Source organism: uncultured Nostoc sp. (assembly GCF_937863485.1).
Classification (GTDB): Bacteria; Cyanobacteriota; Cyanobacteriia; order Cyanobacteriales; family Nostocaceae; genus Nostoc.
On record NZ_CALMFY010000151.1, the window covers coordinates 1 to 57,671 of the forward strand.

A 57,671-nucleotide genomic window follows, 5' to 3' on the forward strand; every position below is an offset into this window, starting at 1 on the left:
CAGGGGGGCAGAGGAGCAGAGGGGCAATACTTTTCTGCCATTTCTTCATCATCTCTGACTTATTCTTCATCACTCGATGAGATTGAGGAAAAGAAACCGTTTGACCCGTTTGCAGATGCGCCGAATTTGCCGATTTCAAAGCCAGCATCTCAAATCAAACCTATCTTACTAGGTGCAGCTTTGGTAGGAATTGTAGTCTTAGGCGGTGGTACTTACTTTTTGACTCGCCCTTGTGTAATGTCTGAGTGTAAAGAAATACAAAACGCCGAGCAATTAAAAACAAGATCCCCGCAACTGATGCGCCGCGCTAAGTCTGAAAAAGAATTAGTAGCTGTACAACAGCAGCTTACAACAGCCAATGCAGCCCTGAATGCAATTCCTAGTTGGTCACCCCGTTTCCAGGTGTCAGAAGAACTAAAAGCAAGTTTGTCTGGACAGTCAGAAAAAATCAACCAGGTGGTCAAGGCTTTACAGACTGCATCTTTGGCGACACAAAAAGTTCAAATTCCTGCAAATAGCCTAAAGGAATTACAAAGTAGACAACATTTATGGCAACAGGCTATAGCACCACTAGAAGCTATAAGTTCCGATAATGAACTCTATGGGCTAGTGCAAGGGAAATTATTTGATTATCGTCCCCGTTTGCAGGCTGTAAATCAGCAGATATTTACTGAGGAAAAATGGCTGAAAAAATTAACAGCAGCAAAATCTGTAGCTAATGCAGCCAAGAATCGGGAAGCTACTGCTAAATCTTTGAATGACTGGCAAAAGGTTCAGTCTACTTGGCTGGTAGCCATTAATGCCTTAAATAGCATTCCCATAACTAGCCCTGGATACCAAGAAGCCGAAAAGCTGTTGGTAGATTATAAACCTAAACTAGTAGCGGCACGCGATCGCGCTACTAAAGAACAATTAGCTGCTAGAACCTACCAACAAGCCGTTAGCACCGCCAAGCAAGCCAAAGTTTATCAGCAACAAAACCAATGGCTTGCAGCGGCGACATACTGGGATCAGGCTTTGCAAACTGCTAAAAAAGTTTCCCAAGATAGCTTGTACTACACTCAGGCTCAGTCTCTCATCGAACCCTATTCAACAGCCCTCAAACAAGCACAAGAAAAACTACAAGTTGTTAGTAGTTTGCAACAAACCCGCACTGATTTGGATAAAACCTGTATTAATGGAATTCGGATTTGCACATTTAGCATAGACAAAACAAGAATTATTGTTAGGTTAACGCCTGAGTATGACCAAATAAGGCAAAATAATTTGGCTAATCCTTATTCTGAAAATTCTAATACTGCTGTTGATATTACCAATCACTTGCAAATCTTACGGGAAGCTTTAGCTGTAATTAGTGACAATGCAAACTTGTCCCTTTTCCTCTACGATTCTCAAGGTCAGGTAATTTATACGCGGACTTTGGGTGGGTAAGTAGAAAAGTTAGGAGTTAGGAGTGAGGAGCTAGGAATATATGCGGTAATTCGTGATCAACATCGCGCTTGCGAATGATTCGATCGCAATCACAGATCAGATTCTGGTACTCTCAAAATCGCGCTGATTGCATTTGTGGAGAAGGCTTTCTGAAGAAGCGATCGCTCAACTGAACCGAGCGCTATTGATTGCTCTTGATCTGCCAGGGCAAGATGATAAAATACTCTTGGATGTAGATTAATTCCCTCACCTTATTAACTGCGCGGCGGAATTGAAAAATTGACGACACAACCCCTTCGTGACTAAAACTGTTGTCAACAAGTTAGCGAAAGCAACCATGAACATAATCAAAATTTCGTAAGATACTGCGTCCAGAGGTTTTACACCAGCTAATAACTGTCCGGTGGTAATTCCTGGTATTGCGACCATACCTATGAGGATCATTTGATTGAGAGTAGGAATCAATCCGGCTCTGATGGCGTCTTTGCGGTATTGGCTAACTGCTTGCTCTGGAGTTGCGCCTAAGCTCAAATGGGTTTCTATTTCGAGATAGCTGGAATTAATGGTGCTGACAAGGCGATCGCCTGCGATCGCTGCTGCATTAGTAGCATTACCTAAGACTATCCCTGCTAGGGGAATTATATACTGTGGTTCATACCATCTTTCTGGTTGAATGATCAAAAAGTTGGTGTAAAGCACTGTCAGGGCGGTACTAATTAAAATTGCACCCCACACCAAAGGCAACACATAAGGAATTTTTTGGCTGATGCGATTTCGTGCGACAATCGCCGTAATTGTCAGCATTATTGCTAATAGCGCCAAAACTGCCCAAGCATTGTCTAAAGCCAAGATGAAATCTAAAATGTATCCCAATACAAGTAGTTGTAAGATGGTTCTCCCAGTAGCAAGGGCTAAGTTAAACTCTAATCCTAATTTTTCCCACGCAGATAAACCAATGGCGATCGCCATCAATCCCACAGCAATAGCTAAATCCACGAAATCCAGCTTGATCAGATCCTGCATGGGTTCTCTATCTCCTGGTATTTTGTTATCAAAGCAGCCCACATGCCTGGAACTTTGATCCGATGTGTTGGATCTTGGTTGATATATATCACTTTCATCAATTCAAAATTCAAAATGGTACGACCAAAACATGGCAAACACCTAGTATATCTACTATCTGTAAATTAAATGTGCGGTAGTTGACCACCACACAATTTAAGTAAAAACCCTAATAGATGCGTATCTTGGGCGATAGTCTTTTAGTAGCTCCTCTTTGATTAATAATTCAATCAGCAAAAATTGACTGTTGAAGTGCATCCTTTGTATCTCCCGATAAAATGAGAACTCATGATCCAAAGTGTAAATCCCATCCCTGCCTTTGATATTAAGCAGCAATACACCACCATCGAAGCAGAAGTAAGTGCAGCTGTATTAGAGGTTCTGGCTTCTGGCCGCTATATTGGCGGCCCCTTAGTCGAAGGCTTTGAGCAACAGTTTGCTGCTTATAATACTGTTACTGAATGTGTGGCTTGTAATTCTGGTACTGATGCGCTCTACTTAGCATTACGAGTCTTGGAAATTGGTGCAGGCGATGAAGTGATTACAACGCCTTTCACCTTTATTGCGACATCTGAAGTGATTAGCGCCGTGGGTGCAAAGCCTGTTTTCGTTGATATTGACGCTACTACGTTTAATTTGGATGTAGAGCAAGTGGCGACAGCGATTACACCCAAAACCAAAGCGATTATCCCGGTTCACCTATTTGGACAACCTGTGGATATGACATCATTGATGGCGATCGCTCAGTCTCACAATTTGTCAATAATTGAAGATTGTGCTCAGTCTACAGGGGCGATTTGGGCTGATCAAAAAGTAGGAAGCATTGGACATATTGGTTGCTTTAGTTTCTACCCTACCAAAAATCTTGGTGGTTGCGGCGATGGCGGGGCAATAACGACTAATGACCCAGCGATCGCTACTAAACTGCGAATACTACGGGATCATGGTAGTAAAATTCGATATTTACACGAGGAAATAGGTGTAAATAGCCGCTTGGATGCTCTCCAAGCAGCTATTTTGCAAATTAAGCTGCGTTATTTAGATATTTGGAATGATCGCCGCCGAGATATCGCCAATTATTACTATCAGTTCCTTAGCCAAGTTCCAGAGATCGTTCCGCCCCAAGAATTATCTGGGGGTATTGGGGTATGGAATCAATACACTGTTCGCATATCAGGTCAAGGGCGAAATGGTTCTAGTGCCAAATATCGAGATTGGGTGCGTAATCAATTGCAAGAGCAGGGCGTGAGTTCAATGATTTACTATCCCCACCCTTTACATTTGCAGCCAGTTTATCAAAGTCTAGACTATCAAATTGGGGACTTACCAATAGCAGAGCAAGCTTGTCATGAAGTCATATCCTTGCCTATGTTCCCAGAATTGACACAACAGCAGCAAGACCAGGTGATTTATGCGTTGAAGGATTGTTTGGGAATAGGGAATAGGGAATTTTAATATTTACTACTCCCCACTTCACATTAAAGACTAAGCGATCGCGCGGCTGCTAGCAGTTGTTAAGGCTTCCACTAAGCCACGCACAGCGGCAATCATGGCTACTTCGCTATTGAGTTGATTGATGGCGGAACCAACACCAACACCAGCAGCACCAGCAGCGATCGCTAATGGTGCAGTAACGTTAGAAATGCCTGAAGCACACAATACTGGCACTGACACCACACGGGAAATCTCAAAAGCTGCTGCCAAAGTGGGAGCAGCTTTTTCAATTAATCCTAAAGTTCCAGGGTGAACTGGGTTACTGCTAGTACCGCCTTCGGTTTGGATAATGTCCGCTCCAGCTTTCACCAGTTCTTCTGCTAACTGTACCTGTTGATCTAGTTCCAAAATGTGGGGAACGGTGACAGATAGGGTAATTTCCGGGAAAAGAGCGCGGGTTTGCTTAGTCAGCGCTAGCACTTCTGGAGCCTCAAAACGGCGTCCTTGAGCATAGAAGGAATCGAAATTCCCGATTTCAATTAAATCAGCACCAGCTGCCACAGCTTGCACAAATTTTTCTGGTTCTACTGCTGATACACAAATTGGTAATTTTGTCAAATTTTTAGCTAGCTGTACCAAGGTTGGATCGGCGGCAATATCGACAAAAGTAGCACCGCCAAATTCAGCAGCTTTGACAGTCGCAGCGACGCTAGCGGCGTCGAAGTTATTCAAGCCGCTGATCACTTTCAGAACGCGGCGGTTATTAAATGCACGTTGGAGTGGAGAATGCATCGTCATGGTTGGGCTTTTGAAGCTATGAAAATTAGGTATATTCTACCGTCCCTCAGTTGATGAGGGACTAAATTACTATGGCAGTTGCCAAATCTTGATAGTTTTATCCTTACCGCCACTAACCAAAGTTTTGCCATCTGCACTGAAAGCGATCGCATAAACTTCGGCTGAATGTCCATTAAAGGTGTGTATTGCCTCTCCCGTGTTCAGTTTCCAGACTTTTACAGTCTTGTCATCACTACCACTAGCAATATATTCCCCATTTGGGCTGAAGGCGATCGCATTTACATCAGCTAAATACCCCGGAATAGTGCGTATTTCCATGCCTGTGTCCAGTTTCCACACTTTGATGGTTTTGTCATCGCTAGCACTAGCTAACATCTGACCATCTTGGCTAATTGCAACGTCATTCACATCGCCTAAATGCCCCATAATGGTATTTATTTCCTTACCAGTATTCAAATTCCAGACTTTAATAGTTTTATCCTTACTGCCACTGACAATAGTCTTACCATCCGGGCTGATGGCAACGGAAAAAACATCCCCTTAATGCCCCGTAATAGTACTTATTTCCTTACCAGTATTCAAATTCCAGACTTTGATGGTTTTGTCATAACTACCACTGACAATAGTCTCACCATCCGGGCTGATAGCAACAGAATTAACGAAGTCTTTATGACCATTCAAAGTGCGGCTTTCCTTACCAGTATTTAAATTCCAGACTTTGATAGTTTTATCCTTGCTGCCACTGACAACAGTCTTTCCATCTGGGCTGATGGCAACAGCATAAACCCAGTCTGAATGCCCGGTAAGAGTACGAATTTCATGCCCACTTTCGATGTTCCAAATTTTGACAGTTTTGTCATCGCTGCCACTGGCAAGGTTATTAGTTAAAGAGTTAGAGTTCATAGCCAGGGAATTAACTTCACCTAAATGCCCAGTTAGAGTTGTGATAGACGCTAAGCTTCGTAAATATATATATCCCCCTAACCCCAATAGCACAACAGCACCCCCCACCAGCAGTTTACTTTTCCACTGGATTTTCGGCGGTGCAACAGTGGCGAGTAAAGCAGATGGCGGTGCAACAGTGGCGAGTAAAGCAGATGGGGGTCTATACTGATCCATTGATAGCGGCTGTAAGCTTGAATCCAAATCTAGGAGGACTTCATCCGCTGACTGGTAACGCTCCTCGATATTTTTTTGTAACAGCTTACCTAGTACATTTTTTATGGATGCAGATATTGGCAACCTCACGTGTTGCTGCCAGTGTGTTACCCAGCCGTAGCCCTCTTCAGCCCAGAGTTCAGAGGGGTTAATTCTTGTTAACAGATGAAAGCAAGTCACACCCAAACTGAATAAATCGCTAGCCGCATAAGCGCGACGCAGTTTCATTTGTTCAATTGGCGCATAGCCATAGGAACCAATACTCGTGCCTGTATTATCCAAAGAATTTGTAGTTAACTGCTTGGCAACGCCAAAATCAATCAGCACTAACTTGCAATCGCTTTGGCGACGGATAATATTTTCTGGCTTAATGTCGCGGTGAATTACCTGATGTTCGTGGACAAACTTCAAAACAGGTAATAATTCACTCAAAACTTCCCAAATCTTGTCTTCACTGAAAATTCCTTGTTGTCGTAACTCCTGCCCTAAAGTTTGCCCTTTGATCAACTGCTGCACCAAATATAAATAGTTATCCTGCTCAAAATAAGCATACAAAGTGGGAATTTGAGGATGTTCTCCTAGCTGTTGCAGACGCCGTGCTTCTTCTTGAAATAATTCCGTTGCCTTATGCAAAGCGGTACTTCCTTGGACTTGGGGTGCTAGCTGCTTAACTACACAATGCTCTTTGAGCTTGTCTTCATCCTCTGCCAAAAAAGTTCTGCCAAATCCGCCGCCTCCCAGTGGTTGAATAATGTGGTAGCGGTTTCGTAGCCGTGGTAGTAATCTTGTCCCGCAACTTTGACAAAAATTTATGCCATTAGGGTTGAGGGGCTTCATGCAACTGAGATTGAGGCAGTAGCTCATAGTTAGGCATCTATCACCCGTTGTAATCTATGATAAATACTTCCTGTGCATCCCTTAGTATTTCTGATCGCTATGTTGTAAAATTTTGCTTTTGGAGCTTATTGTCCTAATTCAGCTAGGTATTAAATGCAGCATAGCGCCACTATACTCATAAAGTTCAGTAAATGCCTATACGAAAATAATTAAGTTATGCCTTTCAGGAGGAATACATGACTGAAGAAATAATGGTAAAGTTTGACGAGAAAGAAATACTTGAACTCTGGGATAATAGAGCTACAGACTGGGATATTCAAGTTGGCGAGGATGGCGATAGCAATCGAATTCTAAACTCAGATCCGGTACTATGGAGTTTCGCTGGTAATGTTGCGGGATTGTCTGTCCTCGATGCTGGTTGTGGCACAGGATATCTGGCACGCCAACTTTGCCTTAAAGGTGCCAGTGTAACTGCTATAGATTTTTCACCTCAGATGATAGAAATTGCCCAATTCAGAGCTAGCCAAAAGAATCTAGATATAGATTTTCATTTGGATTCATGCACTGAACTCAAGTCGCTTCCAGATGAGCAATTTGATATTATCATCTCGAATTACGTTCTCATGGATTTGCTTGATCTCGAAGGAGCAATCAGGGCATTCAATCGTGTTCTTAAGCCTAGTGGTATTGCAATCCTTGTGTTCTCACATCCTTGCTTTCCCCAAGGCAACTCGACAACTGTAAATGAGGATGGGACAGTTTGTTATGGTTGGGCTTCTTCTTACTTTGAAAGGACACAACGCAACGATGAACCTTGGAACCATTTTACAACACCATTTATCTGGTTTCACCGTCCTCTTTCCGACTACTGGAAAGCCTTCAAGGCAGCAGGTTTTTCTGTGGACGAATTTGAAGAACCAAGAATTACCCCAGAACGATATCATCTTGCAGAAAACGACCGGAAGCTTTTCAATTCCAAAACACGTCCCTATTCGGTAGTTTTTAAACTCCTGAAGGTTAAAGGATTATATAGCAACCCGATATTCTAGTTCCATCCATCTACGTCTGTAGGGTCTTTTACCACTATCCTAGTCAAACTCTGGAGGCCACAAATCTGTAATTGGTACTTCCCATCCTGGAAGCAGTTCGGGAACTGTTAAAATATCGCCATCACGAAGTATTATTACCTCTTGTCCAAAGTTGTAAACTTCAACAATCCGCTCATCTGGATTGAGCAAAATTCCTACCTTAGTTCCCAAACTCAGAAATTCTTGAATCTTGGCTCTCAGATCCTCTAAATTATCACTAGGGGACTTCACCTCTACAGTCAAATCGGGAGCCAATTGAGCAAAAGATTTGGGACTGTGACGCAAGCGTTCAGCTAAAACAAATGAGGCGTCCGGTGCGCGTAAATCTGAATTTGGCAATCTGAAACCAGCGCTAGAAGCTGCTGTTCGTCCTAGTTTGCGCGGTCTTACCCAATTACGTAATTCGGCAATCATTGCAGCTGCTACTTCATCTGATTCGTATCCTGATGGACTCGAAACAATAATATTACCCTTGATTAGTTCCATCCGATAGTCAGGATACTGTTGCTGCATTTTTTCCAAGTCATCAAGCGTTAGGGACATAAAACCTCTGATTATCACACGCCCTGTATTTATATTATGGACAGACCTCTCCAGGAGCGATCGCCCCATGAATTTCCTAGTCATCGCCAAACCTGTCACTCCAAAGGCTTCCTATGTTCTGCTGGATCGTGAAAAAATAGGAATAAGCAGTAAAATCGAATATTATTGCTTATTTTTCAAAACACTCCATCGCTGTTTGAACTTTCTCAACTTGCCTGGATGCTTGCATTTCATGAAAAAGTGCGTAGGCGTAGCCCGTCGCAGACATCGCTTGCACAAAACTTTCCCTACTCTGCTCAATTTCACCCATTTTTTTATGAGTCAATGCCAACTGATAATAAGCTTCAGCTAAATCAGATTTAGCACCTATTTTATCAAGAATTTCTATTGCTTCTGAATGATGAAAAATTGCTCTAGGAAATTCTCCTTCTTCTCGAAAAAGTTCCGCCAGACAACTGATAGCTTTAGCTTTGATCTGAGTAAAGTTGTTTTGTTCAGAATTAAATATAGCTCGTTGGCACAACTCAAAGGATTTTTTTAAATTACCTAAATTTTTATAAGTTAAGCAGAGGGTTACTAAACTATGCCCTATTCCCCATAAAGTCACTCTAGTTGATGATGACATGGCATAAAAGGCATTTTCAGCAAGATTCAAAGCATCTTCTCTGCTACCAGAGCGTGATTTTATCAAAGCTAGACAGCATTGAGCATATGCCATGTAATCATCAAGGTTGCTATTTTGTTCAGCAAGGCTACAAACAGAATTAAAACAATCTTCGGCTGCTTCTATTTCCCATAATTCAAGTTTGCAAAGCCCTGTATTGAACAAAATAGATATTTTTGTTTTGACATCTAATTCGCCTAATACTTTTCCTGATTTTTCATAACATTCTATAGCTTCTCTAATACACCCGATAATTCGATATGTATACCCCAGGATATTGTAAAGTTTAATTAATCTTTCTGGCGATTTTATATCGTCTATTATCCGTTTAATGACAGAAAAATTTTTCTGGAGCAGTCCCAGTTGGTAAAACGAGCAACCCAAAGGCAACCCTATACTCCACTGTTCACCTCTTCCTTGTAAAATTACATCACCAGCTTGCTCAAAATCACTAATTTCTACATAGTGATAATAAGCCTCTAAAGCGGTTAAAGCATCTGTGATATTTTTGACGGCTGCAACTCGTTGCGTCCAAAATTCTGCGGCTTTTCGGTTTACTAAATCCCATTCTTCACTGATTAACCTTAACCTACTAATCGCTTCATCACGAATGACCGGATGCAGCCAGTATTGTCCTTTTTTTGCTTCTATTAAAGACAAATCTTGCAGAGCTTTAATTACACCTCTACGTTTTTGTTCTGGTACATCCCAAAGCAAACATAAAACTCCCTCAATAGGTAATGAAGTAATATCTTGATAACGATAGCATCCTAAACGACACAGGAGACGATAGGCTTCTAAGTCATTTTCTTGGAGACGGGTAAATTGACTGGCGACTAAATCTTTTAACTCTCTTTCTATTAATAAATTTGTACAGTTTTCCTGCCAATAGGCATGTATATCACCAGAAAAATCTGTCAATATTGCTCCTCGGAGAATTTGCATTGCTTTGGCGTTACCTCCACAAGCTTTGCACATTTCACTGAGAATAGTAGAATCACAATTGATGTGGCGACGGCTGAAAAATTGTCGCCACGCTTGATCATCTAAACCTTCCAGTGGGTAGAGATGAACCTCTACACTTGACTCCCGCAAACGCTCACGACTCGTTACTAAAGTAACTGAATGCACATCCTGATCTGCTAATAGTCTCAATAGTTCAACATAAGGGCGACGAGATTCGAGAATCTTGCCATTTTTATCGAGAGCAGTTTCTAGATTATCGATAAATACCCCAATTTTAGAAGTTTGTTCTCGGAGTTTGCGCCGTAGTCGTTCTAAGCTGATACCAAAGTCGCATCCCGGTTCTTCCTTAAAGTATCGCCGCAGCCATTCCTCAACCACACTCTCCACAGGAGTGAGGTTTTGGATTTCTGTGGCCATCCACAGTTCCAGTACAAAATTAAACTTTTGAGTTTTAAAATACTTGCGTGCTAAGGTGGTTTTACCAACACCGCCTTCACCCTGGATGAGAATAACTTTTGCTTCCCGACTCACAAGGGCGTGGAGATCGGCTATTTGGCGATCGCGCCCCACGAAGTTAGAATCTATTTCTTGAGGTTTAGTGCCATTGCCCACTAAATTGGGAATCTGGGAGATTTGTTGCGACTGTTGCGTTGTTCTAAACCCCTGAACCACGCCTTGGAAGGTAGATTTTGAGACTTTCTCCCCTAGCACTTTTGATAGTAATTGCCAAAGTTCTGCACCAACTGCTTTTAAATGCGCTTCAGTGTAACCACGGCTATTGGCAATATCCTGGTAAGTCCGCTTTTCATCCTCCCACAAATGACGCAAGATAATCCTTTGAGTTTTATCTAAGTGTTCTCCCGTCTTGAGAAAAACCAAGTTATCTACAAACTCTAAGGCTTCTTCTGCACCCATTTGCTAGCTTGATGTATCATTTGTAATTCATTATAACCATATTTTTACTACTTCTTCCTACCCGTCATACTACAAAATACTTTTTCCTACTCGGTAGGGAACTCACTTTATCCGACTGCAAAGCATTCTGGGCTGTATTACTATTGTAATTAATACAGGCGAAGTTAAGTTAAGCGCCAAGAAAAGGTGGTTGAGGAGAGATTTTACCAGCGCTACTATTGCAAGCTTAGTAAATCACAGATATTATTTGTTCCTCTCCCATATTAATGACTCATGAAAGTGGTGTCTACTAAACAGGCAGTAGCTATTAACTAATTAGATTCTGTAGAGCGTATTTACAAGTAAGTATGTAAGTCTTTACCCTACAGGAGGTTCAATGATGTTAGACAAAGATTGTCATCATGATTGCAATCAAAATCACTGCCCCTTTGCTCAAGATACACGTAATCCCAATAGATATGTTTGCCTCAAATGTGGTGTTGAGCGAGAAATAAGTATCCCTCTAGTTTAGGCTCATTTTTGCTGCTGTTGTTGGGCTTGTTTATTTCGTTTCAACTATTAGCTAATTAGGAAAAGGAAAATGAGCTACAAAGGCAACAACAGTCTTTGAAGAATTCACCCAATCAGGTAATTATTCACTAGTAAAATTAATCTTCAGACTAGGCATAATTTCCCACATCCTCCTTTTTAAAATGGGAAACGGGAAATTAAAAAGAATATTCACTACTAAAAACTCAGCTACTTTCGTAACTAAAATTATGCACACAAATCAGGATACGCTTCTATTTCGCTTTGCTTCTAAATCTTTGAAATATTTCTTGTTGGTGCTATTTGGCATTGCGATCGCCTACGTTTTATCCAGTGGTTTAGGTATCTTACAAATCATCCCCATACTGCTGTACCTTTTACAACAGTTTTTGCTTCCACTAGGAATTATCCTGTTGTGTTTAATTACAACAGCAGTAATTCTTGAATCCCTGCGTTAAGAATCGAGGGAATGACTCCTAACTTATTCACTTTCCGTAGTAAACCCTGGCATTACCATATCCTATATTTCGCAGGTATTTATTCCATTCCTGAGCTTGGAATCGCTCAGGGAAAGGCCCTACTGCTACGTGTGGCCCTCGTGGTTGCGTCCTTTCGAGGACTGCGCCAGATCGTCCTAAATCTTGACTATATGGGGCTATATTCTGCCTAATTTTTGCTGCGATCGCAGGTAACTCTTGTTGAGTGGTGGGAATGACGACATAATATCTAGAGGCTTGCCTGGGAGGATTTATATTACTGCGATCGCCTACAAAGCCTCTATTACCTCCATCTATTTCCTGTCCGTTAGCGGAGCTGATCCGTACATTAGAAATGCCTCGTGACTGTAGCTCTCTGACCCGTTGTTGGGCGTTAGATACTCTGTTAAAAACTCCTGACTGAATTACATTCCGTCCTTGGTAGTAGCGAATGTAAGCACTGGGTTCAATCCGACGGATTGCTTGTAGCGTCTGGAAATCACTACTATCAACGTAAACTGAGTAGCGCTCAAAGTTCTGGTTATATTGACTAAACTGTGCAGGTTGAGAGGGCTGAAAATTCTGTTCAAATTGATTGTTCTGTAATGGTTGAGAGGGCTGAAAATCCTGCTCAAATTGATTATTTTGTACTAGTTGGGAGGGCTGAAAGTTCTGCTCAAATTGATTGTCCTGTACTGGTTGTAACTGCGGTGATGGCTGTTGACCAAAGGGAATTGGCGGTGGCGGTAAAGTTTCACCTGCTTCTTGAGCCAGTAGCACCTTGTTGTGGATTTGTGCTTGTGCTGGGGTAGAGTTGGGAATCAGCACTAACCATCCTCCCACTAACAAGGGGAGAAGTCTAATAGTGGGTTTCCAACCCTCAGAACTTCGGTGCAGCATCTGAAATGGGATAAATTGACAAGGCATTCCTCTCGACATAAGTAGTTAGAAAGTAGTCAAAATATTTCTAGACAATTTCCATCAGGAACTAATTAGTTCACGTTGTAGCAACTATAGCGCTTCTGGTTTCTATACAATACACTCTGACCTCACTTCCATTCCTTTCTCTAAAAAGAGAAAAGCTTTGAATCTTACTCCCCAACGCTACAAGGGTTGGGGGTTAGGTATCTATTGGACTCCAACCCAGAGGCGCTATATATAGCCTTAACGTCAAATTAGCTCATGCTGCGTGGCAAAAAATACATCTGTAACTAATCTTAGATAAGGGTGATGGGAGAGGGAACAGCGATGTCTACGATGGGCTACACCTACGCTAATTTAGTTACTTTAAAACTGAAGTGCTTTACTAGCAAGGCTTTGAAGAGTGTGTGCTACAATGGTACAACCACGCATATCGTGTCGTGTTTGTATGAAAAAAGTCGTCGTTGGTCTTTCTGGTGGCGTTGACAGTTCCACCGCCGCAGCTATCCTGCACCATCAGGGCTATGAAGTGATTGGTTTGACTCTTTGGCTAATGAAAGGCAAAGGTCAATGTTGCTCTGAAGGTATGATCGACGCGGCTGATATCTGTGAACAATTGGGCGTTCCCCATCAGATTGTGGATATTCGGGATCTCTTTCAGACGCATATTGTCGATTACCTGGTGACTGGTTACAGTGCTGGGATCACTCCTTTGCCTTGTTCCCAGTGCAATAAAACGGTGAAGTTTGGGCCAATGGTGCAGTATGCCCATGAACAATTGGGATGCGATCGCATCGCCACTGGTCATTATGCCCGAATTAGCTATGACGAAGCAACTGGACGTTACCAGTTATTAAGAGCTGTTGACCGCAATAAAGACCAGTCATACTTCCTCTATGATTTGTCTCAAGATTTACTTGCTGCAACTATATTCCCTCTCGGTGAACTAGAAAAAACTGACACCCGCCGGATTGCGACTGAATACGGACTGAAAACTGCTGATAAACCAGAAAGTCAAGACTTATGTTTAGTGGAAAGTAACGGTTCCATGCGGGCATTTCTGGATAAATATTTAGCTCCCAAAACAGGCGATATTGTAGATATGACAGGCAAAGTTTTGGGACAGCATGATGGTGTCCATCACTACACCATTGGCCAGCGCAAAGGCTTGGGGATTGCTGCTGCCGAACCGCTATATGTGATTGAATTAGATGCGGAAAATAATAAGGTAGTAGTAGGCGATCGCACTAAGGTAACTCAACCAGAATGCACTGTAAATCGGGTAAATTGGGTTTCTATTGCTGAACCATCCACCCCAATTCATGCCGAAGTGCAAATTCGCTATCGTTCTACGGCTACACCAGTGACGGTGATTCCGTTGGAAAACTCCCGTGTGCGTTTGGTGTTTGATGAACCCCAAATCAGCATCACCCCCGGACAAGCAGCGGTGTGGTACGACGGGGAGAAAGTGTTAGGTGGCGGAATTATTGAACAATTTAGTTGAATGTCACATCGGTTTTGCTAGAAGCCAAAACTGCCTCTTCTTTTAACTTCAGATAAGCAAAAGCTGCACTGAGTTTTGGAGGGGTATTTTTGTGTTTAAATTGGATAATAATGCCAGAACAAGAGCCAATCACTGATCCGTTTTTAATACAGCTATTAGAAGGCTATACCTCAGCAGAGGCGGCAGGGATTCAACAATACATGGATCAATGGGATGCTGCTACCTATACCAGTGTTGCTCAAAGTATCTTAGACCATGCTGCTAGAAAAGGAATTGAACCTTTAAAGTATCTACGCAAAGCTCATAACTTTAATAAAAAAGGAGCGATTCGAGTTCCGAAAACTGGATATAGAGGCGATAGTTCAGCTGTCTATCGTAAAAGCGGGGAGTGTGGGCGATGACTTGGGTCGATTCGTACCGCCTTTTCCTGCACCCTCACAGACATTTGTGCCATTTCCTTAATCTGTCAAAGATGGTGTAGCAGTGCGACGCAAAACTGCTAAATCCTCCTCATCCAGTTCCACCTCAATTCCACTGCGAATCAGTTCAGCAAAATGGTCATTTGGCACCATAATACTTAGGGCATATAAGCGACCCAACCCGGTATTTTCAATAAAATGTATGTCGGTGGGAGGTACTAAAAAGCTGTCCCCCGCCTGAATTGGTACTGCCTTACCATCACAGTGAGCGAGTCCTTCCCCTTTAAGGATGAAAAACATTTCCACCGCCGACTGATGCCGATTCGGGGGTTGCTTCCCGCCCACGTCAAAAATTTCTACACAAACTATAGGGGAGACGTCAGCACTTGCCTTATCGAACACGATCGCTAACCGATTCGTGGCATCGGGACTGATACGATATACCTGGTAGTCTTTGGGAGATTTAATTACTGGAATCATACATTGAGTTACCTTTATAGTGAGTTCATTATCTCGCTTTCAGTTACCTCTTCTAGGTTGCTACTTACGTCATGATTGTGATCCTCTATCCCAACTGTCCCCTCTGTCAATACCCCCCACCTGAATCCTTACGTGTTTTTGTTGGTTTTATATAGAGAAAAGGGAAACACTGCCACCAAATCGGGGTGACGCTACTATATCTCCATGAGATAAGGCAAACTCGCGGAATTTTGTCCAGTCGGAAATCTTGTGTCCATTACCGGGAGGTTGATTAGGCAACGCTTGAAAGTCCCCAGTAATGTCCAGCCGCTTTAGCCATAGGTTGATGGTGTTGCGACTAATGTTGAATAGAAGACTTGCTTCACTAATCTTCAATCCATCGAGCTTTATGGCTTGGATAACTTTCTGACGCAGGTCGTAACTGTAAGGTTTGGACATGGAATGAGTGCGATCGCGCGGAAGGAGGATTTGGGACTACTTCCAGTTTATGTCATAACCGCCAAGGCGGTTGCTATACTTATGGAGTCAACGATGACTGAAGCAATTTGAAATGAGCAAGAATTTACTAAGAAAAACATTGTTCAATTGTTAGGGCAGTTGACTAACGCATATCAAAGTAGTCGCACCGAACGACAAGAAATTGCTATAAAGTTTCTCTCAGAGAATGAAGAGTTTTCTCTGTTAGAAGAACTTGAACTTTTAACAGTAAATCTCAGAGGTTATGCTAGTCAATTTCAATCCACAGATCGAATTGTCAATAAAGACCACGCAATTGAGCAATTACAAGCTATGCGAGTTTTAAATGTAGCTCAAATTGCGAGTTTTTATTTTGGCAGTAATGGCAATTATCAACAGATAAAGAGTTATATTAGAACGTTAGATTACTTGCGGTTACTACTATTGGAGTATTTGCAGCTTCAAAAAGCATAGTACTGGAATAGCGACCACTTTTTATCTCTAACCAAGGTTCAGTCAATTAATCAGATAAACAACCATTAATTTCATTAATGATCTCAATAATTTTATCTTCATTCTTTTGATAACCCTGTTCTTTAGCTACTGCTAATGCTTGCTGATAATATTTCAGTGCTTTGGAGTGTTGTTTTAGTTCAATAAATAGTTCGCCTATATGTTCAATATTTTGAAGTTCAGTCATACGATTGCCTAATCGGTTACAAATAATTAAAGATTGCTGATAGTATTTTATAGCTTTTTCATCCTCTTTCAAATGTCTATACATCAACCCTAAAATACTAAGAGTATTACTCTCACTCAGACTATCTCCAATTTCTTTACTAATCGCTAGAGCTTCTTGAAGATAATTTTGTGCTTTTGAGTAATTTGCTAAATCGCAATAGACATCACCAATGAGATAGAGAGTCTCTGCCTGACCTGGACGAGCATTAATTTCTCGTCGAAGTGCTAATGCAAGCTCGTAATAGTTTAATGCTTTTTCAAAGTCTTTTAAACTAGCGTTAAGTAACCCAAGATTACTCAAAACAATAGCCTCTGTGTCGCGATCGCCCATCTTACTCGCTATTACTAATGCTTCTTGATAGCATTTTAAAGCCGTTGTATAATTTCCATAACGAAAGTATATATGACCTATATTATTGAGGGTTGTACTTTGACCACCAAGATCACCAATCTGCTGATGTAGGCTTAAAGCTTCTTCATAGTATTGAAGTGCTTTTGGGAATTCTTCTAGAAAACTATAAACTGCTCCAATGTTATTTAAAGTAGTACCTTCGTCTTGCTGCGCTCCTATTTCTCGACGAATTGATAAAGCTTGGTGATAATATTTTAATGCCTCTTGATACTGTCCTGTCTGATCATAAATACCTCCAAAATTATTGAGGGCTGTAGCTTCGTTAGCGCGATCATCTAATTGTTTGAAAATTTTTAAAGCTTTTTTATAGTGTTCTAGCGCTTTTGTGTATTGTCCCATCTGGCGATAAACACATCCTATATTATTCAGGGAAGAGGCTTGACCTGATAAATGATTATTTTCTAGCTGGATGTTAAGGCTTTGATGATGTAGCTCTAATGCTTCTGGATATTGGCTTAATTCATTGTAAATTTGTCCTATATTGTTAAGAACAGATGCTTCACCATTTCGATGATTTTGACTCCTGTAAATTTTTAGTGCCTCTTGAGATTTATCTAAGGCTTTTTGAGGCTGTCCAAGCCTTTCATAAATTAAGCCAGTATTACTGAGAGTAGCAGCTTCATTAGATAGATGGCCTACTTCTCTACTAATTATTAAGGAGTGATTATAGTGCTGTAGTGCTTCTGAATATTGTCCTAATAAGGAATAGACTGCCCCAATACCACAAAGTGTTTTTCCTTCCATTTTGCGATCCATGACCTCAAGATGAAGAAAAAGCGCTTTTTGATAGTTCTCTAAAGCATTTGAATATTGTCCAATACTACGATAAGCACCCCCAATATTACTAAGAGTAGTACCTTCATTTTTTAAATCTTTAATTCTTTGAAAATAAGATAAAGCTTGACTGAACTGTTTTAATGCATCATGATAAAGTCCTTGATTATATAAGTCAAGTCCTAGATTTAAATGTCTTACTCCGTCTGCTTGATATTCTTGTTTTATTAAAAACTTAACGAATCGACGGATTGCTCTTAATGGTCTAAGTAAAGCTGAAGCTAGCACACGTAAGTAAGATAGCACTTGCAACCTCCAAAGGCTAGTTCTTGAGTTCAAACTTATTTTTCCCAATTATTAGTCTGGAGTTGCAGGAAACTGAAAGCAGTTCTTATCTCAGGTAAATCTTGTGATAGGTTGAAAAGACACTATTTTTCCAACTATTTTTTCTCTACGTACCAGCATTTGATAAGTTAGTACATAATCTGAAACAATAACAGTAAAAGCAGAGAGGGGATTACGTTGAGTCAAAATTCAGATGCCATAGCCCCGCACGGTGGACAGTTGGTTAACCGGATCGCCACACCAGAACAAAGAGCAGAGTTTCTCTCAAAAGCTGACTTTTTGCCGCGAGTGCAACTTGACGATCGCGCCGTTTCTGATCTAGAAATGATTGCGATCGGTGCTTTTAGTCCACTGACGGGTTTTATGAACCAGGAAGACTACGATCGCACTGTGACAGAAATGCGACTAGCTAACGGTCTTGTTTGGTCAATCCCGATTACATTATCAGTAAGCGAAGAAGTCGCTTCTCGCCTGAAAGAAGGCGACTTGCTCCGTCTAGATAACCCCGCCGGTCGGTTTATCGGGGTTTTGCAACTCACGCAAAAATACCACTACGACAAAACCCGCGAAGCAATAAAGGTCTACCGCACTGATGATGCCAATCATCCAGGTGTACAGGTACTCTATAACCAAGGTTTAATACATCTGGCTGGCGATATTTGGCTACTGCAACGCGAACCTCATCCCCAGTTTCCCACCTATCAAATTGATCCGGCTGCCTCGCGGCAAATGTTTCGAGAAAATGGCTGGAAAACCATTGTTGGTTTCCAAACTCGCAACCCCATTCATCGCGCTCATGAATATATCCAAAAGTGCGCGTTGGAAACAGTAGATGCACTCTTTTTGCACCCATTGGTAGGGGCTACAAAAGATGATGACATTGCCGCCGACGTGCGGATGCGCTGCTATGAAATTTTGCTAGAACATTACTACCCTGATGACCGGGTGGTTTTGGCAATTAATCCAGCCGCAATGCGGTATGCTGGCCCTCGTGAGGCAATATTCCATGCTTTAGTCCGCAAAAACTACGGCTGTACTCACTTTATCGTCGGACGAGATCATGCTGGCGTCGGTGACTATTACGGCACTTACGATGCTCAATACATCTTTGACGAGTTTGAGCCAAGTGAATTGGGCATTGTGCCGATGAAATTTGAACACGCTTTCTACTGCCTGCGTACTAAGCAGATGGCAACATCTAAAACCAGTCCCAGCAAGCCAGAGGAACGCATTCATTTATCTGGGACAAAAGTCCGGGAAATGCTGCGGCGCGGTGAGTTACCTCCACCAGAGTTTTCCCGTCCAGAGGTGGCGGCAGAGTTGGCACGGGCAATGCGGATAGAAGTATCGGTCTAGGGCATTGGGCATTGGGTATTGGGCATTAGTTATTCTTTCTCACTCTGTTCCCTGATCTTCCTCATCTCCCCCACTACCCACACTTTGATCAACAAGCAAACAGCATAAACTGTAACTCCTGTAAGCTGCTAGCTGATGGGCTGAGGGCTGATAGCTAATTATGAAACGGCGCACGTTTTTACACAGAATTGGCTCAATACTCGCGGTATTGGGGATAACTGAAGCTGAGTGGTTGACCTTGGGAAATCGCTATTATCAGGCTTTGGCACAACCCAGTCCGCGCAAGTTGGCTTTGTTAATAGGTATTAACCAATACCCCAAAATTCCAGACCTCAGAGGTTGTCTGACGGATGTAGAACTACAAAAAGAACTTTTGATTCACCGCTTTGGCTTCCAAGGGTCAGATATTTTAACCTTAACTGAGGAAGAAGCTAGCAGGGAATTCATTGAGGCGGCTTTTTTGGATCACTTGGGCAAGCAAACTAAACCCGGTGATCTGGTCGTATTTCACTTTAGCGGCTATGGCAGCCGTGTCAAATTGGAAACATCGTCAGATCCAATGCAAAATGCTCTGGTGGCAGCCAATGTAAGTAAAAAATTACAAGATGAGAAAATAGTCAACTATATATTAGAAGAAACTCTACTGCTATTATTGCGATCGCTCCCCACAGACCGAGTAACAGCAGTATTAGATACTAGCTTTTATGCTCCTAGCACAGTATTAGGATTAAAAATTCGCACCCTTGAGGAGTCAGTAGCAAAGTTAGCAGCAGAGGAAGACTTTCTTAAACAACTTAAAACTCAAAACTTACCCAGCACTCCAATTGTTTTAGCAGCTACCTCAAATCCAAAGCAGTCGGCGAGAGAAGGACTATTTTCTGGTTTTAGTGCCGGGTTATTTACCTACGCCTTGACGCAGTATTTGTGGGAATTCACCCCAGCCACCACAATTCAAGTCGCCCTCTCTCATGTAGAAAATTCTCTATCCAAATTGGGTAGCAAACAGCAACCAGCGTTATTAAGTAATCAGAAAAATCAATATATAACGTCTCTATTGCCAGACAGTATGATCGGTGCCCAAGGTGCGGTGAGTGCCATTGAAGAAGACGGCAAAACCGTGCATCTGTGGTTAGCAGGATTACCTCCACAAGTGCTGCTATACTACGGAGTGAATTCTCGATTCACCCTAGAAACAACAGAGCAATTAGTATTGCGATCGCGGACTGGGTTAACTGCAAAAGCCCAAATTTATAAAATTGAAGGTGCAAATTCCCTCCAAGTCGGGCAACTCGTCCAAGAAGCAGTCCGGGTTTTACCCCGAAATATTAATTTAATAATTGCTCTGGATACTGGATTGGAAAGAATTGAGCGGGTAGACGCTACAAGTGCCTTTGCTGGATTTTCCCATGTATCCACCGTAGTAGCAGGAGAAAAACCAGCTGATTATCTATTTGCCAAGCAACAGGAAATTCCCAGTCATTATGGTCTATTTTCTCTTGGTGGCGAGCTAATTCCCAATACCACTGGGGAAGAAGGAGAAGCAGTAAAGTTAACAGTACAAAAGTTAGCGCCAAAATTATCAACCTTGCTTGCAGCCAAGTTATGGCGACTTACAGAAAATCAAGGTTCTTCCCGCTTGGCTCTGAAGGCAACCTTAGAAATAATTAGTGAGATATCGCCTCGCGTCGTCATGCAGCGCCAAACAGCACGAACTTTCAAAACTGAAACTTCGATTAAAAAATCACTCCCCACTCCCGTTGTGCCAGTTGGTAGTCAAATGCAATATCGAGTGGAAAACCAGAGCGATCGCTCGGTATATTTAATCTTGCTGGGATTAAACAATAATCATACAGCAATTGCCTTCTACTCTTGGAACCCCCAAGAACCAAACACAGCGGACACCAAACCCCTCCTCCAACAAGTCGTCATCGCCCCAGGTGAAACCATTACCCTACCCCAAACTAATGCTGCTTCCGAATGGGTGATTTCAGGACTAGCTTCTGAGTGCGAACAACAATTGATTTTTAGTACTGCCCCCTTTAGTGCAACTCTCGCCGCCTTGAACACTACTAAATATTCCACAGCCGAAGAACAACCGATTGGTCCATTGTTGAATCCATTAGACGTTGCACAAGCCTTGCTACAAGACTTACATAATGCCAGCGCCCTCAAAACGGAGATGAATGGCACAGCAGCCGACTCATATATCTTGGATGTAAATAATTGGGCAAGTTTTAGCTTTAGTTTTCAGATTGTATAAACATGGAATTCATTAACTTAGTTGTGTATATAACAATTCACTTAAAAAATTGCAACGATATGATCAGGCGATCGCTTCTGAATGATAGAGTCCAACCTCACATAGAATTGGTATAAGTAATAAATTAGACTTTTCAAACAACCTCTAAGAAGTTGAGTATCTTAGTACTTTGAAAAATTTACCTTTTGATAAACCATGTACAGATCAATACGCTTGAATTAGAGCCACATAAAATATATTGCATAGGTTGGGAAGCCACTGCGCCCTTCTCCCTACAGCCCTTTGGGCATCCTACGGCAGGCGCTAGCCTCTTCCTTTGGGAGAAGGGGAGACGCCAAGGACGATGCAGTTTCCCGACGAGCCTTGCAAGTGGCGTTTGAGGAATAAAACCTAACCTAAACGGGCATTTGTTAGGTTTCATTTCGTTCAACCCAACCTACAATTATTTTTAACTAAACTGTATTAATGTAGAGATGCGAAATTGCACTTAATACCGCTATGCTTTTATGTATTTACATGGTTTATCTGCCATCATCAAATATCTATAACTTTTGATTATTAAACTTTTTAAATAATTCATTCGCTAGACGGAGGTAAATAAGTAGTTAAGTGTCTACTTTATTTATTAGGAGATGCCAAGAAAATTTTTGAGGTAAAATATAATGGTTCTTTACAAATTAGCAGATTTTGAGCCTAACTATCGGGATAGCTTTGAAGGTCAAGATATTAATGGGCTTGGGGTTTATACACAAGGAAGTGATGAAAAAATTGGTAGTGTTACCGATGTTTTAGTGGATGAGGAAGGTCATTTCCGTTATCTAGTGGTTGACTTAGGCTTCTGGATTTTTGGTAAAAAAGTGTTACTACCAATTGGTCGTGCCCGGATCGACTATAACGTTGATCGCGTCTACACAATTGGCTTGAATAGAGCGCAAGCAGAAAGTTTACCTGAGTTCAATGAACGCCAAACCCTTGATTATGACTATGAAGAACGGGTGCGTGGGGTATATCGCCAACCCACAGATTACACCCTTCCTGTAGAGGCTTCAACATCTGTAGACGCTTTAGCACCATTGGATACACCGACACCGACACCGACACCGACACCGACGCCTACGCCCACTTACACCCGTGATGACTATACTTACGAACGTGAGCCTTCTTTGTTTGGGTTAAATGAGCAAGAGAATCAAACTCTGAAATTGTATGAAGAACGGCTGATTGCCAGTAAACGACGCCAAAAAACTGGAGAAGTATCGATTGGTAAGCATGTTGAGACTGATACTGCACGGATTGCAATCCCGATAGAAAGAGAGCGAGTTGTGATTGAGCGCGTAACTCCAGCAGATGCAGGTACTGCCGTTTCTGGGCGCGAAGCAGATTTCCGTGAAGGCGAAGTTGCTCGGATTGAAATCCACGAAGAAACTCCTGATGTTCGCAAAGAAGCATTTTTGCGTGAAGAAGTCAGAGTTAGAAAAGTGGTAGATCAAGAGACAGTTGAAACTCAAGAAACCGTGCGTCGTGAAGAGTTAGATGTGAATTCTGGTAATCTTCCGATTGAAGAACGCTAACTAAATATAGTCATTAGTTACTAGCTAATGGCTAATAATTAATTCGCCACAGTGCAGGTGGGGCTATAAAATTAGCTTTACCTGTGCTTATAATAGGTCAGAATCAGCACTACATTTAATTTAGCTAAGTAAAAAGCAGTTCATAAATTTTGCATATGAATAGCCAACCGATGGCCAAAAACATTGGACAGGCAAACTCGAACTCTCGCACTAGCAGCTCACTAGCAGATTTGAAAAATAAGGTAAATAATTTTACTGTCATCGATAAGCAAGGTCAGCTAGTAGGAGTAGTTCATGATTTAATTGTGGATGCTAATCGTCGGCTAAACTTAGTTATATCTAACCAGGTGAATCAACAAACTGGAGAATATAATCAGCAATTAGCCGATAAACGTCCTTCTTTATTTCGATTGCAGAGCCAGAGAATCAAAAAAATCGACAAGCCGACTAAATCTGTTTTCATAGACTTAAACAAATCAGAAATCGAGTATATGCCTGAATATTTAGAGAGAGAAACACCAGGCGATAGCAACTCAACTGAGCAACTAGCCAATAATCAAATTACAAATAGCCCAGTTGAGGCAACAAATTCAGAAGAGGCTAGCGAAGAACAGATTATTCGTCTATTAGAAGAACGACTAGTTGTTGAAAGCAGCAAGCGGAAAGTTGGTGAGGTAATTGTTCGCAAAGTAATCGAAACCCGGATGGTGCAAGTTCCTGTCCGGCGTGAAAAGCTGATTGTGGAACAAATTAGCCCAGAACACAAACAACTCGCAGAAATTGATTTAGGACAAGAGGAAATTGATGGTATTGACTTGACCCAAGTAGAAAGACTTGAAGTTACAAATTTTGACAGCGCTTTAACGGTAAGCGGCGAATTTACTTCGCCTAAAACTGCTAGTTTATTGTTGAATGCGATCGCACTAGAGCGAAATCATGGATGCAAGCTGGTGCGAGTGACCATTGCTGTTGAAGATGAGTCACAGCAGAAAAAATACCAGGAGTGGTTTGACCGCTGTTCTAAAGATCAATCAATAAAGCCAGAAAAATAAGTTTTTAGAAGACCAATTAGTAGGGTGGGTATTGCTCACCCTATTTTTTTGCTAATTTAAGAAAAGAATGTTTAAATTTCCGTTCCCTTGCAGGTAAGTAGACTGTCTCCAAAGCAACTTAATTTACAATACTAAGCAGTTGCCGTTCTTTTGGCTACTTGCAATGAAATTTCGACTCAAGAGACTTTCACGGAAGAAACGAGAGCGTCTGATCCCACCGATTCAGATTGAAGTTCGAGATGGAAAATTTGAGATTATGGGTATTGGTGCATGGTATTCTTACTGGCGCGATCCCTACCATCTGCTGCTAACGATTCCCTGGATTGCCTTTCTGATCCTGATTTGTACTTTTTATGTAACTATTAATACTCTATTTGCCCTAGCTTACTTGATAGGAGGAGATTGTATTGCCAACGCCCGACCTGGCTCTTTTTTAGATGTATTTTTCTTTAGTGTGCAAACCCTAGCATCCATCGGCTATGGGGCAATGTATCCTAAAACAACTTACGCCAACATTATTGTCACGATTGAAGCAATGATCGGTTTGGTGGGAATTGCTGTAATGACAGGACTAGCGTTTGCTCGGTTCTCCCGACCCACAGCCCGTGTGCTTTTTAGCCGTGTTGCTGTAATTACACCTCATGATGCCATGCCAACTCTGATATTTCGCACCGCTAATAAGCGTCGCAATACAATTTTGGAGGCGCAGATGCGAGTCTACTTAATGCGCGACGAAGTAACCCAAGAAGGGCAGTTCATGCGTCGGTTCTACGATCTCAAACTGCTGAGGAACCAAACACCTAGCTTCACGTTAAGCTGGTCAGTGATGCATGTCATTGATGAGTTTAGTCCTCTATATGGGATGACATCAGAATCGTTAACCCAGACAAATAGTATGCTGATTATCTCTTTGAGTGGCATTGATGAAACCGTTGCACAAGTGGTTAATGCCCGTCATAGCTATGGTGCTAATGAGATTTTGTGGAACAATCAATTTGTCGATATCTTCCACCACACACCCGATGGACATCGCTACATTGATTACAACCGCTTCCACGATGTTTTACCTTTAGATTAAAGGGGATTAAATTCCTGAAATTTACTCCAAAGTCTGATTGAGTGGTGGTTGTAAGGGTTTAACGACAACCCGACCATTTTCAATTACAGTGCAACTTTTAACCACGCTCTTGCTGTAGTTAACTGGTACATTCTGACACTGGCTTTGGTGAGAGATATTTTGCTTCTGTTGTTGATTGAGGACGACAACACAACAGGCGCAGGAGGAGAAGGACATATAAAATATTTTGATCTCTATATCTATTATCGCCCTACTGGTGCTGTTTAGCTGAAAAATTTACTAACCATGTGTTTTGAATAACTCAGGATAATAAGCAAACTAGCTGTGCGCCTCTAGCACCCCGAAATTTAATTCAGTGCCGGTTTAAAGCGTATATGTGAAACTATAGTTAGTAAGTACTTGCTTTCTTGTGCTTGTAGCTTGTTTGATATATCTAAACCAAGTAAACAGGAAAGCGGTTATAGATCCCGCCCCGCTTTCCTCCCTGCCCAAACAAGTATGGCAGGGTTAGACAGTGGGCTTTTCTAATGAAAAAATTTTTCAGATACCTGGGTTTAGGTTTGCTATCTACGTTTTTGACTGCTACTCCCGGATTGGGAGCTGAGCGCATTAGCTTTTTTTATCCTCCCTTCGGGGAATTTTACTTGTCCGTGGACTCGCTGGAAACTTTTGCTAAAAAAGGCAAAATCGATCAAGATTTTTCATTTTATGCTAACCGTGCTACTCCCGAACAACTCGCTCAACTGCGGGATTTACTTCAGCAAAGGTTCAATGTCACTCCGACATTAGTATCTCAAGTTACCTACTCACCGATAGGTGAGGAGCTGGTGCAACAACTGGGAAAATTACTCCTCACTGAGTCTCGACAGAACGGCTTTTATGCCATACGTGCCTCTTTGATTTTGTCTGCTGCTGATCAAGAGGGCTTAACAGTTGTGAATTTGCTGCGGAAATTTCCTAGCAACACTATCCGGGTGAATTTCACAGAGGGGTTAAGGATAGTCGATGACTTGTCGCAATTGATCAAAAAAAAGGATGAAGTTTTTGCCTCTCTTCAAAAAGAAGCGATCGCTGAAGCAGCCAATTCAACAATTGACTTCTCAAAACAGCCAGATTTGCGATCGCCTGGAAAATACAGTTGGCAGAAAAAAAGCCTAGAGCTAAATGACATTTCTCGCAATCGCCGTCTACCCGTGGATATATATCTGCCAAAAGCAGGTTCACCAAGCACTAAAGAACTGCCCTCGCCTCCCTTTCCCCTGATTGTAATTTCTCATGGACTTGCCTCAGACCGCTCTACCTTTGTTTATCTGGCTGAACATCTAACATCCTATGGTTTTGCCGTTGCTGTACTGGAACACCCTGGTAGTAATGCCAAACGCTTTCAGCTATACTTTGCGGGTTTGGCAGGGCCGCCAGACGCAGCAGAATTTATCAACCGACCTTTAGATATCAAATATCTACTCAATGAACTCCAGCGTCTAGACAAATCTGATCCTACTCTCCAGGGAAAACTCAATTTTCAGCAAATTGGGGCGATCGGTCAGTCCTTTGGTGGTTATACTGTTTTGACTCTAGCAGGAGCAAATATTAACTTTGGGCAACTAAAGCTAGACTGTAATCCCAATAATTCATCCTTTAATTTGTCGCTCTTTTTGCAGTGTCAAGCAACTAAGTTACCACCACTAAATTACGAACTTAAAGACGATCGCATCAAGGTTGTCATGGCGATTAATCCGTTTGACAGCTCAATTTTGGGTGAGGGTGGAGTCAGTCAAATTAAAATTCCGGTAATGCTGGTAGCAGGTAGTCAAGATATTTTCGCCCCACCTGTATTTGAGCAAATTCGCCCCTTCACCTGGCTTTCTGACTCCAATAAGTATCTAGCTTTGATTGAAAACGCCACCCACTTTTCGGCGATCGGAGAATCTAAAGATGATGTGTTACCTGTACCGTCTACCTTACTGGGCCCCGATCGCGTTGCTGTTTATTCCTATCTTGATGCCCTGAGTGTAGCTTTTATGGAAACCCATCTCCTCAATCGCTCTGAATACCGATCATATTTGCAGCCATCCTACGCCACATTTATCAGTAAAGAGCCTCTGAATCTTAGTATTTTACAGTCCTTGTCGGCAGATCAGTTAAATCAAATTTGGAATGGGCCAGCCCCTTTGGGAAGTCAAAAGTCAAAAGTCAAAAGTCAAAATTAAGAACCACCAAAATAAATTTAGGGGCTTGAGTCAACTGACGTAGTATTTCTTGTATTACGTGTCTCGAAATACATTTTTTTATTTTCCACTCAAGTGGACTCAAAGCCTTGCTCAGTCTTATTTAGAAGACTTTAGCTATTAGCCTGAGAATTCATTCTCAGGCGGTTGTTGGGAATGGTGGAATATCTCAGTTTTAACGGACTTTAGTTATAAAAGAGGAACTTTAGTTCTGGGCGGTTTATGTTTAGAACGAAATAGCCCTGCTCCCAGCCTTATCCATTTATTGATTGGCGGAAGATATTCGTCGTTTTCGACTAGGCGAAGAAAGTCTGGTTGAGGGTCAATGAGCATGAGCGCTAAAGAACATTTTGGTTGTGCAAATAATCTCGCCAAAAAAATCTACCTAGCCTTAGCGTGACGACCAAGATTTAGGAATATCCAAAAAATAAAAGTTCTCTTCTGTTTCAATGATATTTTTGGCAAACCTCTCATAATTTTGCTGTTTTCGCCCTCCAGGGCGAAAGCGACGGCTTTTGTTTTTATAACTGATAAGTGCCTTGCCTGTAAGTAGGTGGGTGGGGAAATTTATAAGTATGTCATTGCGAGTGAAACAGAGTGCAACAAAGCAATCACAAAGACTTTGATAGTTTTACATTCTGTTATATAGTTAGGTTTATTCGTGCCTAATTTATGTGTTTCCTATGTAAATATCAAGGTTATATACAGCTAAGTCTAAATAACAATTAGCGCATTTTAGAACGAACATAAAATCTTTATATTTTTTTTCTAAAATTTTATCGTTTCTTTATTTATTTACAAAAAATTTGTGTATTCAATAAAGCTTTTTTCCAATTTATCAATAATTCAGCAAAATTAAACGTTTTAATATTAAAAGAAATTATATATGTTACAACTAATACTGTATAAAATGATACAAACAAATTATCTAGCGTAAAAATACTTATTCAAAAATGTCGAATCCCAGTTTTTAGTTTTATAAATTTTGTTTAAGTAAAATTGGTATAAAAACGTTATCTGGTAGCTTGATTATATCTTGAATTATGGGAATTTTAGTTATTTTATCAGTATTAATACGTAATTAGCTTAAGTTATACATTTTTCGAGAAAATTAAGCTTTTAAATCGCCATCTTTATATCAATATATATTGACGCCTGCGATTTTTTGATAAATAAAAACTTCTTTTTAATTAAATTTGTATAAATAGTAACTATGTAATATTTTTCTGAACCAGTGTAATACACATTTCTTAAATATTTAACTGCTTGACCTATTTCGTAAGAGGAGTAATAATACTCTTAACGGCACAAAAAAGTTACTAAATATACACTTTACGTTTATATTTATTACTTTTGAGTGACGTGACTTTAATCCCAACAATCAAGCGAGAACTAAAATCATGGAAAGCACACTTTTTTCTTCATTAAGCACCAACGAAGAAGCTAATCTGTCTGGTGGCAGAACCAGAGTTCGTGTCAATGCTAATGGCGGCAGTGCTAATGGCGGCAATGCTAATGGCACTGGTGGCAACGCTGGCAATGGTTCTGTCAATCTATTGAGTCTTAATGATGCAAGTGGAAATGGTGGAAATGGTGGAAATGGTGGAATTGGTGGACCTGGTGGAGCTAATGGCTCCATTATCGGCAACGGCAACAGCTGATTCTAGCAGGATAAAAAATTCATTGCTATAGGCAAACCTACGAGGTTTAGTAGAAGGGAAACAATAAACGTCAAGACACGATTAACTGCGCCTTTAGAGAAATAAAGCGTCGCGTTTGAAATAATTTACCCTGTTAGCGCAGGTTAAGTTACTTTTACACGTGCCTCAATTGCTAATTGACTTATCCTACGAGCCATGAGCATGTTTATTTCTCAGAATAATCTTAACATACGTTTATTGTTACCTACCTACTTTTCTTAAAGGAATTTAACATTGACGTTACCCACGAGTAACCGTCGATAATCTTTAGTAGCGCTTATCCCTAAGACTGTTCAGCTTTAAGTAGTCCAGTAGGGAAATAAGCGCTGCTACTTCATAAATTGACCATATTCATCACAATCTAATAACTTGTGGATAACCAAACTCTTTTTACCTAACTTACTCCAAACGAATAAGCAAGTCTGTCTATTAGTTTGGAGTAAGTTAGGTAAACATACTAAAATTCCCGATATTTTCTCTGTTGAGATATGGAATAAATAGAAGGGCTTAATTAAATCAAAGCTCGTAGTAAGCGGCTCTAGCCATTGAGAACCTTATAAGTAGGTGGACAAAAATATTTCTCGTCATTGCGAACATTCTGCAACTCTTGGATACGCTACCGCGTAGCTTGCTTCTGGGTTCGTGGAGCGTCTCGTAGAGAAGGAGTACGCTCCATTCGCAATGACATTGTGTAATTAATTCTGTTTAACTACTTATAGAATGATAAATAGCTCACTACTTGAAAGCCTTAGATCCCCGACTTCTCTCAGAAGTCGGGGATCTTGTTGTTTACGAATGATTTAAGTTTGCTATATACCAAGCAAGTCTCAAGCATTTCTTTGATAAACTCAAAGCTAAAGCTATACAAATTACCATTTGTCCTAAAGTTTTGGCAGATAAATATGCCGTTGTAATTTGCATTAAAGACAATAATTTAACTCTCTTCTATTCTTTTAATAAATAAAAATCAGAAACCTTGATTTTATCTAAATAAGTAAATATACTGATGCAATTCTGCAAAATAGCTGAACAACATAAGTTTTGCAACCATAAACAAAAACGCTGTATGTCTTTTTTGTTTCTAAGTTATGAGTTAGGTATAACAATTTCACCAAATCAGAGCTAATTGTCAGGAAAGTGAGATATTTGTACTGAGGTATTCATAAAAACTTATTTAATAAAATCTTTTGCATATATATGCTTGTCGTTAAGAAGTATTAAGAAATCCTGATTAAAGAATATTGCAATACCTTGATTTAATTGCTAATGTGTGTAAGACAACGATGCTGATGAGCGCTCGGATCTAGGAGAAGTAAAATCTATGAGCTACATGCATTCAGCCAAGTATTTTAGGCTTTGACGGTTTAAAAATGAGAAATTTCTGCCTCGTATAGACAATTATGAGGGATTGCAGATTAACCAAGAAATATCTCGTTGCTAAAGGCTTCGTTTGAATTTGATTTCAATTGCGATTGATTATTTGTCTTACCTTGTGCCCACAAGCGAATAGCTGTTGATTGTGTGTATCGGCAATAACGAAGAGTTTGGTAAGACTTAAATTTTGGAGGATAAAACCAATGGATATTCAAGGTAAAGTAGCCCTAATTACAGGGGCTTCGCGTGGTATTGGACGAGCGATCGCTCTTGAACTAGCGCAACAAGGCATTAAGCGGCTGATATTAGTAGCACGGGATCGCCAAAAGTTAGTCGAGTTAGCTAAGGAAATCGAGGCGATGGGCACAGAAACTGCGATCGTGGCATTAGATTTGACGCAGACAATTGAAGTGAATATCGCTGTTGCCCAACTGTGGCGCAATTACGGACAGATTCACCTGCTGGTTAATTGTGCAGGAGTCGCATACCAAAGTTCGTTTTTGCAATCTAAAATGCCCCAAGTTCAAGAAGAACTTTCTGTGAACTTGTTAGGAATGTACAACCTTACTAGTCTGATCGCTCGACGCATGGCCAGCCAAAGGCAAGGAACAATCGTCAATGTATCGAGTCTGATGGGGAAAGTAGCAGCACCAACTATGGCGACTTACTCAGCTACCAAGTTTGCAATCTTAGGGTTTACCCAAGCTTTGCGCCAGGAATTGGCTGAATACAATATCCGAGTGATTGCATTACTGCCTTCCCTGACAGACACAGACATGGTGCGCGACTTAAAATTATTTCGCTGGGTGATCCCCATGACTACCCAGCAAGTGGCTAAAGCACTGATCACCGGAATGCAAAGGGATGCACCAGAAATTTTAGTCGGATGGCAAAGTCATTTAGCTGTATTGTGTCAACGCCTTACTCCTTGGTTACTAGAGCTAATTTTACGAATAGCAACTCCGCCAGCCCCAAGAAGACAACAGCCTCATGAAAAACTGAGTTTTTTGGTTAAGATGCAGCGTTTTGGCGATTTGTTACTGTCCAGAAAAACTCAATGTCAGGTCAAGTCACTATAACTATTTATCCCAGCGTTAACACCTTGGATGGTATATCTACCACCAACCGCTGATTTTTGAGCCACTGGCGATTAAGTAACACTTTTGAGAGTTCCTGTCCATGTAGGACAGGAACTCTTAAAATCTTCTCCACCAACTCGTATTTTTCCTAAATAAACCGCGTCCACCTTGAAAACTGTAGTTCTTTACCGTATGAAAAGAAAAAACCCTCATCCCCCAGCCCCTTCTCCCAAATTTGGGAGAAGGGGAGCCGGAAAAAAGTCCCTCTCCCTACTGGGAGAGAGATTTAGGATGAGGGCAAAAATTACGGTTTTCAACATAGATGAGGTTTAGACATCAAATTCAGATCATTTTTATTTAGGGAATAATTTATTTTCTGGAAGTCCCTTAAGTCGTTTGGTTTTACCCTTTTGCAACAAAGTAACACTCACAGTGCCAAGAAGCGCTAATAAGCTGAAAGTAGAACTAGATTCAGGAACAGACCTGGGATTCTCAATTTTGAGAACTTGTCCAAGTCCAGGGCTATCGCCTCGATTTGTCACATAAATAGCACCATCAGCACCAATAGTCAAACCAGTAGGAGACTCTAGTCCATTGCCATTAAGAATGGTTGTGCGAGTTCCATCGGTCGCTATTTTAATCACAGAACCATCTACATTACCTTTCCAGAGTGACTGATTAGCGTACTGCAAAGCATACAAATTACCCTCAGGATCAAAAGCTAAGTCAGTAAGTTGGGTAAAGCCATCGCTATAGACTGTTGGTTGACCATCAGAACCAACTCGGTAGATTTTTGCTTTACCTTCGGGAAAAGGAAAACCAGTTAATTGGCTAATATAATAAGCGCCATCTGGGCCTTTGGCGATATTTGTCGGTACTGCTTGGATTTCAAATGGTGATGACGATGCACCAGAGGGAAAAACTGGATTAGTTAATGTCTGCCGGGGAATTGTGGCGATCGCCTTTAAATTACTCCCATCAGTCCCTACACTGAGTAACTCATTAGCACCAGTATCAACTGCAATAATATTATTTCCATCCAAAAGAAGAGAGAAGGGATTACTAATTAGATCGCCTTGGTCAGGATTATTTGCAAGTTCATAATTAGCTAAATCAGCAACACTAGTCCAAGAATTTGTATTGAAATTAGCAGTGATGATTTTTCCTAAGTCAGTGTTACCTAATCTGGCGCGAAATGTGGGATTAGAAGCATACCCAACTGCAATATAAGGCTTACCACTGGCATCAAATTTTATATCATGAGGCCCAGCAGTATCAGTACCATTTGGTAATGCTAAAGAAGGAAGTCCTGTAAGTACATGTTCTTGCGTACCATTTCCAATTTTTGTCACTGCACCAGTTGTGCCATAACATAAAGATTGGCCTTGGGCACTCGGTGAAGGAACACAAGCTCCATTTCCGCCCGTTCCTGCCTCTGTGACGTAGAGACTCCCGTCAGGGCCAAAAGTTAGACCCCGTGGATTATTAAGACCATCGGCAATTACCGAAAACGATGCCGCCTCTGCTGCTTTCATTCCCGAAAAAGCAGCAATACAAACACTCAAAAATGTAATCCCAAATCGCTTTAGTTTCATTAGACCTGTCCTAAAATTAAATTTGCGTAAAGATAAAATTTTATATTTTATCTTTATAAATACTAATATTTGCCGTATGTAGTTTCTGCGGATTGTACAGCATAATAAATCATGTTGCCACTCAAAATTTAAAAATCCTATTTTTTCTCTCTAAACTATTATCAACTATGCCAAACCCTTATTGATACGTTGAATGAAGACATATAGTCAACCTTTAAAACCCTTGTACAGACTGAGTTATAAAATTTTGGACAAGTCTATTTGTTGTAAGATTGGCTAATTAGAGAAGTTTGAAAATTTTTTAATTGGTTACAAATTATAACAATTCTCTAAAATAGGGCAACAGATTCAAACCCAGAAACCCAGATTAAATCTGAATCTCTTAATTTTGAGTTGTATCATACCATTTCCAAAAATCTTTGCAACACATGAATCGGCTGTAGGGACGTACAGATAAGTATCTACTTAATGAACTCCAACGTCTGGAAAAATCTGATCCCACCCTCCAGAGAAAACTCAATTTTCAGCAAGTTAAGGCGATTGACTTACTCAGCTACCAAGTTTGCTATCTTAGGATTTACCCAAGCTTTGCGCCAAGAGCTATAGCAGTCCTATCTGATTTCGTTCAAATTCGCGGTGTCCAGATCCCCGACTTTGTAAAAGTTGTCGGGGATCTAACTTTTCACGAATGATTTAGGATTACTATAGCTGAACACAATATCTGAGGATTGCATTACTGTTTTCCCTGACAGACACAGACATGGTGCGCGACTTAAAATTATTTCGCTGGGTGATCCCCATGACTTCCCAGCAAGTGGCTAAAGCACTCGTCACTGCAATACAAAATAATTCAGTAGAAATTTTAGTCGGATGGGATCATTTAGCCGTATGGTGTCAACGCTTTGCTCCTTGGTTGCTAGAGCTAATTTTACGAATAGCAATTCCGCCAGCACCAAGAAAACAACAGCCGAGTCAAAAACTAGTTTTTTGACAAGAATCCATCGTTTCGGTGATTTGTTCTTGTCAAGAACATGATTTTTTGCGTGTCTGCGCGTAATTTCTAAATTTTTTGAGGCTTCTGCGGTCAATTGCCTTTATCTTAATGCACCTTGAATCGTTGATGGTGCGTTGCACTGCGCGACAACGCACCAATGATTTAAATTTATTAACATAGCTTTAAATATTAGCACCGACTTACTTACACTGAACCGTATTGTGTTAGAAACTTGTGCCAATGGGGAACTCTATTATTAGAGATCAATTGTTTGATTTATTTTTTTCTTTGGAATACTCACAAGAGGTAGTTGTTAATGATTAGTATAATTACACCAGTTTATAATGGGGAGAGATTTATAGAATCTTGTCTTCAAGTTGTTATTGACCAAAACTGTTTAGAAGTGGAGCATATCATTGTAGATGGAGGTTCAAGTGACAAAACAGTAGACATTATTAAGGATAAAGCCAATCAATATCCCCACATCCGCTGGATTAGTGAAAAGGATCAAGGACAATCTGATGCTATGAATAAAGGAATTGCTATGGCACAAGGACAGATTATTGGTGTTTTAAATGTTGATGATTTTTATGAAATAAATATTCTTAATCGCATCTGTGAAATTTTCCAAACTTTACCAGAGCCTAGCTTTATTGTTGGCAATTGTAATATTTTGAATCAAAAAGGTCAACTAATTTATATTAATAAACCTAACCGATTACGGACGATTGATTTACTATTAGAAAGGCGAGTTAATGATGATGGAATTATCGATGCTTCTTTTCCAGTAAATCCCTCTGCTTACTTCTACCACAAATCATTGCATCAGCAAATCGGACTCTATAAAGTAGAAGCTCATTATGTAATGGATTTAGATTTCCTCTTGAAAGCGGTTTGTTCATCTCATGTTAAGTATTTCAATGAGACTTGGGGTAACTATAGATATTATCCAGGAACAAAAACATTTGATGATTCTACCAGAGGAACCAGCACAGCGCGAATTAAACATTTATTTAATGATTATATTAAAACACTATCCTTGATGGAGCAATGGCAAATTTGGTTAGCTCGGAACATGAATTTTATTTTATTAAAAATATTTTATTTTTATAAATATCCAGAACGATTACCTGAATCGATTAGGCAGAGATTAACTAAATATAGTCGAACCTGATAAAAAGGATTGCAATAAAATTCAAGACTAGAATTTGTGACTACTTTAGCTAACAGGGGATCGGGAGCATCCCACTTTTTTGCCTGTCATTGCGTAGGCGGAGCCTTCCCGTAGGGTACGCAACGAAGTGGAGCGTGGCAATCCCATCAACTGATGCTTAGTGAGAGATTGTGGGATTGTTTGTCTGCGACACACTCTTGCGTTCGTCGTCCCTCCTCTCTACGAGACGCTCTTGCGTTCGCAATCACAAGTTATTCTCTGATTACAAAATAAAAACTGGAATGCACCCCAGGGGATCTAGTACCGCAAGGCGGAAGTCAGAAGTCAAAAGTCAAAAGAATTGTATTCCGGGCTTTTTACCCATTTGAGATGGTAGGTTTATTTCCGCCGTAACGTACTAGTCCGAATAGCAATAATAAAAGCAGAAACACTTGTGGTTTAAGCAGTTTGCAATTACTTATGTAATTGATGCAGGATTTTGCCATCAAGGGGTAAGCTTTCAGGCGGCGTTTGCGGACTCGTGCTTCACTTCTGCCTGGGCCTAGAACACGATCTGGAACAACCTTGTGAACAATAACTTTTAGTAAAGCGCGATAATTTTGGTAACATTGTTAGGACTTACGCAAAACTACATGCGCTCTAGGGCAATTCATGAGTTGCCCTAAGAAGAAAATCTTTCTTTTCGGCTATTGTTTACGTAAGTCCTGATTGTGTTAAATTTACTGCTAAAAAGTTAGGAATCAATTCTACACATTGCTGCCAATAACTGGCACAGACGCCCAGACGCTCTTGGCGACTTGTCTCTCCAGACATGGGCAATCAGCATCCTAATCAACGCCAGCAGCATGGAGTAAGTATATTTTGCCAAAAGGGCCAAATCATGCTAATCAGAAAATTCTGACTAAAATCTGACATATTAGCAGATGGTAAACAAACTTTATCAATTACTAGAACATAAAGATGCGAATATCTGGGTAGACTGCACCGATAATTACTATAGCAATCCTATTTGATGAAATCGGATTGCTATAGACTTGCCTGAGTTCGCAGTTACTGAAAATCACCAAATTCAAAATGTTATGACTCAAGGTATTTATTGTATCTATACTGAGTCAGGTGCTATTAGATACTCATGCAAGTTTTATAGATATAACTTATTTCGGAGCAATCAGAAATGCTTTCCTTCCCCACGACTCTTACTCCTTTGCCCGAAATCATTGATGGCTTGCCGAATATTTCTGGTTGGGAAACAGAGGTTATCTCTGTAGTTAACCATAATAAACCAGTATTTTTGCCAACAACAAATATCCGCTTAGAGGATGTGAATGCTGTGTTTGCGATCGCCTTGCACATGCACCAGCCAACTATACCCGCAGGAAATGATGGTACACTGATCAGCAATCTGCAATATATGTTTGAACATCCTCATGAAGGGGATAACCACAATGCAGATCCTTTTGCTTATTGTTACAGCCGCATGGGAGACTTGATCCCCGAACTTGTAAATCAAGGTTGCAATCCGCGTGTGATGTTGGATTACTCTGGTAATCTTTTGTGGGGACTGCGGCAAATGGGACGCAGTGATGTTCTCGATAATCTCAAACGCATCACTTGCGATCGCACCTATCAACCTTATGTAGAGTGGCTGGGTACAATGTGGAGCCATGCAGTTATTCCTTCCACACCTATACCAGATATTAAATTGCATATCATCGCATGGCAACATCACTTTGCGGCAATTTTTGGCTGGGAAGCACTAGGGCGAGTCAAAGGATTTTCGCCCCCAGAAATGCACCTACCAAATCACCCTGATGCTCTGTTTGAATTTGTGAAAGCGCTGAAAGAATGTGGATATCGCTGGCTACTTGTTCAAGAACATTCTGTAGAAACAATTAGTGGTCAATCTCTTACCCACAAACATTTCCCACATCGTCTGATTGCCCGCAATTCTCAAGGCGAAACAATTAGTATCACAGCCTTAATTAAAACCCAAGGTTCGGATACTAAATTAGTTGCACAAATGCAGCCTTATTATGAAGCCAAAACCTTATCCAAACAACAAATTGGTAGTGTATTTGTGCCACCAATAGTTAGCCAAATTGGAGATGGTGAAAATGGTGGCGTGATGATGAATGAATTTCCTAGCGCTTTTAAACAAGCTTGGTGGGATATGCTCAATAACGGCGGAGGAAAATCAGGTGTTGTTGGGATGTGTGGTACAGAATATTTAGAATTAATAGAGGCTGCTGGATGCAAACCTGAAGACTATCCAAGTTGTCAGCCAGTTGGACAACATCAGATTTGGGAGCGAGTTTCACCAGACAATTGCCAACCGGAAGCTGTAGAGAATGCGATTCAAGAATTAAAGCAAATAAACTCTAATTTTCACATGGATGGAGCCTCGTGGACAAATCATATCAGTTGGGTGAAAGGATATGAAAATGTCTTGTCCCCCATGTATAAACTAAGCAGTTTATTCCATCAAAAATTTGATCCATTACAGCAAATTGATTCAACTGAACCTGTTAACAGACAATTTTACTACCGTAACGTTCTCCTACATAACCTTTTGCTGCAAACCAGTTGTTTTCGTTATTGGGGACAAGGTGCTTGGACTGACTATGCACGGGAAATTTATCAACGGGGCGAAAATTTATTGTAGATGAATTGAACTGGGACTGGAACGGATATAGATGGGTATTCAAATTCCAATAGGCTTTGGTTAAGACTTTCTCCTCCCTAACCCTCCTTAAAAAGTAGGGAATTAAGCCCCCTTTTTTAAGGGGGGTTGGGGGGGTATTCTGAGGCAAAATATCATTAACACCAAGTATATTGGTTTCTAAATAGGCAGTATAAATGAAAAATCTTTATGAGATTTTAGCAATGATCAGATCAAGACCAGCAATGTATTTAGGACAGCGTTCTTTAACTGCGTTAGACGGCTTTATTGGTGGCTATTCTTTTGCTCTGGGGGAAAATGGGATCTTTTATGGAGAAGAGACACCTCCTTTTACACAGTTCAACGACTGGGTAGCTCGATATTATAAATGGTACGAATCAACAGCAGGATGGAAAAATATCATTCTCCGAGAAGTTGGAGACGAAGCAAAGGCATGTGATGTATTCTTTGAACTCTTTGAATTATTCAAGCAACGGTTTCCTGTACTCAAGTATCGTGTTTTCTTAAATCCAAACCATAAATCTACCGGAGCTATATATCGACGTAGATGTATAGATGGGATAGAAAAAGAATTAGATCCACCTAAAGAAATTAGAATAGTGCAATATACAACAGATTCTGGCTTTTACCGTTTCGATATATCACAAGCGGGAGAAATTTTAGAAATTGGCTATTTTGAGACAGTAAGGTTAACTATGGAAGAAGTTAACAGAGAGTTTCAAGTTTCTTTGGATGAGTGGGAAGCCTCAAATAGTATTTAATTATCTTAAACTCATAAAAGAATAATTTTAACACGATATCATGCTGATTCCAAAATTAGCGTTTAAGCAATTCTTTATTTGAAAAAATTGTTAATGTGTGGGACAATCTTCTAAATATATGTTGCTACACCAAAGGTAACAATATTTCAAATTTTGTACCTATACCAATCTGTGAATGGAAATTTAATTTTCCACCATGTCTCACGGTGATAATTCGATAACTTACTGCTAAACTAGTATTCTTACTATTCTTTGTTTCAAGAGAAAAAGACTCTATAATTTGCTGTTGCAATTCTTGAGATATTCCAGAACTATTGTCAGCAATGCGAATTAAGATCCAGCGAGAATCTGGTGCATCTGGATTGCTTGCTTCCTGGGAAATAACTTCTGTGGTAATCTCAATTCGGGGTTTTTGAACAGTCTTTGTATCATCTAGATGCAACTGCTGTCGGACTGTTTCATTGAGTAAAGTATCTACAACTTCGCTGAAAATATTCATAAAAACCTGATTTAATTGCCCCATAAAGCAATATACTGGAGGTAATTGACCGTAGTATTTTACGATTTCAATTTCTCCTTGAAGACGGCTATTAATTAATAAAATAATACTATCTATGCAGGCATGTAAATCTGCTGGTTTTGGATAAAGTTCATCGATATGACAGAAGTTTTGTAAGCTGGTAACGAGTTTTTTTAATCTTTCCGCTCCAGTGCGGATACTAGCAAGCGATCGCGACAAATCTTGTTCTAAAAAATCAAATTCAATCTCTTCTTTAAGAAGATTAATTGCCTGGGAAGTTGATGGTAATTCTTTTTCATAAGCTGCTATCAGCTTGAGTAAATCTTGGCTGTAGTTTGAAACATAAGTTATATTACCCCAAATAAAACCTACTGGGTCTAAAATTTCGTGCGCTATGCCGTCTACCAAACGTCCCAGATTTGCCATTTTATCATTTTGAATCATTTGGGCTTGGCTGCGTTCATACCGCACCAGATTGTCAATTCCCCGAATTTGCCAAGAAATAATATTCAATTCTTGTACATCTAACAATCTATAAGCACCAGATTCTGTGTGTACTACAATTGGTTCTGCTAATAATTCTGGCGATCGCTTTAAGCTAAGTTGCATCGCAGTTAAAATCGATGTTGTATCAGCAAGGAGCAACATCGGTATCCGCGCATAGCTGTAGAGAACGGCTAATGGTTGTTGAACAAATAACTCTTGTCCAAAGGGACGAATCAAAAATTCCAGCAGTCGTCGCCGCGAAATCATCCCAATAAAGTTTCCCTGTTCTACCAAAATTACTCCTGGTAACAGGGGATATTTTTCCAAAAAATTAGCCACTTCCATACCAGTGCGGTTGATTTCCACTGGGAAGTTGTACATTGGTAGTTCTTGGAGGGTTGACTCTAAATCGAGATCGCGATCGCTACCAAGAGACAAAAATGGCGGTAAGATTGGGCAACTGAATTCTTCTGGCACTAGACACCCTGATTTTTACAAAGACAGGTAAACAATAAGTTAATATTTTACATTCTGCCACCTCTAAATCATGTTTAGGTTTAGGTATCTAGTCAAACTAAGCTAATCCTTATTCATTTTTCCAGAATGATTCGCTTGTAGTAAGCGGCTCCAGCCCTGCTTTTATGCAACTTAAATGCTCGTTAGCCTTATACAGCAGGCGCAAAAATCCAGCTACCATCTCAATTAACAAACAAGGGCAAAATCTCTTGTCTTAAATGCTAACTTTCACAATTACTGGCAAGAGCGATCGCAAGCTAAACTAAAAACAACCTTTACAAAAAGTGCAAAGGTAGCATTATCACCTCTGCAACCAATCCATCCACCGCCCTCACCCCTTTCACCGATCATACCCAGCTTCCTGAGTCTGATGGCACGTTTGTGTTCGCGAAGCGTGCCGGAGGCAAAAATTGGCAAGAGCATCCCCAAATTCTCCCTACAGCCCTTCTCAAGACAGGAGACGCTCTTGCGTTCGGGCATCCTACGGCAGGCGTTAGCCTCTGGCAATGTGAGAAGGGGAGACGATGCCGCGCAACGAGCGTCATTACGAATTATAAATTAGGTAATTATGAATTAAAAAGGCCTGGTGTAAAAGAGTCATCTGTGGCTTAATTTGTTTAGACACAAATTTTACTGCTACCAGGGTAATCACGATGACAAATAGACCTCCTTCCGAACCGGAGTCATCCCAAAGAACTGCCCTTGGCTTTGATGAATTTATAGCCATTCTGGTTGCCTTCACCACTATCGGAGCGATTCTTTTTTGGTCATTGTCTGGCAGATATTCTAACTGGAACTTAAACGGGCTGCTGTCGCCTTCTTCCACTCCATCTCCTAGCGTTCAACCAAATCAAGTATTGCCCTCCCCTACTCCCAAGGTAGAACCAAATGCAGTCCCTAGATTCAACGTTTTGCCGTCATCTCCACCTGAGACTGTTATTGAACCCACGACACCTTCATTCCCAACTAACAGCGCAACTCCTTCCCGTGCAGTGTTACCATCTGCTGAGGTAATTCCAACTCAATCCCCACAACCACAGACGCCTGTATCTTCTTCAACAGGACTTGAGTCATCAATTACATCATTAGCATTGCCTTTAGTAACTCCGGCAAAACAAAAATCTATTATTCCGCCGCCAATTGCATTTAACGATGTGCCCAATAACTTCTGGGGTCGGCGTTTTATAGATGTTCTTTCTTCCCGTGGTATTCTCAAGGGGTTTCCTGATTATTCTTTTAGACCAAATCAGCCTGTAAACCGCGCCGAATTTGCTGCTATACTCCAAAAAGCCTTTGACCAAGAACCGTCTAAGACCGCGATCGCATTTCAAGATGTACCAACAAAATTCTGGGCAACTCCAGCAATTGACCAAGCCATCAGTGCCGGATTTCTTACAGGCTACCCTAAAAAAACCTTCAAACCACAACAAAATATTTCGCGAGTGCAAGTTTTAGTTGCCCTTGTCAGTGGGTTGAATTTAAAACCACCCACTTCCCCAAATCAGATTTTAAGTGTCTATAAAGATGCTAAAGATATTCCAACCTATGCTATCAGCAAAATAGCCGCTGCTACAACTAATGGTCTGGTAGTTAACTATCCAAATCAACAAATTATTGCTCCTAACAAAGTAGCTAGTCGGACTGAAGTGGCAGCGATGATTCATCAAGCTTTAGTAAAACGTGGCAAGTTGGAGGCAATTTCATCTCAAAACATTGTGCAGCAGCTACGCGTGTCTCCAGGACTTTCGCGCACTCCAAAGCACAACCTAAAAGGTAACTTGTCCGCAGGAGGCTCGTCTCAGTGAGCTTGGTAGGGAAAGTGTTCAACAAATAGGCAGAGGAACTGAGGAGAAAGATTCTTTATTGCTCCCCTACTCCCTTGCTTGTTGGCTAACCCATTGCAGAGAATTCAAAATTCAAAATTAGATATTCAAAAAAAATTCTTAATTTTGAGAAAAGTCTGATCTAAGGCTTCCTCAGATCAGAACAGAGCGTGATTTTGAATTAAAGCATTAGCGTAGCGTCTTTGCAGGAGAAGCCATAGTTAGATATTAAGCTTCTGGAATTTCTTTACCAACTACTTGTGATTTCAGAGTGGTGATTTCACTAGTTAACTCTTTCCTGGTTGAGGCTTTGAGTAAATAGCGGTAAACAAACCAGGCAGAATAACCAATACCGATCAACTCAAAAGTAGGTGCTACCAAGGGGATATCATTCAAAGCATCTAATATTGCCAAGAGTACTTTAACCCCAACAATTGATCCCACAATTAAACCAACAGTCACCAGGGGTTGCTTATATTGATTAAAGAAGCTTCCCAGATATTCTGGTAATGTTGCTAAAAAGCTAGAAATTTGCTCTCCGTATTTTAGCCATTCGTCTTGAGATTGTGCGGGGGGCTGGAGTTTGGTGATGGTTCCCGTTTGGCTGTTGATATCTGTCACTGTACCCTCTTTGGATGTGCTTTCTGTGAATTCTTGTTCTGGCATTTTCGCTCCTATAAATTTGACAGTTGAGTTTTTCTGATCTGGATAATTACAACCAAAAGGCTGTTGATTAGGTAATGCACAAGTGCATCAATAGAATTAGGTCAAGGGCAGAAAAGGGTTTTAGTATTCTATAACCATAATTGCCCCGTAATATCTACTGCATCAACTACAAGGTAGAAAGTCAGTAGGAGGATAGAACTCAGAAGGATGTTGTATTATAATCGGCTTTCTGAGTTCTTTTTTTTGAATCAACTGGAATCCTCCGGTTGTGATTATCCCATTCCGTGTCATTTGCTCATAATCGTACTAAATCTAAGTACAAATTATGCAAAAATCAGTCCACCTCTCATTTATATAAGCCTAAAAGCCGATTTTATCTGATATTAAAGCTATCTTAAGCCGCCTTCGTCAATTAACGCATTCGTATTGATATTAATACGTAATAACAGTTTTTGTGTGTTCATATAGACTAGATTTTAGAACTGTTTTATGATATGTGTGCCTGGGGACTGGGGAACTCGGGGCGCTCTCTGGGGATAAGGGGCAATGGGGACTGGCCAGACATGGAGGAAGAAGTCTCTAACTTGTCTCCTCCCAATGCCCAATACAACTCTTCTCTACGAGAGGCTGCGCCAAGGAGAGGCTGGCGCTTAGGGCGTAGCTATGTCGCAGGCTTTACGACTACGCTCAGGACAAGCTCAGTACAAGTGCCCAACGAATGTCAAAGCTTTTGTTTTTTTCCTGATTGTATTAATTTTCTAAAGAAGCAGTAAGGTAGAGTAGTGGCGTACCTGATGCCAAGAACTCATTGCTATAGCAATCAAAATTTAAATGTGAGAAAATACGGAGATTAAAAGTACCTATTTATAAACATTTCAGCAATTTTATCTCTCACGAATGATTTAAAATTGCTATATCAAAACCACTTATACTATATAAGGTTATGCTAATTATTTAGTAAGCAATGATTTGCTATTGCTATAAAAGAAGATAATCTAGATATTAATCATTAATGAAAGTGTTTGCACAAGCTAGACTGATTTAGTGATTTTTGCGGGAAGGCAAGGAGATTTAAGGAATACTTTCCTCAAAAGCCAACCCCTATCGACAGCAGTTCAGAAAGCAAAAAAGTGTTAGCCGAAGAGCCATCGACAGACGAACTCCCGACCATAGAATTTCCCTCACGAGGGAAACTCAAAGCCAGTTCTTGGCGCATCCATCAAAAAATTGGCTATGGGTACTTTGTAGCTATCGGAATTGGCTTTTTTGGCTCACTGACTGGGTTAGTGATTGCCAACTACTACCGAGGAAGAGAAGTCAGGCAATTCAATCAAGCCTATGAACAAGGACAACTACTGAGTAATTATAAAGATGCAGTAGTAGGGGCGCAATTGCATAGCTCTAACCTAGTTGCTGTATTGGAAAATTCACAACAGCTGCAAAGCAAAAAAGCCGATTTTCTGAAAAATGTTGAAAAAGCCAAGCAACTAGAGTCAAAAATTGCCGGATTCATCGATAGTAAACCTAAAAGACTAGCAGCAACAAGTTCGATTTTACAGACGTTATTGCTGGATTACAAGACTAATTTAAAAGCTTACGTTGACCAAATAGAGGTCGTCTTAAAGGAAGTTGACTCCCAGCAAGTGCAGCCTCAGCAGATTTCCTCTGCCCGATCGCAGTTATTGACAATTATGCGTGGTGAAACAGCCATCCGGCTAGACCAGCTTTCTCAAAGCTTGACTAACATCCTGCAAACTGCTGAAGATCAAGAGCAAGAAAGGCAAAAAGCTGTTGAAGAGGCAAAAGTAGTTGAGCGATTCATCGTGATTATGAGTATGCTGGTTTCGGTGGCGATCGCAGCCATTGTAGCATGGCGTACTAGTCGGGCGATCGCTGAACCAGTTATCACTGTCACCCAAGTAGCGGAGCAAGTTGCAAGAAAATCTAATTTCGATTTGCGAGCTCCAGTCACCACTGAAGATGAAATTGGCCTACTCGCCAAATCTCTAAATCGTCTGATTGAGCGAGTATCTGAGCGCACAAAAGAACTACAACAAGCTAAAGAATTAGCCGAAGCTGCTAGCAAAGCAAAAAGCGTATTTTTGGCCAATGTCAGCCACGAATTACGCACGCCATTAAATGCAGTCATTGGTTTAAGCCAACTTCTAGAAGACGACGCCACCGATCTTGGTTTATCGGGAGACTTTATCACAGACTTAGAAACAATTAACTCTGCTGGTAAGCATCTACTGCACTTAATTAACGAAATCCTCGACTTGTCAAAAATTGAAGCGGGGAAAATGACCCTCTATCCAGAGACATTTGAGATTGCAACCCTGATTCATAACGTTGTCCTCACAGTCAAACCGACTATAGAAAAAAATGCCAATGTCTTAGAAGTACATATTGATCAGCAACTTGGCATCATGTACGCCGATCAAACCAGGATGCGGCAGGTGTTGTTAAACTTACTAAGTAACGCCGGCAAGTTCACTACAAACGGCAAGGTGATGCTAGCAGTCAACAGAGAAAAGGATGAATTCCGACTGGAGGCTCCTTTGGGCATCATTACTTTCACCGTTACCGACACAGGCATAGGTATGTCTCACCGTCAACAGCAGCAGTTATTTCAACCTTTTACACAAGGAGATACCTCGACTACGAAAAAGTATGGAGGTACGGGACTGGGGTTGGCAATTAGCCGCCACTTTTGCCAGATGATGGGTGGTGAGATTATTGTCAAAAGTGAACCGGGAGTTGGCTCTACTTTCACTATTCGTCTACCAATGACTGTGCAGGATTGAAGGAGTTATTGAAAACCTGAAACCTAGATTCCCCCTTTTTAAGGGGGGAACCCTAAACAGCCAACTTTTATAAGGGGGTTGGGGGATCTCTTGTGCGTAAGTCCTAAATTGTTTAATTGTTGAGAATCCTCTCCTAAATTAAGTAATGATACTTACCCTCCCTGTATCCAAATCGTAACGACCTCCGACGATTTTCAATTTGCCCGACTGCACCTGCTCAGTTAAAAGCTGCGATCGCTTTAACCGTTCAATTTGATGTTGTACATTTGCAACCACAGCATTTTCAACCGCGTCACCCGACTGATTCTTGACCTTTTCCACTGCTGGTTTAATTGCCTTCACAAAAGTACCAATATCACCGAGTAACGATTGGTTTTGTACAGCGGCTGTTACTGCCCCACAACGCTCATGACCCATCACCATCAGCAGTGGAGAACCTAACAAGACAATCGCATATTCAATACTGCCGATCGCTTCAGAGGTGGCAATATTTCCGGCAATCCGAACATCAAAGATGTCCCCAATGCCCTGATCGAAAACAATTTCTGCGGGGACTCGTGAATCCGCACAACTGAGAATAGTTGCAAATGGATGTTGAGCTTGAGCAACTTCCTGCAACCGCAGCGCAGATTGATCGGGGTATTGGGGTTGATGCTGAACAAACCGCTGATTTCCCTCCATCAGTTTTTGCAATGCTGCATCGGGATTGAGGGATTCAGGGGAGGTTGAGGGTATTTCGGCAGCTTTAGCCTGTTCCACCCGCCAGAGGAAATCGCTGGTAGATAGCATCATCCCAAACGCTCCAGTCATTCCCAACTTCAAAAAGTCACGACGTTCCATGAAATGCTTCATTGAATTTCTAACTCTCCTACATCGACGCTACACATCTTACAGAGCGAATTTCCATCACATCGGAAACGTAGCAAGTACCTCCGAACTTATTCAGGAGTGGTTTGATATTTTCGACAACACGCTTGAGTTCTTCTGGCATACAAAACGCGAGGATGTAAACATTATCAAGCATAGTCATGTCTAAATCTTCTGTCGTTCCTCGTAATCCTTTACCAGCAACATTTCGGATTACGGCATGATTATGTACACCCGACTTGTCTAAACTATCTAAAATTTTGGCAAGTTCAAAGGAGTTGGCGATAATTTCTATCTTTTTAACTACGTGCATATTATTACCTCCAAAATAGGTTAATTCCGTAGAGATATAACGGAATTCCCACAATAATATTGAACGGGAATGTCACTGCTAGAGCAGTAGAAACATACAGGCTGGGATTTGCTTCTGGAACAGTCATCCGCATCGCCGCTGGGACAGCGATGTAAGAAGCACTGGCACACAATACAGCGAATAACAGCGAATCTCCGCGAGGCATACCGATAAATTTGGCAATCACCAACCCAATGCCTGCATTGAGTATTGGAATTAGTATGGCAAATGAAATCAGGAAAACTCCGGTTTTTTGTAAGTCTTTAATTCTTCTAGCAGCGATCAATCCCATGTCCAGTAAAAAGAAGGTGAGAACGCCATAAAACAACCCTTGAGTAAAAGGTTCTAATACGTGCCAACCGCGTTCTCCTGTCAAGACACCTATTAATAGACTACCGACTAATAGAAAAACTGAACTATTAAGAAATGCTTCTTGCAAAACTTCCGGCCATGAAAAGTCCCGCTTGCCATCGGCGGTGAATATATTCACCAAAATTAGACCAACTATAATAGCTGGGGATTCCATCAGGGCAAGAGCTGCCACCATGTAACCATCAAAAGTAATGCCAAGCTCAGTCAAAAAAGCGCTAGCCGTGATGAAGGTGACGGCACTGATAGAGCCGTAGGTTGCAGCGATCGCACCAGCATCGTAAGTATCCAGTTTCAACTTCAGTATAAAAAAGGTGTAAATTGGAACAACACAAGCCATCATCATTGCTGCTGCGAGTGTTAGAACTACTTCCTGAGTAATGCCGCTTTTGATTAGTTCTACCCCTCCTTTAAAACCAATGGCAAACAGCAGATACAACGAAAGGAGTTTGGGCACTGGTGCGGGAATTTCTAGATCAGACTTGACAAAAACAGCAGTCATGCCTAAAAAGAAAAACAGGATTGGCGGATTTAAAATGTTGGATACAATTAAGCTAACATCCATATCTACCCCTGTTTATACTGGTAAAACCTGCAATTAAAGAAATTTTTCATCTTTAAAAATTTAACGGTTCAATCATGATGTATCGTGTATTGCTACCCAATGTCAATTGGGTACTCAAGGAGTGAATAGTCCTATTGGTGACAATACTCTCCGTTAGGTATTGCAGCGTTTTTCATTTCAATAAACCACGGGCTAGGGAACATTGCCGTATCCCTACGAAAATCTGTAGTTCAATTAACTGAAAATAGCTGTAAGCTCTGTTGACAACAGAACAGTGAGAGCTTGCTCACCATGTTTTGAGGTTTGATTCCCTGTCGCTGATTTTACGACAGAACGCGCAAGAATAACTAGTGGCTAACTTTTCTTTGGAGAAAAGTTAACGTATTGTTGGGGCAATTCATGAATTGCTCCTACACAAACCTTGCTAAATCCCAGTATTATTTTGATTTACAACAGTTTGGTAAACCCCGCTTGCTTAAAATGACGGTCAGATGTTAAGGCTTGAGTAATCCCTTCCTGTGTCATCACCGCAAAGCTAATACAGTCAGTTAGCCCCCAATCTTTATCAGGACGCTGGCTGTATAACATCCAACCTTCATCTAGCAATTTTTGGTCAAAAGGGATGATTTGCACACTTTCAGGACTTACGCATCGTACATAAGTACTACACGCAATTTGGGTATAAAGCCATGTTTAGTAGCCAGCGATCGCTTTCTATGCCAATAAATTAAAGTTATGCGAAGTGCCTGAAACGAGCAAATATCATAATGCACATTATGGTTAATTTGTACAGTGCATAAGTCCTATGATTGACAAAAGGCAGTTTATTTTAACCTCTCACCGATGGATTTTTTCGTGCCAAATTTTGATTGCCCCAACATCATTTATGGGCAAGTTGGTAAATCAATAAAACACGCTCTGCAATATTTCTTTACAACGTGTCCTGTTTTGCGCGTATCCCGGCTGAACCCCTTTAAGAGGATGTTTGAAAAGTCCTCTTGTCGATATCAAAAGTTCTAATTATCTCTAAATCCCCCTTAAAAAGCGGAACTTTGATTCCGGTTCCCCCCTTTTTAAGTGGGGTATAGGAAATATAAAAGTGCCTAAAGTTATAGCAAAACACTTTTCAAACAACCTCTAAATACTCTACTGAGAGAAATAAATCAGTAGAGTATTTTTATAGGAGCCTGATGTCTTGACTTGAATTTTGGGAATTATTATAGGAACCGCCAAAATCCATTGTAAAACAACATTCAGGCAAGTAATAGTGTCTAAATTAATTGTTCGTATCCCAGAGTACAGTATTACCAGTTTAATTTATGAAGCTACTGCCACAGTAATTTATCGAGCATACTGCAAAGTTAACGGAGACTCAGTTGTGATCAAACTGCTCAAAGCAGAGTATCCTACTGTCAAAGAGATTGCTCAGATCAAGCACGAATACGAAATTATCCAAAATCTGAATATTGCAGGTGTAATCAAAACCCAAAAATTAATCAATTGCGACAATGGGTATAGTAATGGTCTAGCAATGGTTTTAGAAGATTTTGGCGGAGAATCCTTAAAAGATCAGATATCTACTACAGGGTTTGAACTCAGAAAATTTCTCAACATCGCCGTTCAAATTACTGAAACATTAGGAGAGTTGCATAGTCACCACATTATTCATAAGGATATTAAACCTGAAAACATTCTTTATAACCCCAATAGCGAAAAAATCAAACTGATTGACTTCAGCATTGCTTCGCTGCTGTCAAAAGAAAGCCCAGAAATCACTAGCCTCAACCTCCTAGAAGGAACGCTGGCTTATATGTCGCCAGAGCAAACTGGACGCATCAATCGAACCTTAGATTATCGTACAGATTTTTACTCATTAGGCGTGAGTTTTTACGAAATGCTAACGGGTCGGCTCCCGTTCCAGAATGTTCAAGATCCAATGGAGTTGGTGCATTGTCACATTGCGAAAATTCCAATGGCTCCTGAGGAGATTAATCCTAATATACCACTGGGAATCTGTGCGATCGCCATGAAACTCCTGAGCAAAAATGCTGAAGATCGCTACCAAAGTGCTTACGGGTTAAAGGCTGACCTAGAGAAAGCAATGCTTCAACTGGAAACAAAAGGAAGGATTGACCTTTTTAGCTTAGGTGAGCAGGATTTTTCGCATCAATTTCAAATAGCTCAAAAACTTTATGGTCGGGAGGTAGAAGTGGCAGCTCTTATGGCTGCCTTCGAGAAAGTTAGCCTTGGTTCGAGTGAAGTTGTGTTAGTAGGAGGATACTCAGGTATCGGCAAATCCTCACTGGTGAACGAAGTTCATAAACCTATTGTGCGCCAACGAGGTTACTTCATCGGTGGCAAATTTGACCAACTCAAGCGAGATATTCCTTATGCTTCTTTGATTCAAGCATTTCGAGAATTGATGCGACAACTGTTAACTGAAACCCAAGTCAGAGTTGAGGTTTGGAAAAATAAATTGCTACAAGCATTGGGAGTTAACGGCCAGGTCATTATTGATGTTATCCCAGAAGTAGAACTGATTATCGGGCAGCAAGCGCCTGTACCGCAGTTGGGTGTTACTGAGTCTCAAAACCGTTTTAATCGGGTATTTAAGCAATTTATTCATGCCTTTACTGCTGTAGATCATCCCTTAGTACTGTTTTTAGATGACCTGCAATGGGCAGATGCTGCCTCTTTGAAGCTGGTCGAGAATTTGATGACTGACCTAGAAACCCAGTATTTATTGATGATTGGGGCTTACCGAGATAACGAAGTTAGTCCTACCCATCCGTTGATATTAATGCTAGAGGCAATTCGAGTATCTGGGGCAACGGTTGAAGAACTGCTCTTGAAGCCATTAGCAGCACCTCATATTACTCAACTGCTTACTGACACATTCAATTGCGAATCATCTCAGGCAGAACCTTTAGCTGATTTGCTACTTCAAAAAAGCCAAGGTAATCCCTTTTTCTTGACTCAGTTATTAAAAGTATTGCATCAAGATAATCTCTTAACATTTAATTACGGTTTAGGTTTATGGCAGTGGGATATTAACAAAATTGAGTCACAAGCCATTACCGATAATGTAGTCGATTTAATGGTGAATAAAATTCAGAGACTGTCAGAATCAACCCAGCAAGTTTTACAATTAGCTGCTTGTGTTGGTAATCGTTTTAATTTAGAAATTCTAGCAGTAGTAAACGAAAAATCTGCATCAGCAACAGCAGCTGATTTATGGTCAGCTTTACAGGAGGGATTAATTCTTCCCTTGAGCGATACTTATAAAATTCCTCAGTTGTTGAATCAGTCGGAATTGGCAATATACTGTGATAATGCGGTACAAATTGACTATAAGTTCTTGCACGATCGCGTTCAGCAAGCTGCTTATTCTTTAATTCCAATCGGTCAGCAACAACAAGTACACCTGAAGGTTGGAAAGTTACTATTACATAATACTGAAAAAACTCAGTTAGATGAGCATCTTTTCGAGATTGTCAACCATCTAAATGCTGGAGAATCATTGATTATTGAACCAGCAGAAAGATATGAAATGGCGGAATTAAATCTGAAATTAGGTCAACGAGCAAAATCATCCTCGGCGTTTGTAACTGCCCTGAAATTGTTGAAAATCGGGATAAATTATTTAAATAAAAATAGTTGGCAAGATAAATATTTACTGACATTAAATTTATATTTACAAGTTGGAGAAGCAGAATTTTTAAATGGAAGATACGAACAAGCTTTGCTGATTTTTGAGCAGACTTTCAGCCAGGTTAAAAATACTCTTGATATGTGTCGAGTAAATGAATATCGGATTATGTGTTATCGCATGGAGAATGACTTAAACTCCGCTTATGAAATTGGGTTAAACACCTTGAAGATTTTAGGTTTTGAGTTTACAGCTTATCCTGATGATGCATATCTGTTGGAAAAACTTAATCAAACAAAGAAAGTTATTGGCGATCGCTCAACTTTTAGTCTGGCAGAACTACCACAAATGCAAGACGAAGAAAAGTTAATGGCTCAACGCATCTTAAAAGAAGTTTGGCCTATTGCTTACTTTTTAGGATCTAAAGCGTTGCACGTTACATCTATGAATTTGACTCAACTTTCGGTTCAGTATGGCAACTCACCGATTTCAGTATTTGGCTATATGCTGTATTCCTTCAACTTAGTATTTCAATATGGTGAGGTAGATTCAGGTTATGAGTTTGGGCAGCTTTCTCTCCAACTCCATGAAATTATGAGAACGAAGGAATTAGAAGCGAATATTTTGAATATGTGGGGAGGTTTAATCTGTCATTACAAAGACCATATTAGCCTGGCAAAACCTTATTTGTTAAAGGGATTTAATAGCGGTTTAGAAACAGGTTCTTACCAATGGTCTGGTTATTGTTCAGTTAATTTTTTATGGCAATCTTTATTTGGGAATGAATCTTTAGAAAAAACCGCAGAAGTAGCCGAAGATTTTATTCCTACCCTCCGCAAAATTGACAAAAATATGTTGAACTACCATCTGCTGGCTATGGAAGCGATCGCTAACCTAACTAAGCCAGCAGGCAAGATTGACGAGCTTGTTGGAACTTGGGCAGATGAACAGCAAGTGCTAGAGTTTGCGTTGGCATCTTCTGATATGTTGAGTGCATTTGTAGTTTACATCTATAAACTTGCGCTTTGTAACTGGTATGGAGAGTATACCAAAGCTGTTGAGTATGCAGAGAATGCAGAAAAATTTGTTGGGGGATCACGAGGAATTTTTATTAATCCTGTTTTCTACTTTCACCAAAGTATTGCTTTGGCAAGAGCTTATGGTGAGGTAGATACAACAACTCAAGCCATTTATCTGCATAAACTAAATGTCAACCTGGAAAAATTCCAGCAATGGGCAATGCACTGCCCAACCAATTATCAACACAAGTTCCTGCTGATTCAAGCTGAAATTGCCAGGATTTGTCAACAAGATTATCAGGCAATGGAGTTGTATGACAAGGCGATCGTCTCTGCTGCCGAAAACGGTTATTTACAAAATGAAGCCTTAGCAAACGAACTCGCATTTCGATTTTACTTGGCCAAGGACAGAAAAAACCTTGCCAAAGTTTATCTTACAGAAGCCCGCTATCGCTATCTGAAGTGGGAAGCGATGGGTAAAGTCCAACAACTAGAGGAACAATATTCTCAATTTTTTACAGATACAGCAGCAGAAACAACTCTTCGGGGCACTGCTACAAACTCAATCAGAGATACTTCTGAAGCTAAAACCCAAATTCTAGATTTAAGCACAGCGATTAAAGCATCACAAGCACTGTCGAGTGAGATGGAGCTAAATCGGCTGTTGGAGAAGATGATGACAATCGCGATCGAGAATGCTGGTGCCCAAATGGGTTATCTACTTGTTAAACGGGAGAACCAATGGCTGATTGAAGCTGAGGGAAACGTTGATCGAGACCAAGTGACAGTGCAATCATCCAGCCTGGTTCAAGTAAAGCATAAACTACCAGTTTTGCTGATTAATTATGTTGAAAGAACAAAAGAAAATTTGGTTTTAGACGATGCTAGCCACACAGAGCGTTTTGCCAGTGACAACTATATTATTGCCAATCAACCCAAATCAGTTTTGTGTTTGCCTTTCGCTCATCAGGGTAAGCTAACCGGAGTTCTTTACTTGGAAAATAACCTTACCACCGGAGCCTTTACCGCAGAGCGACTAGAGGTACTGAACTTATTGACTTCACAAGTTTCTATCTCAATAGAAAATGCTCGGCTCTACACAAATTTGCACATATACTCCCAAGAGTTAGAGATTTCGGAAACACAAGCGCGTGAGAAAGCAAAGGAGCTAGAGCAGACGCTCGCTGAATTGAAGCTCACCCAGTCCCAGATGGTGCAAAGCGAAAAAATGTCTAGCCTGGGGCAGTTGGTAGCAGGCGTTGCTCACGAAATCAATAACCCAGTCAGCTTTATCTACGGCAACCTTACTTATGTCAATAATTATATCAAAGACTTGATGAGTGTAATACAACTTTATCAGCAGCAAAACCAGAATTTACCACCTAAAGTTCAGAATGAAATAGATGCAGTTGACTTAGATTTTTTGATGGAAGACTTACCTAAGCTGTTGGCTTCAATGAAAGTGGGAACTGATCGCATTCGCCAAATTGTATTATCTTTACGAAACTTTTCCCGCCTAGACGAAGCTGAAGTCAAAGCCGTTGATATCCATGAGGGCATTGATAGCACCTTAATGATTTTGCAAAGTCGGCTTAAACCCCAACCAGACTCTCCCGGAATTCAGGTAATACAGGAGTACGGCAACCTGCCACCCGTAGAGTGCTACCCTGGGCAACTGAATCAGGTATTTATGAACCTGATCGCTAATTCAATTGACTCTTTGGAAGAATTTAACAAACATCGGACTGATGCAGAGAGAATACGTCGCCCAGGTATTATTACAATTCGTACTACTGTTAAGGGTGATCTTGTTGTCATTCGTATTGCTGACAACGGTTCTGGGATCTCTGAAAATATCCGGCAGCAACTCTTCACCCCCTTTTTTACTACAAAACCTGTCGGTAAAGGAACTGGTTTAGGGCTATCTATTAGTTACCAGATTGTAACTAAAAAGCATCAAGGACAGTTAGAATGTGTATCGGTTTTAGGACAAGGGGCTGAATTTATTATCTCTATCCCCCTTCAGGGAAGACTAAAAGCAAGAAGTGTCTAATCTTTACCGCCACTGATTGCAATTACAAATTACGAATTAGTAATTAGGGGTTCAGCCGGGATACGCGCAAAACAGGACACGTTGTAAAGAAATATTGCAGAGATTGGATTTACGCACTATACAAATTAACCATAATGTGCCTTATAATATTTGATCGTTTCAGGCGCTTCGCATAACTTTAATTTATTGGCATAGAAAGCGATCGCTGGCTACTAAACATGGCTTTATACCCAAATTGCGTGTAGTACTTATGTACGATGCGTAAGTCCTGACTTTTTAAAAGTCGCAAACTGTTGATGAAAGCAACTGTCTGAATACGGCTAACTGGTGTACACAGAGCATCTGCAACCTCCAATAGTACAAACTCAGTTGTCACCAAAGGCGTTTCTAAGCGCAAAAGTCTATCCATTACCTCATTTGCCTGGTGATGAAGATTATCCCTAACATTAAGAAGGGCAATCTAGGCAGTTGTGTCTACAAAAACTTTCGTCAAGGTTATGATTCTCGCTTTGGCATTCCATAGAGATAATGGTCATGCTGGTGTGTCAAATCGCCAATATCTGTATCAACTGCACAGTTTTTAATCAACTGCCTTAGTTTATCCCAATCTGAGTCTTCTGGCGTTACTGACTGAGGTGTGTGGTTTTCTTCGACAAACACGATTATAACTGACTGCCCCTCATGCCCTTCAATTGGTTCGTTAGGATGAACCACACCGTTTTGGAATGTGCCTTTGACTGACAGCATAGCTTTTTCTTGCTTCTACATAAATCATGATAGAGTACCATTCTGGTTAAGAATATTCCCACACAATCTTTATTGACCAAGTTTCGTTAGGATATTGTAACCTGGGCAATAGCAACTCTCTATTGATGTGACGCCAGGTATCGCTTTTTCACATCCATGACAACAACCATCGACTTTCTTAGTCACCTTAACCCTAGCCAACGTCAAGCTGTCGAACATTACTGCGGCCCGTTGCTAGTTGTTGCTGGCGCAGGTTCCGGTAAAACACGAGCGCTGACTTATCGGATTGCGAATCTGATTCTGAAACACCGCGTTGATCCAGAAAATATCCTGGCGGTTACTTTTACCAACAAAGCCGCACGAGAGATGAAAGACCGGATTCAACGGCTGTTTGCGGAACAACTGGCAATGAAACAACACGGTAAGCGTTTTGATTTGTTGACAGAATACCAACAAACGCAATTGCGATCGCAAGTTTACAAAAATACGATCAAAGATTTATGGTGTGGCACTTTCCACAGTTTATTTTCTCGCATTCTCCGCTTTGATATTGAAAAATATGTAGACGAGAAAGGACGCCGTTGGAATCGCAATTTTTCTATTTTTGATGAATCAGATGTAATGACTCTGATCAAAGAAATCGTCAACAAACAGTTAAATTTAGACGATAAAAAGTTTGACGCCCGCTCTGTGCGCTACGCTATTAGTAATGCTAAAAATCAAGGTTTATCGCCCCAAGAATTTGAGCAAGATCAACCCAATTATCGCGGACGCGTGATTGCCCAAGTCTACAATTTATATCAAGATAAGTTAGCAGAAAACAACGCTCTCGACTTTGATGATCTAATTCTCGTACCAACTAGATTGTTTCAGCAAAATGAGCAAGTATTGGGTTACTGGCATCGGAAGTTTCGCCATATTCTCGTAGATGAATATCAAGATACCAACCGCACTCAGTATCAACTCATCCACTTATTGGTTACTAATGGCGAAACCAGAAAGAGCGAATGGGAATGGGAAAATCGCTCAGTTTTCGTTGTCGGCGATGCAGATCAATCCATTTACAGCTTTCGGATGGCAGATTTCACCATCTTACTGGGATTTCAGGAAGACTTTGGCGATGGCTTGGTAGATGATGACACCCGAACGATGGTTAAGCTGGAAGAAAACTATCGTTCTTGTGAAAACATTCTGCAAGCAGCTAATGAACTGATTGAAAATAACACCCAACGGATTGATAAAATCCTCAAACCGACACGGGGGCCGGGTGAGCAGATTACTTGTCACAAAGCCGATGAAGAACTCGCAGAAGCGGCATTTGTAATCAATCAAACTCGGACTTTAGAACAGCAAAATCCAGAGTTAAGCTGGGGTAGTTTTGCCATACTTTATCGGACAAACGCCCAATCTCGCCCTTTTGAAGAATTGTTGGTAAAATATCAAATTCCTTATACAGTTGTGGGAGGAATGAGATTTTACGATCGCAAAGAAATTAAAGATGTCATTGCCTATTTAAGAGCGATCGCTAACCCATCTGATACAGTCAGTTTATTACGAGTCATTAATACTCCCCGGCGGGGAGTTGGCAAAACCACTATTGATGCTTTGGTGAATGCCTCCCAACAATTAGGGACAACTTTGTGGGAAATACTCAGCGATGAAACATCAGTTAATACATTAGCTGGACGGGCGACAAAAGCTGTAAATAACTTTGCCGCAATGATTAGCCGTTGGCAAGGACAAATCGGCACGCTTCCGGTGACTGAGGTTTTGCAAGGAATACTAGAAGACTCTGGTTACGTTCAAGACTTGATGAGTCAAGGCACAGATGAAGCCACAGATCGGGTACAAAACGTCCAAGAACTTTATAACGCCGCACTGCAATTTCAAGAAGAAAACGAAGAGGTTTCCCTTCAAGACTTTCTCAGTAGTGCCGCCCTCAGTTCCGATTTGGATAACTTAAAAGAAGGGCAAACAGCCGTTTCTTTGATGACTTTGCACGCTTCCAAGGGTTTGGAATTTCCCGTAGTATTTTTGGTGGGATTAGAACAAGGGCTGTTTCCCGGCTACCGATCGCTGGGCGATCCCGCATCTTTGGAAGAGGAACGCCGCTTGTGTTATGTGGGGATTACTCGGGCCCAAGAGCGGTTATTTTTATCACACGCACGTGAACGTCGTTTATATGGTTCTCGTGAACCCGCGATGCGATCGCAATTTCTCGACGAATTACCAGAAGAATTATTATCTACCAAACACCTGAGTCGTCAAAGTTATACCAAAAGTGCTTCTACTCCTAATCGGAAACAAGACGCAACCCAGAATTGGCAAGTGGGCGATAGAGTATTACATAAAACCTTTGGGCTTGGTGAAATCACTCATGT

The 57,671-nt window shown here is 40.9% G+C and carries 39 protein-coding genes and 4 pseudogenes (1 of these 43 running past the window's edge); 24 read left to right on the forward strand and 19 right to left on the reverse strand.

Annotated features, from left to right (window positions below):
- On the forward strand, nt 1-1,431 hold a 1,431-nt coding region (locus tag Q0541_RS19280), incomplete at its 5' end, for a hypothetical protein (RefSeq protein WP_298913715.1).
- 246 nt (nt 1,432-1,677) lie between these two features.
- Here the strand turns inward: Q0541_RS19280 and fetB are convergent.
- The gene (fetB, locus tag Q0541_RS19285; RefSeq protein ID WP_298913718.1) at nt 1,678-2,454 is read right to left on the reverse strand and encodes an iron export ABC transporter permease subunit FetB; all 777 of its coding nucleotides are present in this window, start codon (nt 2,452-2,454) and stop codon (nt 1,678-1,680) included.
- 327 nt (nt 2,455-2,781) lie between these two features.
- On the opposite strand from fetB, the gene Q0541_RS19290 reads away from it, so the two are divergent.
- Nucleotides 2,782-3,948 carry a DegT/DnrJ/EryC1/StrS aminotransferase family protein gene (locus tag Q0541_RS19290; protein ID WP_298913721.1) on the forward strand — a complete coding sequence of 389 codons (1,167 nt, stop codon included), beginning with the start codon at nt 2,782-2,784 and terminating at the stop codon, nt 3,946-3,948.
- 30 nt (nt 3,949-3,978) lie between these two features.
- On the opposite strand, the gene Q0541_RS19295 is transcribed toward Q0541_RS19290, so the two are convergent.
- Both Q0541_RS19295 and Q0541_RS19300 read right to left on the reverse strand, forming a co-directional pair.
- A complete protein-coding gene (locus Q0541_RS19295) occupies nt 3,979-4,725 on the reverse strand; it encodes a DUF561 domain-containing protein (RefSeq protein ID WP_298913723.1) in 747 nt (248 codons plus the stop codon).
- 69 nt (nt 4,726-4,794) lie between these two features.
- Nucleotides 4,795-6,747 (reverse strand): annotated as a pseudogene (locus Q0541_RS19300) (serine/threonine-protein kinase).
- A gap of 209 nt (nt 6,748-6,956) precedes the next feature.
- Between Q0541_RS19300 and Q0541_RS19305 the strand changes: the two are divergent.
- Nucleotides 6,957-7,769: a class I SAM-dependent methyltransferase gene (locus Q0541_RS19305; protein WP_298913725.1), complete on the forward strand. Its 813-nt coding sequence runs from the start codon at nt 6,957-6,959 to the stop codon at nt 7,767-7,769.
- Between the two features lie 39 nt (nt 7,770-7,808).
- On the opposite strand, the gene Q0541_RS19310 is transcribed toward Q0541_RS19305, so the two are convergent.
- Complete coding sequence (locus Q0541_RS19310; protein ID WP_298913841.1) at nt 7,809-8,351, reverse strand: Uma2 family endonuclease; 543 nt, start codon at nt 8,349-8,351, stop codon at nt 7,809-7,811.
- Nucleotides 8,352-8,520: 169 nt separating this feature from the next.
- Nucleotides 8,521-10,896 carry an AAA family ATPase gene (locus tag Q0541_RS19315; protein ID WP_298913728.1) on the reverse strand — a complete coding sequence of 792 codons (2,376 nt, stop codon included), beginning with the start codon at nt 10,894-10,896 and terminating at the stop codon, nt 8,521-8,523.
- A 758-nt stretch (nt 10,897-11,654) separates the two neighbouring features.
- Between Q0541_RS19315 and Q0541_RS19320 the strand changes: the two genes are divergently transcribed.
- Complete coding sequence (locus Q0541_RS19320) at nt 11,655-11,882, forward strand: hypothetical protein (RefSeq protein ID WP_298913731.1); 228 nt, start codon at nt 11,655-11,657, stop codon at nt 11,880-11,882.
- A gap of 27 nt (nt 11,883-11,909) precedes the next feature.
- Here the strand turns inward: Q0541_RS19320 and Q0541_RS19325 are convergent, their stop codons facing one another.
- Nucleotides 11,910-12,827 (reverse strand): hypothetical protein, encoded by a 918-nt coding sequence (locus Q0541_RS19325; RefSeq protein ID WP_298913734.1) that lies wholly within the window; start codon nt 12,825-12,827, stop codon nt 11,910-11,912.
- Between the two features lie 442 nt (nt 12,828-13,269).
- Between Q0541_RS19325 and mnmA the strand changes: the two genes are divergently transcribed.
- The gene (mnmA, locus tag Q0541_RS19330) at nt 13,270-14,325 is read left to right on the forward strand and encodes a tRNA 2-thiouridine(34) synthase MnmA (protein ID WP_298913739.1); all 1,056 of its coding nucleotides are present in this window, start codon (nt 13,270-13,272) and stop codon (nt 14,323-14,325) included.
- 110 nt (nt 14,326-14,435) lie between these two features.
- Complete coding sequence (locus Q0541_RS19335; RefSeq protein WP_298913742.1) at nt 14,436-14,726, forward strand: hypothetical protein; 291 nt, start codon at nt 14,436-14,438, stop codon at nt 14,724-14,726.
- 57 nt (nt 14,727-14,783) lie between these two features.
- Here Q0541_RS19335 and Q0541_RS19340 read toward each other — a convergent pair whose 3' ends face one another.
- Together Q0541_RS19340 and Q0541_RS19345 are read right to left on the reverse strand one after the other, a co-directional pair.
- Nucleotides 14,784-15,224 carry a cupin domain-containing protein gene (locus Q0541_RS19340; protein ID WP_298913745.1) on the reverse strand — a complete coding sequence of 147 codons (441 nt, stop codon included), beginning with the start codon at nt 15,222-15,224 and terminating at the stop codon, nt 14,784-14,786.
- Between the two features lie 186 nt (nt 15,225-15,410).
- A pseudogene (locus Q0541_RS19345) lies at nt 15,411-15,662 on the reverse strand (IS630 transposase-related protein); the annotation flags it as partial.
- 159 nt (nt 15,663-15,821) lie between these two features.
- On the opposite strand from Q0541_RS19345, the gene Q0541_RS19350 reads away from it, so the two are divergent.
- The gene (locus tag Q0541_RS19350) at nt 15,822-16,154 is read left to right on the forward strand and encodes a hypothetical protein (protein WP_366941898.1); all 333 of its coding nucleotides are present in this window, start codon (nt 15,822-15,824) and stop codon (nt 16,152-16,154) included.
- A gap of 46 nt (nt 16,155-16,200) precedes the next feature.
- Here the strand turns inward: Q0541_RS19350 and Q0541_RS19355 are convergent, their stop codons facing one another.
- Entirely contained in the window at nt 16,201-17,913 is a 1,713-nt protein-coding gene (locus Q0541_RS19355; protein WP_298913748.1) for a tetratricopeptide repeat protein, read from the reverse strand.
- A 216-nt stretch (nt 17,914-18,129) separates the two neighbouring features.
- On the opposite strand from Q0541_RS19355, the gene sat reads away from it, so the two are divergent.
- The 5 genes from sat (at nt 18,130) to Q0541_RS19380 (ending at nt 25,269) form a co-directional block, all read left to right on the forward strand.
- Complete coding sequence (sat, locus tag Q0541_RS19360; protein WP_298913751.1) at nt 18,130-19,308, forward strand: sulfate adenylyltransferase; 1,179 nt, start codon at nt 18,130-18,132, stop codon at nt 19,306-19,308.
- Nucleotides 19,309-19,468: 160 nt separating this feature from the next.
- The gene (locus tag Q0541_RS19365; protein ID WP_298913754.1) at nt 19,469-21,568 is read left to right on the forward strand and encodes a caspase family protein; all 2,100 of its coding nucleotides are present in this window, start codon (nt 19,469-19,471) and stop codon (nt 21,566-21,568) included.
- 662 nt (nt 21,569-22,230) lie between these two features.
- Complete coding sequence (locus tag Q0541_RS19370; RefSeq protein ID WP_298913757.1) at nt 22,231-23,139, forward strand: DUF2382 domain-containing protein; 909 nt, start codon at nt 22,231-22,233, stop codon at nt 23,137-23,139.
- A 155-nt stretch (nt 23,140-23,294) separates the two neighbouring features.
- On the forward strand, nt 23,295-24,191 hold the full coding sequence (locus tag Q0541_RS19375; RefSeq protein ID WP_298913760.1) for a DUF2382 domain-containing protein: 897 nt from the start codon (nt 23,295-23,297) through the stop codon (nt 24,189-24,191).
- Between the two features lie 163 nt (nt 24,192-24,354).
- Nucleotides 24,355-25,269 carry an ion channel gene (locus tag Q0541_RS19380; protein ID WP_298913763.1) on the forward strand — a complete coding sequence of 305 codons (915 nt, stop codon included), beginning with the start codon at nt 24,355-24,357 and terminating at the stop codon, nt 25,267-25,269.
- A 21-nt stretch (nt 25,270-25,290) separates the two neighbouring features.
- Here the strand turns inward: Q0541_RS19380 and Q0541_RS19385 are convergent, their stop codons facing one another.
- Nucleotides 25,291-25,485 (reverse strand): hypothetical protein, encoded by a 195-nt coding sequence (locus Q0541_RS19385; RefSeq protein ID WP_298913766.1) that lies wholly within the window; start codon nt 25,483-25,485, stop codon nt 25,291-25,293.
- 311 nt (nt 25,486-25,796) lie between these two features.
- On the opposite strand from Q0541_RS19385, the gene Q0541_RS19390 reads away from it, so the two are divergent.
- From Q0541_RS19390 to Q0541_RS19400, 3 genes are all read left to right on the forward strand, one after another.
- Nucleotides 25,797-27,479, forward strand: a complete 1,683-nt coding sequence (locus Q0541_RS19390) for an alpha/beta hydrolase (RefSeq protein ID WP_298913769.1) — start codon at nt 25,797-25,799, stop codon at nt 27,477-27,479.
- A 1,418-nt stretch (nt 27,480-28,897) separates the two neighbouring features.
- Nucleotides 28,898-29,158, forward strand: a complete 261-nt coding sequence (locus tag Q0541_RS19395; protein WP_298913772.1) for a hypothetical protein — start codon at nt 28,898-28,900, stop codon at nt 29,156-29,158.
- A gap of 1,616 nt (nt 29,159-30,774) precedes the next feature.
- Entirely contained in the window at nt 30,775-31,650 is an 876-nt protein-coding gene (locus Q0541_RS19400) for an SDR family NAD(P)-dependent oxidoreductase (RefSeq protein WP_298913774.1), read from the forward strand.
- Between the two features lie 353 nt (nt 31,651-32,003).
- Here Q0541_RS19400 and Q0541_RS19405 read toward each other — a convergent pair whose 3' ends face one another.
- Complete coding sequence (locus tag Q0541_RS19405; RefSeq protein ID WP_298913777.1) at nt 32,004-33,245, reverse strand: ScyD/ScyE family protein; 1,242 nt, start codon at nt 33,243-33,245, stop codon at nt 32,004-32,006.
- A gap of 704 nt (nt 33,246-33,949) precedes the next feature.
- Here Q0541_RS19405 and Q0541_RS19410 point away from each other — a divergent pair.
- From Q0541_RS19410 to Q0541_RS19425, 4 genes and pseudogenes are all read left to right on the forward strand, one after another.
- A pseudogene (locus tag Q0541_RS19410) lies at nt 33,950-34,280 on the forward strand (3-ketoacyl-ACP reductase); the annotation flags it as partial.
- A gap of 275 nt (nt 34,281-34,555) precedes the next feature.
- Nucleotides 34,556-35,413, forward strand: a complete 858-nt coding sequence (locus Q0541_RS19415; protein WP_298913780.1) for a glycosyltransferase family 2 protein — start codon at nt 34,556-34,558, stop codon at nt 35,411-35,413.
- Nucleotides 35,414-36,587: 1,174 nt separating this feature from the next.
- Nucleotides 36,588-38,075 (forward strand): glycosyl hydrolase family 57, encoded by a 1,488-nt coding sequence (locus tag Q0541_RS19420; protein WP_298913783.1) that lies wholly within the window; start codon nt 36,588-36,590, stop codon nt 38,073-38,075.
- Nucleotides 38,076-38,269: 194 nt separating this feature from the next.
- Nucleotides 38,270-38,854: a hypothetical protein gene (locus tag Q0541_RS19425; RefSeq protein WP_298913786.1), complete on the forward strand. Its 585-nt coding sequence runs from the start codon at nt 38,270-38,272 to the stop codon at nt 38,852-38,854.
- A gap of 124 nt (nt 38,855-38,978) precedes the next feature.
- Here the strand turns inward: Q0541_RS19425 and Q0541_RS19430 are convergent, their stop codons facing one another.
- Nucleotides 38,979-40,337, reverse strand: coding sequence for an ATP-binding protein (locus tag Q0541_RS19430; RefSeq protein WP_298913789.1), 1,359 nt, complete (start codon nt 40,335-40,337; stop codon nt 38,979-38,981).
- 339 nt (nt 40,338-40,676) lie between these two features.
- Here Q0541_RS19430 and Q0541_RS19435 point away from each other — a divergent pair.
- Both Q0541_RS19435 and Q0541_RS19440 read left to right on the forward strand, forming a co-directional pair.
- Nucleotides 40,677-40,823, forward strand: a pseudogene (locus Q0541_RS19435) (Uma2 family endonuclease); the annotation flags it as partial.
- Nucleotides 40,824-41,029: 206 nt separating this feature from the next.
- Nucleotides 41,030-42,181: an S-layer homology domain-containing protein gene (locus Q0541_RS19440; RefSeq protein ID WP_298913792.1), complete on the forward strand. Its 1,152-nt coding sequence runs from the start codon at nt 41,030-41,032 to the stop codon at nt 42,179-42,181.
- Nucleotides 42,182-42,427: 246 nt separating this feature from the next.
- Here the strand turns inward: Q0541_RS19440 and Q0541_RS19445 are convergent, their stop codons facing one another.
- The gene (locus tag Q0541_RS19445; protein WP_273769015.1) at nt 42,428-42,865 is read right to left on the reverse strand and encodes a CAAD domain-containing protein; all 438 of its coding nucleotides are present in this window, start codon (nt 42,863-42,865) and stop codon (nt 42,428-42,430) included.
- Nucleotides 42,866-43,995: 1,130 nt separating this feature from the next.
- Here Q0541_RS19445 and Q0541_RS19450 point away from each other — a divergent pair.
- Nucleotides 43,996-45,669: an ATP-binding protein gene (locus tag Q0541_RS19450; RefSeq protein WP_298913798.1), complete on the forward strand. Its 1,674-nt coding sequence runs from the start codon at nt 43,996-43,998 to the stop codon at nt 45,667-45,669.
- A gap of 138 nt (nt 45,670-45,807) precedes the next feature.
- Here Q0541_RS19450 and Q0541_RS19455 read toward each other — a convergent pair whose 3' ends face one another.
- From Q0541_RS19455 to Q0541_RS19470, 4 genes are all read right to left on the reverse strand, one after another.
- Nucleotides 45,808-46,509: a carbonic anhydrase gene (locus Q0541_RS19455; RefSeq protein ID WP_298913851.1), complete on the reverse strand. Its 702-nt coding sequence runs from the start codon at nt 46,507-46,509 to the stop codon at nt 45,808-45,810.
- A gap of 28 nt (nt 46,510-46,537) precedes the next feature.
- Nucleotides 46,538-46,849, reverse strand: a complete 312-nt coding sequence (locus Q0541_RS19460) for a P-II family nitrogen regulator (protein ID WP_298913801.1) — start codon at nt 46,847-46,849, stop codon at nt 46,538-46,540.
- 4 nt (nt 46,850-46,853) lie between these two features.
- On the reverse strand, nt 46,854-47,822 hold the full coding sequence (locus Q0541_RS19465) for a sodium-dependent bicarbonate transport family permease (protein WP_298913804.1): 969 nt from the start codon (nt 47,820-47,822) through the stop codon (nt 46,854-46,856).
- A 447-nt stretch (nt 47,823-48,269) separates the two neighbouring features.
- Nucleotides 48,270-48,455: a hypothetical protein gene (locus Q0541_RS19470; protein WP_298913807.1), complete on the reverse strand. Its 186-nt coding sequence runs from the start codon at nt 48,453-48,455 to the stop codon at nt 48,270-48,272.
- A gap of 634 nt (nt 48,456-49,089) precedes the next feature.
- Between Q0541_RS19470 and Q0541_RS19475 the strand changes: the two genes are divergently transcribed.
- A complete protein-coding gene (locus Q0541_RS19475; RefSeq protein ID WP_298913810.1) occupies nt 49,090-54,543 on the forward strand; it encodes an ATP-binding sensor histidine kinase in 5,454 nt (1,817 codons plus the stop codon).
- 178 nt (nt 54,544-54,721) lie between these two features.
- On the opposite strand, the gene Q0541_RS19480 is transcribed toward Q0541_RS19475, so the two are convergent.
- Complete coding sequence (locus Q0541_RS19480; protein ID WP_298913813.1) at nt 54,722-54,952, reverse strand: hypothetical protein; 231 nt, start codon at nt 54,950-54,952, stop codon at nt 54,722-54,724.
- An 86-nt stretch (nt 54,953-55,038) separates the two neighbouring features.
- A complete protein-coding gene (locus Q0541_RS19485; protein WP_298913816.1) occupies nt 55,039-55,290 on the reverse strand; it encodes a hypothetical protein in 252 nt (83 codons plus the stop codon).
- A gap of 156 nt (nt 55,291-55,446) precedes the next feature.
- Here Q0541_RS19485 and pcrA point away from each other — a divergent pair, with 156 nt between their 5' ends.
- A protein-coding gene (gene pcrA, locus Q0541_RS19490; protein WP_298913819.1) for a DNA helicase PcrA crosses the window boundary here: on the forward strand, nt 55,447-57,671 show its 5' portion. It continues 100 nt past the right edge of the window; 2,225 of the gene's 2,325 nt are visible here — the first part of the coding sequence; the start codon lies at nt 55,447-55,449; its stop codon lies off the right edge, out of view.

What these genes read in the sequence shown, in the direction of transcription:
- fetB (WP_298913718.1), bottom strand. Translation starts at nt 2,454, where the DNA reads ATGCAGGATCTGATCAAGCTGGATTTCGTGGATTTAGCTATTGCTGTG.
- Q0541_RS19290 (WP_298913721.1), top strand. Translation starts at nt 2,782, where the DNA reads ATGATCCAAAGTGTAAATCCCATCCCTGCCTTTGATATTAAGCAGCAA.
- Q0541_RS19295 (WP_298913723.1), bottom strand. Translation starts at nt 4,725, where the DNA reads ATGACGATGCATTCTCCACTCCAACGTGCATTTAATAACCGCCGCGTT.
- Q0541_RS19305 (WP_298913725.1), top strand. Translation starts at nt 6,957, where the DNA reads ATGACTGAAGAAATAATGGTAAAGTTTGACGAGAAAGAAATACTTGAA.
- Q0541_RS19310 (WP_298913841.1), bottom strand. Translation starts at nt 8,351, where the DNA reads ATGTCCCTAACGCTTGATGACTTGGAAAAAATGCAGCAACAGTATCCT.
- Q0541_RS19315 (WP_298913728.1), bottom strand. Translation starts at nt 10,896, where the DNA reads ATGGGTGCAGAAGAAGCCTTAGAGTTTGTAGATAACTTGGTTTTTCTC.
- Q0541_RS19320 (WP_298913731.1), top strand. Translation starts at nt 11,655, where the DNA reads ATGCACACAAATCAGGATACGCTTCTATTTCGCTTTGCTTCTAAATCT.
- Q0541_RS19325 (WP_298913734.1), bottom strand. Translation starts at nt 12,827, where the DNA reads ATGCCTTGTCAATTTATCCCATTTCAGATGCTGCACCGAAGTTCTGAG.
- mnmA (WP_298913739.1), top strand. Translation starts at nt 13,270, where the DNA reads ATGAAAAAAGTCGTCGTTGGTCTTTCTGGTGGCGTTGACAGTTCCACC.
- Q0541_RS19335 (WP_298913742.1), top strand. Translation starts at nt 14,436, where the DNA reads ATGCCAGAACAAGAGCCAATCACTGATCCGTTTTTAATACAGCTATTA.
- Q0541_RS19340 (WP_298913745.1), bottom strand. Translation starts at nt 15,224, where the DNA reads ATGATTCCAGTAATTAAATCTCCCAAAGACTACCAGGTATATCGTATC.
- Q0541_RS19365 (WP_298913754.1), top strand. Translation starts at nt 19,469, where the DNA reads ATGAAACGGCGCACGTTTTTACACAGAATTGGCTCAATACTCGCGGTA.
- Q0541_RS19370 (WP_298913757.1), top strand. Translation starts at nt 22,231, where the DNA reads ATGGTTCTTTACAAATTAGCAGATTTTGAGCCTAACTATCGGGATAGC.
- Q0541_RS19375 (WP_298913760.1), top strand. Translation starts at nt 23,295, where the DNA reads ATGAATAGCCAACCGATGGCCAAAAACATTGGACAGGCAAACTCGAAC.
- Q0541_RS19380 (WP_298913763.1), top strand. Translation starts at nt 24,355, where the DNA reads ATGAAATTTCGACTCAAGAGACTTTCACGGAAGAAACGAGAGCGTCTG.
- Q0541_RS19385 (WP_298913766.1), bottom strand. Translation starts at nt 25,485, where the DNA reads ATGTCCTTCTCCTCCTGCGCCTGTTGTGTTGTCGTCCTCAATCAACAA.
- Q0541_RS19390 (WP_298913769.1), top strand. Translation starts at nt 25,797, where the DNA reads ATGAAAAAATTTTTCAGATACCTGGGTTTAGGTTTGCTATCTACGTTT.
- Q0541_RS19395 (WP_298913772.1), top strand. Translation starts at nt 28,898, where the DNA reads ATGGAAAGCACACTTTTTTCTTCATTAAGCACCAACGAAGAAGCTAAT.
- Q0541_RS19400 (WP_298913774.1), top strand. Translation starts at nt 30,775, where the DNA reads ATGGATATTCAAGGTAAAGTAGCCCTAATTACAGGGGCTTCGCGTGGT.
- Q0541_RS19405 (WP_298913777.1), bottom strand. Translation starts at nt 33,245, where the DNA reads ATGAAACTAAAGCGATTTGGGATTACATTTTTGAGTGTTTGTATTGCT.
- Q0541_RS19415 (WP_298913780.1), top strand. Translation starts at nt 34,556, where the DNA reads ATGATTAGTATAATTACACCAGTTTATAATGGGGAGAGATTTATAGAA.
- Q0541_RS19420 (WP_298913783.1), top strand. Translation starts at nt 36,588, where the DNA reads ATGCTTTCCTTCCCCACGACTCTTACTCCTTTGCCCGAAATCATTGAT.
- Q0541_RS19425 (WP_298913786.1), top strand. Translation starts at nt 38,270, where the DNA reads ATGAAAAATCTTTATGAGATTTTAGCAATGATCAGATCAAGACCAGCA.
- Q0541_RS19440 (WP_298913792.1), top strand. Translation starts at nt 41,030, where the DNA reads ATGACAAATAGACCTCCTTCCGAACCGGAGTCATCCCAAAGAACTGCC.
- Q0541_RS19445 (WP_273769015.1), bottom strand. Translation starts at nt 42,865, where the DNA reads ATGCCAGAACAAGAATTCACAGAAAGCACATCCAAAGAGGGTACAGTG.
- Q0541_RS19455 (WP_298913851.1), bottom strand. Translation starts at nt 46,509, where the DNA reads ATGGAACGTCGTGACTTTTTGAAGTTGGGAATGACTGGAGCGTTTGGG.
- Q0541_RS19460 (WP_298913801.1), bottom strand. Translation starts at nt 46,849, where the DNA reads ATGCACGTAGTTAAAAAGATAGAAATTATCGCCAACTCCTTTGAACTT.
- Q0541_RS19465 (WP_298913804.1), bottom strand. Translation starts at nt 47,822, where the DNA reads ATGGATGTTAGCTTAATTGTATCCAACATTTTAAATCCGCCAATCCTG.
- Q0541_RS19480 (WP_298913813.1), bottom strand. Translation starts at nt 54,952, where the DNA reads ATGGATAGACTTTTGCGCTTAGAAACGCCTTTGGTGACAACTGAGTTT.
- Q0541_RS19485 (WP_298913816.1), bottom strand. Translation starts at nt 55,290, where the DNA reads ATGCTGTCAGTCAAAGGCACATTCCAAAACGGTGTGGTTCATCCTAAC.